General features: G+C 65.2%; 52 protein-coding genes, 1 tRNA gene and 1 riboswitch (2 of these 54 only partly in view). Of the genes, 37 read left to right on the top strand and 16 right to left on the bottom strand.

All coding sequences use genetic code 11. The features are described from left to right. Positions 1-1,471, bottom strand: partial view of an aq_1923 C-terminal domain gene (locus tag P0652_RS00810; protein WP_284176848.1) — the 5' portion only. The gene continues 416 nt to the left of window position 1, outside the view; 1,471 of the gene's 1,887 nt are visible here — the first part of the coding sequence; its start codon is at positions 1,469-1,471; its stop codon lies off the left edge, out of view. A 182-nt stretch (positions 1,472-1,653) separates the two neighbouring features. Further along, positions 1,654-2,046: a HesB/IscA family protein gene (locus tag P0652_RS00815; RefSeq protein ID WP_284176849.1), complete on the bottom strand. Its 393-nt coding sequence runs from the start codon at positions 2,044-2,046 to the stop codon at positions 1,654-1,656. Positions 2,047-2,213: 167 nt separating this feature from the next. On the opposite strand from P0652_RS00815, the gene P0652_RS00820 reads away from it, so the two are divergent. The 14 genes from P0652_RS00820 to P0652_RS00885 all read left to right on the top strand — a co-directional run bounded on the left by P0652_RS00820 (position 2,214) and on the right by P0652_RS00885 (position 17,157). After that, positions 2,214-3,413 carry a deoxyguanosinetriphosphate triphosphohydrolase gene (locus P0652_RS00820; protein ID WP_284176850.1) on the top strand — a complete coding sequence of 400 codons (1,200 nt, stop codon included), beginning with the start codon at positions 2,214-2,216 and terminating at the stop codon, positions 3,411-3,413. Positions 3,414-3,449: 36 nt separating this feature from the next. Beyond that, positions 3,450-5,207 carry an arginine--tRNA ligase gene (gene argS, locus P0652_RS00825; protein ID WP_284176851.1) on the top strand — a complete coding sequence of 586 codons (1,758 nt, stop codon included), beginning with the start codon at positions 3,450-3,452 and terminating at the stop codon, positions 5,205-5,207. Between the two features lie 58 nt (positions 5,208-5,265). Beyond that, positions 5,266-7,212, top strand: coding sequence for an SPOR domain-containing protein (locus P0652_RS00830; protein WP_284176852.1), 1,947 nt, complete (start codon positions 5,266-5,268; stop codon positions 7,210-7,212). After that, complete coding sequence (gene nagZ, locus P0652_RS00835) at positions 7,209-8,222, top strand: beta-N-acetylhexosaminidase (protein WP_284176853.1); 1,014 nt, start codon at positions 7,209-7,211, stop codon at positions 8,220-8,222. Before P0652_RS00830 ends, nagZ begins: the two co-directional genes overlap by 4 nt. A 20-nt stretch (positions 8,223-8,242) precedes the next feature. Then, complete coding sequence (locus P0652_RS00840) at positions 8,243-9,052, top strand: segregation and condensation protein A (RefSeq protein WP_284176854.1); 810 nt, start codon at positions 8,243-8,245, stop codon at positions 9,050-9,052. A gap of 17 nt (positions 9,053-9,069) precedes the next feature. Then, positions 9,070-9,822, top strand: coding sequence for an SMC-Scp complex subunit ScpB (gene scpB / locus P0652_RS00845; protein ID WP_284176855.1), 753 nt, complete (start codon positions 9,070-9,072; stop codon positions 9,820-9,822). Beyond that, complete coding sequence (locus P0652_RS00850; protein WP_284176856.1) at positions 9,809-10,888, top strand: ABC transporter ATP-binding protein; 1,080 nt, start codon at positions 9,809-9,811, stop codon at positions 10,886-10,888. Before scpB ends, P0652_RS00850 begins: the two co-directional genes overlap by 14 nt. Before the next feature lie 94 nt (positions 10,889-10,982). Further along, entirely contained in the window at positions 10,983-11,222 is a 240-nt protein-coding gene (locus P0652_RS00855; protein WP_284176857.1) for a twin-arginine translocase TatA/TatE family subunit, read from the top strand. A gap of 63 nt (positions 11,223-11,285) precedes the next feature. Beyond that, positions 11,286-11,732: a Sec-independent protein translocase protein TatB gene (tatB, locus tag P0652_RS00860; RefSeq protein WP_284176858.1), complete on the top strand. Its 447-nt coding sequence runs from the start codon at positions 11,286-11,288 to the stop codon at positions 11,730-11,732. Continuing rightward, positions 11,729-12,580: a twin-arginine translocase subunit TatC gene (gene tatC, locus P0652_RS00865; protein ID WP_284176859.1), complete on the top strand. Its 852-nt coding sequence runs from the start codon at positions 11,729-11,731 to the stop codon at positions 12,578-12,580. The genes tatB and tatC overlap by 4 nt, the downstream gene beginning before the upstream one ends. Positions 12,581-12,700: 120 nt before the next feature. Beyond that, entirely contained in the window at positions 12,701-14,134 is a 1,434-nt protein-coding gene (serS, locus tag P0652_RS00870; protein WP_284176860.1) for a serine--tRNA ligase, read from the top strand. An 18-nt stretch (positions 14,135-14,152) separates the two neighbouring features. Next, positions 14,153-14,917 (top strand): 5'/3'-nucleotidase SurE, encoded by a 765-nt coding sequence (surE, locus tag P0652_RS00875; RefSeq protein WP_284176861.1) that lies wholly within the window; start codon positions 14,153-14,155, stop codon positions 14,915-14,917. Beyond that, complete coding sequence (locus P0652_RS00880) at positions 14,914-15,618, top strand: protein-L-isoaspartate O-methyltransferase family protein (RefSeq protein WP_284176862.1); 705 nt, start codon at positions 14,914-14,916, stop codon at positions 15,616-15,618. The genes surE and P0652_RS00880 overlap by 4 nt, the downstream gene beginning before the upstream one ends. Positions 15,619-15,732: 114 nt before the next feature. After that, positions 15,733-17,157, top strand: a complete 1,425-nt coding sequence (locus P0652_RS00885) for a peptidoglycan DD-metalloendopeptidase family protein (protein ID WP_284176863.1) — start codon at positions 15,733-15,735, stop codon at positions 17,155-17,157. Between the two features lie 101 nt (positions 17,158-17,258). On the opposite strand, the gene P0652_RS00890 is transcribed toward P0652_RS00885, so the two are convergent. Beyond that, positions 17,259-18,122: an ATP-binding protein gene (locus P0652_RS00890; RefSeq protein WP_284176864.1), complete on the bottom strand. Its 864-nt coding sequence runs from the start codon at positions 18,120-18,122 to the stop codon at positions 17,259-17,261. A gap of 205 nt (positions 18,123-18,327) precedes the next feature. On the opposite strand from P0652_RS00890, the gene yajC reads away from it, so the two are divergent. The 5 genes from yajC (at position 18,328) to P0652_RS00915 (ending at position 22,675) form a co-directional block, all read left to right on the top strand. Next, positions 18,328-18,657 carry a preprotein translocase subunit YajC gene (gene yajC, locus P0652_RS00895; protein ID WP_284176865.1) on the top strand — a complete coding sequence of 110 codons (330 nt, stop codon included), beginning with the start codon at positions 18,328-18,330 and terminating at the stop codon, positions 18,655-18,657. 60 nt (positions 18,658-18,717) lie between these two features. Beyond that, on the top strand, positions 18,718-20,316 hold the full coding sequence (gene secD / locus P0652_RS00900) for a protein translocase subunit SecD (protein WP_284176866.1): 1,599 nt from the start codon (positions 18,718-18,720) through the stop codon (positions 20,314-20,316). 43 nt (positions 20,317-20,359) lie between these two features. Beyond that, positions 20,360-21,316 carry a protein translocase subunit SecF gene (gene secF, locus P0652_RS00905; protein ID WP_284176867.1) on the top strand — a complete coding sequence of 319 codons (957 nt, stop codon included), beginning with the start codon at positions 20,360-20,362 and terminating at the stop codon, positions 21,314-21,316. Then, positions 21,313-21,678 (top strand): Mth938-like domain-containing protein, encoded by a 366-nt coding sequence (locus tag P0652_RS00910; protein WP_284176868.1) that lies wholly within the window; start codon positions 21,313-21,315, stop codon positions 21,676-21,678. Before secF ends, P0652_RS00910 begins: the two co-directional genes overlap by 4 nt. Positions 21,679-21,772: 94 nt before the next feature. Then, positions 21,773-22,675, top strand: coding sequence for a phytoene/squalene synthase family protein (locus tag P0652_RS00915; protein ID WP_284176869.1), 903 nt, complete (start codon positions 21,773-21,775; stop codon positions 22,673-22,675). A 6-nt stretch (positions 22,676-22,681) separates the two neighbouring features. Here the strand turns inward: P0652_RS00915 and trmFO are convergent, their stop codons facing one another. The 5 genes from trmFO to P0652_RS00940 all read right to left on the bottom strand — a co-directional run bounded on the left by trmFO (position 22,682) and on the right by P0652_RS00940 (position 28,976). After that, on the bottom strand, positions 22,682-24,115 hold the full coding sequence (gene trmFO / locus P0652_RS00920) for a methylenetetrahydrofolate--tRNA-(uracil(54)-C(5))-methyltransferase (FADH(2)-oxidizing) TrmFO (RefSeq protein WP_284176870.1): 1,434 nt from the start codon (positions 24,113-24,115) through the stop codon (positions 22,682-22,684). Positions 24,116-24,335: 220 nt separating this feature from the next. Beyond that, positions 24,336-24,491 (bottom strand): DUF1127 domain-containing protein, encoded by a 156-nt coding sequence (locus tag P0652_RS00925; protein WP_284176871.1) that lies wholly within the window; start codon positions 24,489-24,491, stop codon positions 24,336-24,338. Positions 24,492-24,700: 209 nt separating this feature from the next. Further along, positions 24,701-25,330, bottom strand: a complete 630-nt coding sequence (locus P0652_RS00930) for a glutathione S-transferase family protein (protein ID WP_284176872.1) — start codon at positions 25,328-25,330, stop codon at positions 24,701-24,703. Beyond that, the gene (uvrA, locus tag P0652_RS00935; RefSeq protein ID WP_284176873.1) at positions 25,327-28,278 is read right to left on the bottom strand and encodes an excinuclease ABC subunit UvrA; all 2,952 of its coding nucleotides are present in this window, start codon (positions 28,276-28,278) and stop codon (positions 25,327-25,329) included. Before uvrA ends, P0652_RS00930 begins: the two co-directional genes overlap by 4 nt. Positions 28,279-28,472: 194 nt before the next feature. Then, a complete protein-coding gene (locus P0652_RS00940; protein ID WP_284176874.1) occupies positions 28,473-28,976 on the bottom strand; it encodes a hypothetical protein in 504 nt (167 codons plus the stop codon). 84 nt (positions 28,977-29,060) lie between these two features. Here P0652_RS00940 and ssb point away from each other — a divergent pair, with 84 nt between their 5' ends. Continuing rightward, a complete protein-coding gene (gene ssb, locus P0652_RS00945) occupies positions 29,061-29,564 on the top strand; it encodes a single-stranded DNA-binding protein (protein ID WP_284176875.1) in 504 nt (167 codons plus the stop codon). A 158-nt stretch (positions 29,565-29,722) separates the two neighbouring features. On the opposite strand, the gene P0652_RS00950 is transcribed toward ssb, so the two are convergent. Further along, entirely contained in the window at positions 29,723-30,667 is a 945-nt protein-coding gene (locus tag P0652_RS00950; protein ID WP_284176876.1) for a sulfurtransferase, read from the bottom strand. Between the two features lie 177 nt (positions 30,668-30,844). On the opposite strand from P0652_RS00950, the gene P0652_RS00955 reads away from it, so the two are divergent. Next, positions 30,845-31,336: an Lrp/AsnC family transcriptional regulator gene (locus tag P0652_RS00955; RefSeq protein ID WP_284176877.1), complete on the top strand. Its 492-nt coding sequence runs from the start codon at positions 30,845-30,847 to the stop codon at positions 31,334-31,336. 10 nt (positions 31,337-31,346) lie between these two features. On the opposite strand, the gene P0652_RS00960 is transcribed toward P0652_RS00955, so the two are convergent. After that, positions 31,347-31,979 (bottom strand): MarC family protein, encoded by a 633-nt coding sequence (locus tag P0652_RS00960; RefSeq protein ID WP_284176878.1) that lies wholly within the window; start codon positions 31,977-31,979, stop codon positions 31,347-31,349. 78 nt (positions 31,980-32,057) lie between these two features. On the opposite strand from P0652_RS00960, the gene P0652_RS00965 reads away from it, so the two are divergent. The 4 genes from P0652_RS00965 (at position 32,058) to panC (ending at position 38,431) form a co-directional block, all read left to right on the top strand. Continuing rightward, on the top strand, positions 32,058-32,459 hold the full coding sequence (locus tag P0652_RS00965; RefSeq protein ID WP_284176879.1) for a DUF2306 domain-containing protein: 402 nt from the start codon (positions 32,058-32,060) through the stop codon (positions 32,457-32,459). A 131-nt stretch (positions 32,460-32,590) separates the two neighbouring features. After that, on the top strand, positions 32,591-35,335 hold the full coding sequence (gene gyrA, locus P0652_RS00970; protein WP_284176880.1) for a DNA gyrase subunit A: 2,745 nt from the start codon (positions 32,591-32,593) through the stop codon (positions 35,333-35,335). 53 nt (positions 35,336-35,388) lie between these two features. After that, positions 35,389-35,498: riboswitch (TPP riboswitch) on the top strand. Positions 35,499-35,642: 144 nt separating this feature from the next. Further along, the gene (gene thiC / locus P0652_RS00975; protein WP_284176881.1) at positions 35,643-37,505 is read left to right on the top strand and encodes a phosphomethylpyrimidine synthase ThiC; all 1,863 of its coding nucleotides are present in this window, start codon (positions 35,643-35,645) and stop codon (positions 37,503-37,505) included. A gap of 71 nt (positions 37,506-37,576) precedes the next feature. Continuing rightward, entirely contained in the window at positions 37,577-38,431 is an 855-nt protein-coding gene (gene panC, locus P0652_RS00980) for a pantoate--beta-alanine ligase (protein ID WP_284176882.1), read from the top strand. A gap of 7 nt (positions 38,432-38,438) precedes the next feature. On the opposite strand, the gene P0652_RS00985 is transcribed toward panC, so the two are convergent. Then, positions 38,439-39,341, bottom strand: coding sequence for a polyphosphate kinase 2 family protein (locus tag P0652_RS00985; protein WP_284176883.1), 903 nt, complete (start codon positions 39,339-39,341; stop codon positions 38,439-38,441). A 110-nt stretch (positions 39,342-39,451) separates the two neighbouring features. On the opposite strand from P0652_RS00985, the gene P0652_RS00990 reads away from it, so the two are divergent. The 6 genes from P0652_RS00990 to tgt all read left to right on the top strand — a co-directional run bounded on the left by P0652_RS00990 (position 39,452) and on the right by tgt (position 44,184). Beyond that, positions 39,452-40,123, top strand: a complete 672-nt coding sequence (locus P0652_RS00990; protein ID WP_284176884.1) for an HAD family hydrolase — start codon at positions 39,452-39,454, stop codon at positions 40,121-40,123. Positions 40,124-40,201: 78 nt separating this feature from the next. Continuing rightward, positions 40,202-40,696 carry a pantetheine-phosphate adenylyltransferase gene (gene coaD, locus P0652_RS00995; protein ID WP_284176885.1) on the top strand — a complete coding sequence of 165 codons (495 nt, stop codon included), beginning with the start codon at positions 40,202-40,204 and terminating at the stop codon, positions 40,694-40,696. 36 nt (positions 40,697-40,732) lie between these two features. Then, complete coding sequence (locus tag P0652_RS01000; protein WP_284176886.1) at positions 40,733-41,281, top strand: peptidylprolyl isomerase; 549 nt, start codon at positions 40,733-40,735, stop codon at positions 41,279-41,281. A gap of 101 nt (positions 41,282-41,382) precedes the next feature. Next, a complete protein-coding gene (locus P0652_RS01005; RefSeq protein ID WP_284176887.1) occupies positions 41,383-41,850 on the top strand; it encodes a peptidylprolyl isomerase in 468 nt (155 codons plus the stop codon). 14 nt (positions 41,851-41,864) lie between these two features. Then, positions 41,865-42,959: a tRNA preQ1(34) S-adenosylmethionine ribosyltransferase-isomerase QueA gene (gene queA / locus P0652_RS01010; protein ID WP_284176888.1), complete on the top strand. Its 1,095-nt coding sequence runs from the start codon at positions 41,865-41,867 to the stop codon at positions 42,957-42,959. An 82-nt stretch (positions 42,960-43,041) separates the two neighbouring features. Beyond that, on the top strand, positions 43,042-44,184 hold the full coding sequence (tgt, locus tag P0652_RS01015; RefSeq protein ID WP_284176889.1) for a tRNA guanosine(34) transglycosylase Tgt: 1,143 nt from the start codon (positions 43,042-43,044) through the stop codon (positions 44,182-44,184). Positions 44,185-44,191: 7 nt separating this feature from the next. Here the strand turns inward: tgt and fdhF are convergent, their stop codons facing one another. Further along, entirely contained in the window at positions 44,192-47,005 is a 2,814-nt protein-coding gene (gene fdhF / locus P0652_RS01020) for a formate dehydrogenase subunit alpha (protein ID WP_284176890.1), read from the bottom strand. Beyond that, complete coding sequence (locus tag P0652_RS01025; RefSeq protein ID WP_284176891.1) at positions 47,002-48,684, bottom strand: NAD(P)H-dependent oxidoreductase subunit E; 1,683 nt, start codon at positions 48,682-48,684, stop codon at positions 47,002-47,004. The genes fdhF and P0652_RS01025 overlap by 4 nt, the downstream gene beginning before the upstream one ends. Positions 48,685-48,802: 118 nt before the next feature. Here P0652_RS01025 and P0652_RS01030 point away from each other — a divergent pair, with 118 nt between their 5' ends. The 5 genes from P0652_RS01030 (at position 48,803) to folD (ending at position 54,807) form a co-directional block, all read left to right on the top strand. After that, entirely contained in the window at positions 48,803-50,053 is a 1,251-nt protein-coding gene (locus tag P0652_RS01030) for a sarcosine oxidase subunit beta family protein (protein ID WP_284176892.1), read from the top strand. A 10-nt stretch (positions 50,054-50,063) separates the two neighbouring features. Continuing rightward, positions 50,064-50,381, top strand: coding sequence for a sarcosine oxidase subunit delta (locus tag P0652_RS01035; RefSeq protein WP_284176893.1), 318 nt, complete (start codon positions 50,064-50,066; stop codon positions 50,379-50,381). Next, entirely contained in the window at positions 50,378-53,305 is a 2,928-nt protein-coding gene (locus P0652_RS01040) for a 2Fe-2S iron-sulfur cluster-binding protein (protein ID WP_284176894.1), read from the top strand. Before P0652_RS01035 ends, P0652_RS01040 begins: the two co-directional genes overlap by 4 nt. After that, positions 53,298-53,843, top strand: a complete 546-nt coding sequence (locus tag P0652_RS01045) for a sarcosine oxidase subunit gamma (RefSeq protein ID WP_284176895.1) — start codon at positions 53,298-53,300, stop codon at positions 53,841-53,843. Before P0652_RS01040 ends, P0652_RS01045 begins: the two co-directional genes overlap by 8 nt. A gap of 94 nt (positions 53,844-53,937) precedes the next feature. Further along, a complete protein-coding gene (gene folD, locus P0652_RS01050) occupies positions 53,938-54,807 on the top strand; it encodes a bifunctional methylenetetrahydrofolate dehydrogenase/methenyltetrahydrofolate cyclohydrolase FolD (protein WP_284176896.1) in 870 nt (289 codons plus the stop codon). Here the strand turns inward: folD and P0652_RS01055 are convergent. The 3 genes from P0652_RS01055 to lysM form a co-directional block, all read right to left on the bottom strand. Beyond that, positions 54,786-55,016, bottom strand: coding sequence for a DUF1289 domain-containing protein (locus P0652_RS01055; RefSeq protein ID WP_284176897.1), 231 nt, complete (start codon positions 55,014-55,016; stop codon positions 54,786-54,788). The genes folD and P0652_RS01055 overlap by 22 nt on opposite strands. Before the next feature lie 151 nt (positions 55,017-55,167). Beyond that, positions 55,168-55,243: transfer RNA gene (locus P0652_RS01060), tRNA-Lys, on the bottom strand. A 156-nt stretch (positions 55,244-55,399) separates the two neighbouring features. Beyond that, positions 55,400-55,846, bottom strand: coding sequence for a peptidoglycan-binding protein LysM (gene lysM / locus P0652_RS01065; protein ID WP_284176898.1), 447 nt, complete (start codon positions 55,844-55,846; stop codon positions 55,400-55,402). 177 nt (positions 55,847-56,023) lie between these two features. Here lysM and glmU point away from each other — a divergent pair, with 177 nt between their 5' ends. Then, positions 56,024-56,395, top strand: the 5' portion of a protein-coding gene (gene glmU, locus P0652_RS01070; RefSeq protein WP_284176899.1) for a bifunctional UDP-N-acetylglucosamine diphosphorylase/glucosamine-1-phosphate N-acetyltransferase GlmU. It continues 1,017 nt past the right edge of the window; only the first 372 of its 1,389 coding nucleotides appear in the window; it begins with the start codon at positions 56,024-56,026; the stop codon falls past the right edge of the window.

Genomic DNA, 56,395 nt, shown 5'->3' on the forward strand with positions numbered 1-56,395 from the left:
CGACCTTGGCCATCTTGCCCATATCGGCATTGACATCATCCACGACGAACCGGGTCTTGGCCTCGTCCCAGGTGCCCTTGATCTTCATCGACAGGTCGATGACATCGATCCCGAGTTCGCGCAGGGTCATCAGGCCCTGATCCTTGCTGTTGGAAGGAACCGGCATGCGGAAACCGTTGAGCGAATAGTCGATCTTCGTGGGGACCATGCCAACGAAGCCGCCCATCCGGGCATCGAAGGCCCCGAGCGCGAGTTTCACCCGGTCCTTGGACTTGGCGTTCTTGCCGGGGGGCAGATCCGCATCAAGCCCCTCGAACACCATGCGCACATCACGGTTCTGCAGCGACTTTCCGACTTCCGCGAGCAGGGTACGGAACTCTTCGGCCTGGGCAGAAGGCTTGTCGCCGGGCTTCCCGGCCAGTTCGCCCTGCATGGCCTGCATCGCGCCGCCGATCATCCAGCTGTAGAAATCACCCTCGAAACCAAGCTTCTTGAATTTCATGAAGCCGTCGGCCGCAGCCAACGAGAAATCGTTCATGATGAAGCTCGGTGCAGCACCGCCCGTGTACGTCATCTTTCCGCCGGAACCCTTCACATCGGCCCCGGTTTTCTTGTCCTTGCCGGTCAGTGTGAAGCCGTCGATCTCGCCATTGCCGAAAGAGAGGCCCGAATACATGTCGGTCACGGCAGCGAGCAGCGGCAGCGCAACTGCAGGATCGCCCGGTTTGGCGTTCGACTTTTCAGCGAGCGCGAGAAACTCGATCGGTGCCTTCCGCGCAAGCCGCGCCTGGAAACCGGAGCCAGTCATCTTGCCGATCGAGACCTTCACATCCTCGATCACCATGTCCATGGATGCCAGCTCGTAGCGCCCGTGCAGGGTTTTCATCGGCGCCTTGCCCGTCGGATCTGCATCGAGCATCCAGCGGACCATGCCCGCGAGGTCGAGCGTGTCCATCGTCAGGCGGCCGAACTGCGTCTCGAGCTTCTGGCTGGCCTTCTCGGCCTTGACCGTTCCTGATTGACGGCCACCCTTCACAGCGAGCTTCTCGATCGCACCACCCTTGATCCGCGTGGCTTCGAGACCCTCGTAGACGGTCAGGACATCCTGAATGTCGGACTTGATGCGGAACTCGACCGTGGCGATGGCCAGCTTGTCGGCATTGAAGCGCTGCAGCAATTCCGCAGCCGCATTCAGCGTCTTGACCTTGAAGAGCCCCTCGATCTCGGCCTTGCCGAGGCTCGATCCGGTCACGGTGAGCCCGTTCAGGACCAGCGTGCTGCCGGACATCGGAAGTTCAATTTTGTCGATTGCGACATTCTGCTGCGCCTGCGCGGCAACGATGCCGAACGCGCCCTGATCGGGGATCAGCGGCAGGGCAAGTGGCGAGAGCGCGGTGGCGACCAGCAGGGCGCGAAAATGGCCTGCTGCGAGCAGGCGCGAGGAATAGGTGGATCGGGACGGGCGGATCAAGGGTCTCTCCTGCGCTGACAGTTTCCCACGCGTGCCGATTGCACCGGCGCGGGCAAGACATACGCTACTAGGCAGAAACGCAACTCAAAATGTGCGGCAGCGCACAAGTCGGTTAAGCAAGGGTGACGGCAGATCAGCCGCAGCCCGCACAAAGCATCAGAAACAGCGGGTCAAGACAAGATCTACAGGGCGAAGCTCGTTCCGCAGCCGCAACTGGCGGTGGCCTTTGGATTCCGGATCTGGAAGCTCTGGCCCATCAATTCCGTCACGAAATCGAGTTCCGACCCGGCGAGGAGCGGTGCGGAGACCGGATCGACCAGCACGGTGACGCCATCGCGCTTGATGACCAGATCATCCGCCTCCGGTGCGCCGGCAATCGCGAACTTGTACTGGAAGCCGGAGCATCCGCCGCCTTCGACCGAGACGCGGAGCGACGCGCCCTCGGCCTCGCCCTCAAGGATCTTGAGAATACGGCTTGCCGCGCGGGCCGTCACGGCCAGCGGAGCCTCCGGGCTGGCCTCGCCGATGGGCGGCGCTCCGCCCGGCACATTCTGGACTGCGAATTTCAGCGCCATCGTTGATCGACCGGGGTTCAAGGCCCGGGCCGCCTTCCGTTTGGGTTCACCCCAATGTAAGGACGAATGCCGCGCCCGGCAATGCCCGGTCCGATGGCAGCGGCGCCGCATTACCGCCCGTTTCGATGGGACTGTGGCGCGGTGCTCCACTGGGAAAGGAATCGGCGATGCTCTTCCACCGCGACCGCCCGCTCTCGCCCTTCGCCATCGACTACAAGCGCAGCCGTGGCCGCCTGATTCCCGAGCCGGCCTCGCCGACTCGGAGCGATTTCCAGCGCGACCGCGACCGGATCATCCATTCCAACGCCTTCCGGCGGCTCAAGCACAAGACGCAGGTTTTCGTGGAACACGAGGGCGATCATTACCGCACCCGCCTGACCCACTCGATCGAGGTCGGGCAGATCGCCCGCTCGATCAGCCGCATTCTCGGGCTGGACGAGGACCTCGCCGAGGCGCTGGCCCTCGCGCATGATCTCGGCCACACCCCCTTCGGACATGCCGGCGAGGATGCGCTTGATGCGCTGATGGCCGACCACGGCGGTTTCGACCACAATGCCCAGACGCTGCGGATCGTCACGCGGCTCGAGCGTCGCTATGCCGCCTTTGACGGCCTCAACCTGTCCTGGGAAATGCTGGAAGGGCTCGTGAAGCATAACGGGCCGCTGCTTGGGCAGGACGGGCGGCCGACCGAGCGCTACACCCGCCACGGCATTCCCGGTGCCATCGTCGAGTTCGACCAGATCTTCCCGCTCGATCTCGCGAGCTATGCCTCGGCCGAAGCGCAGGTCGCGGCCATCGCCGATGACATTGCCTACAACGCGCATGACATCGATGATGGCCTCAGGGCAGGGCTGTTCCACTCGTCGGAATTGCGAGAGGTGCCGTTCCTCGCCGCCTTGCTCTGGGAGATCGATCGCCTCTGGCCAAACCTCGATGAAGGGCGCAAGGCCCACGAGATCATGCGGCGCGTCATCACCCGGCTGGTCGAGGATGTCGCCGCCGAGAGCGAGCGGCGGCTTGTGGCCCTGAACCCGCGACAGGCGGACGATATCCGCCATGCGAAAGGCCCGGTCATCGCCTTCTCGGACGCGATCGCACCGGCCGAGCAGGATCTCAAGCGCTTCCTGTTCGAGCGCATGTACCGCCACAAGCACCTGCTCCAGCTCCGGGAATCCGCCTCGACCATCATCCGGGACCTGTTCGGCCGCTACATCATCGAGCCCGATCTCGTGCCGGAACTGGCTGACCGGCGAAGCAACGAGGGCCAGCTGGCTCGCGCCGTCGCCGATCATATCGCCGGGATGACCGACCGTTTCGCGATTCTCCAGCATCAGGCCTTGTTTGACGTCACGCCCGACCTCCGCTAGGGCCAGCATCTCTGCTGTTTTCGCAATGCGGGTTCCATGAACATTTTCCATGCCTTCTCGGCCGATCTTCAGGCCGTGCTCGCCGATCTGCCGGCCACCGCCTCCCTGGCACCCGAAATTCGGGCCAGGGCAACGGTCGAGCCCCCGCGCGATCCGGCCCATGGTGACCTGTCGACCAATGCCGCAATGGTTCTCGCCAAGGAGGCCGGCAGCAATCCGCGCGCGCTGGCCGAAGGTATCGCCGGAAAGCTCCGTGAGACCGGCCGCTATCCGAGGATCGAGGTCGCGGGGCCGGGCTTTATCAATGTCGGCCTCGCCCCCGTGGCTTTCGAAGATGTGCTGCGCGCGACCATCGCGGCGGGGCCGGATTTCGGCCGCTCGCCGCTCGGGCAGGGCAGGGCGGTCAATGTCGAGTATGTCTCGGCCAACCCGACCGGCCCGATGCATGTCGGCCATGGACGAGGCGCCGTCTATGGCGACGCCCTCGCCAACCTGCTGGATTTCGCCGGCTGGAAGGTGACGCGCGAATATTACATCAACGATGCCGGCGCGCAGGTCGATGTGCTGGCCCGCTCGGCCTTCCATCGCTATCGCGAGGCCCTTGGCCGCGATGTCGGCCCGGTGGGCGAGGGGCTCTATCCGGGGGATTACCTGATCCCCGCCGGCAAGGCGCTGGCCGAAGCCCATGGCGCCGCGCTGGAATCGATGCCGGAAGCGGAATGGCTGCCGATTGTCCGCGCGGCAGCGATCGATGCGATGATGGCGATGATCCGCGAGGATCTTGCCGCGATCGACATCCGGCACGATGTGTTTTTCTCGGAAGCGTCGCTGCAGGCGCCGGTCGACCAGGTCGCTGCGACCATTGGCGATTTCCGCGCGCGAGACCTGATCTATGAAGGTCGCCTGCCGCCGCCGAAGGGCCAGAAGGACGAGGATTGGGAGGATCGCGAGCAGACCTTGTTCCGCGCCACGGCCTTCGGCGATGATGTCGACCGCCCGCTGCTGAAATCGGATGGCGGCTACACCTATTTTGCCTCCGACATCGCCTATCACGCCAACAAGTTCGCCCGCGGCTTCGCCGAGATGATCGATGTCTGGGGCGCGGATCATGGCGGCTATGTCAAGCGGATGCAGGCCGCCGTGAAGGCTGCGACTGCCGGCAAGGGGGCCCTGGAAGTGCGCCTCTGCCAGCTCGTGAAGCTTATGCGGAATGGCGAACCGGTGAAAATGTCAAAGCGCGCCGGTGATTTTGTGACGTTGCGGGATGTGATCGACGAGGTCGGCCGCGACGCGATCCGCTTCATGATGCTCGACCGCAAGAACGATGCCGAACTGGAATTCGACCTCGCCAAAGTGATCGAGCAATCGAAGGACAATCCGGTCTTCTACGTTCAATATGCCCATGCGCGCTGCGCATCGGTGCTGGATCGTCAAGCCAAAACAGCCTTTGATTCCAATCCGATCAGCGTTGCCGAAATTCACGGTGCCGACCTGTCGGTGCTGCGCGACGAGGGCGAGCGCGCACTGATGCGGATGATCGCGCAATATCCCCGCCTGATCGAACAGGCTGCTGCCACGCGCGAGCCGCACCGCGTCGTCTTCTACCTCTACGATCTCGCAAGTGCCTTCCACGGCTTGTGGAACCGCGGCAAGGATTTGCCTGATTTGAGGTTTATTAATAACGATGACCGAAAAGGAACGATGGCGAGGCTGGCTCTCGTCACGGCTGTCAGGATCGTGATTGCCAACGGGCTTCGGCTCTTGGGCGTCTCCGCTCCCGACGAGATGCGGTAGCATCGCAGCCTTGATCCCCTGCCAGCTCCGCGCGTTGCGTTAGAGGAGGACCCCGACAATGGATCGCAACGATCAGGGTCGCAAGGAACCGACACTGGCAGATCTCGAGGCTTTCGAGAAACTGCTTCGGGAGAGCCTTCAGGCCGACTCGCCGGCCAAGCCGACAGCACCGGCCGCCTCCATCATGTCCGCTCCGGCCGCCCCCGAGGAACCGGCTGCCCTGTCTGGCGGTTCTCAGCGGGTGGAGCCCTCATTCGGGCCTGATCAGGCCGCTATGGCGGAGCTGGCTCGATTGATCGATCGGCCCGTCGATTTTGCGCTGCCACCTGTCCCCTCCGCCGCTGCTCCGCCGGCTCCGGAGCCTGAAAGGCCAGAAATCACCCATTCCCAGGCCGCCCATGTCGAAGGACATGCAGAAGCCGTCCTGTCGCCCGGCTGGGATCAGGCCCCGCCGGTCTCGATACAATACGCGCCGGTCGAGGCTCCGGCCGCTCCCGCGCCGGCGCCGGAACCGCTCGATCCGCTTGCCGCATTCGAGCAGGAACTGCGGCGCTTCGATGCGATCCGCATGGCGGAGCACAAGGCAGCTCAGGCCGATCTGCGCACAGACTACCCGGCGCAGGAACCGATTCCGCAGGCGACCGGCTATGATCAGCCGGCTTATGCAGAGCATGATTATCGCCAGCAGGGCTATACCGAGCCCGCCGCCGAGGTGAACTGGGACGCACAGCAACCTGTCAATCCGGCCGAAAGCCAGGCCGAAGCTTCTCTCCATGCTGCGGAGGAGCGCCTCGCCGCGCAGGCTGCCGCGGCTGCTGCCGCGGCCCAGGCACAGACAGGGCCGGGACGTTCCCGGACAATTTTTCTCGCTTTGGGCGGCCTTGCCGTGGCCGGTGGCGCTGTCCTTGCCGGATCGATGCTGTTCGGCGGCGGATCGGACCGTAAGACCGCATCCGGCTCGGTGCCTGTCATCGCAGCGCGGCCGGAACCAACCAAGGAACGCCCCGCTAATCCAGGCGGGATCGAAATTCCCAACCAGAACAAGCAGGTCCTGTCGCCTCGCAACGCGAATGACACGCAGCCCGCGCAGGTGGTCAACAATACCGAGCAGCCGCTTGACCTGAACCAGGTGACCCGTCGTGACGGCGTCCGAGTTGTCGCCCCAAGCCCGTACCAGAATTCCGGCGCACCGGCAGGCGAGACTGCGAACCCCAATCTCGAGCCGCGCCGCGTGACATCGATCCGGATCCCTGTCGGTGGCGATGGCGCCGTTCCCACGGCCACAACGACCACCACGGCTCCGGGTGTGAACGCCCCGTCATTTCCGGTCACGCCGCCGGCGCAGAACCCGGCACCGCCGCCGGCCCGGCCGACCGGCCCGGTCGTGACGGTGCCGCAAACGCCCGTCAACGCGCCGATCCCCCCGATCGCCCCGCCGGGCCGGACCGAACCCGCTCCGGCGGTGACGGCCCAGCCGCCGGCTGCGGCGCAGGCAACCCCGCCCAAGGTCGAGACACGCCCGACGACGGCCCAGCCGCCGCGTCCGCCGGCCAGCGCCACCGCACCCACGGCGTCGCCTCCGTCAGCACGCGTCGCGACGGCCCCGGCGGGTACGCCCACCACGACACCGGCAAACCGGTCAGCGAATGCACCCTTGGTCCTTTCGCCGAATTCGCGCCCGGCGGCGCCCGCTACGGCGGCCCGTCCGGTGCCTTCGGCGAATGCGGGTGGCGGTTCACCGCCGGCCAGCCAGCCGACTTCGGGCGCTTTTGCGGTGCAGCTCGCCTCGCGTCCGACCGAGGAAGATGCCCGCAACGCCAGTACGCAACTGCGTACCCGTTTCAGCGCTGCGCTCGGCGGCAAGGCGCCGGGTGTCGTTTCGGGCACTGCCAACGGCCAGACGGTCTACAGGGTCCGTGTTGGCGGCTATAGCCAGGCGGCGGCCGTGGAAGCCTGCAACAAGGTGAAAGCTGCCGGCGGCAATTGTTTCGTGACGCGTCAATGAAGCCTCTGATCTTCGGGGCGAAGGGCCACCGTCTTTCCAACCAGGAGGCGGCCTTCTTCGCCGAGCATCGCCCGGCCGGCTTCATCCTGTTCCGGCGGAATGTCGACACGCCGGATCAGGTCCGGGCGCTGGTCGAGGAGATGAAGCGCGCGGCCGATAATCCCGGTGCACTGGTGCTGATCGACCAGGAAGGCGGCCGCGTGGCCCGGCTTCGTCCGCCGCATTGGCGGGAATACCCGCGCGCGGCAGCCTACGGGGCGCTCTGGCCGATCGACCCGGATCTCGCGGGCGAGGCCGCCTATCTCGGCGCGAGGCTGATCGCGGACGATCTCATCCGGCTGGGGATCAATGTTGATTGCCTGCCGGTGCTCGACGTTCCGGTTCCCGGGGCCGACAACATCATCGGTGACCGCGCCTATGGCACCTCTCCGGATATCGTGATGGCGCTGGGCCGCGCTGCAGCCGATGGGCTGATGGAAGGCGGCGTGATGCCGATCATCAAGCATATCCCCGGCCATGGCCGGGCAATGGCGGATTCCCACCTTGCGCTGCCTGTGGTTGAGGCCTCGCGCGCCGCCCTGCGCGGCCATGATTTTCAGCCCTTCCGTGCGCTGGGCGACATGCCGCTCGCCATGACAGCGCATGTGATCTTCACCGCCTATGACCGCGAAAACCCCGCCACGACATCGGAAACGGTGATCCGCGATGTCATCCGCGGTGAAATGGGATTTGATGGCGTGCTGATGTGCGACGACCTGTCGATGAAGGCGCTGTCCGGCAGCTTCGCCGGCCGCCGTGACGCGGCTCTGGCGCAGGGCTGCGACCTTGTTCTCCATTGTAACGGCGAGATGGACGAAATGGAGCCGATCGCGGCCGGATGTCCGGGCATCGCAGCGCCCGCCGCCCGCCGGCTCGAACGCGTCGTAACGGCCCTGGGCAAGGCCCGGAAGCCATTTGACCGGGGACAAGCCGAAGCGCGACTGGACGCCCTCCTTGCCATGGGCGGGTGAAAGCCCGATCTCTAGGCTTGATGGCCAATCCTGCGGACCCCTTCGACACGCTCGAGATCGATCCCGATGCCCTGCCGGGCGAGGACGAGCCGCGCCTGATCCTCGATCTCGACGGCTTCGAGGGGCCGCTTGACCTGTTGCTCGATCTTGCCCGACGCGAGAAGCTGGATCTGCGCTCGATTTCGATCCTGAACATCGCCGACCAATATCTCGCCTTCATCCGCGAGGCCCAGCGCCTGCGGCTTGAACTCGCGGGCGATTATCTGGTGATGGCAGCATGGCTGACCTACCTGAAATCACGGCTGCTGCTGCCGAGAAAATCCGCTTCGGACGAGCCGGAAGCCGATGAGCTGGTCGAGGATCTCGCCATTCGCCTGCAGCGGCTGGAAACCTTGCGCAAGGCCGGCGAATGGCTCGCAACGCGCCTCGCCTCCACACGGGAGACGGCACCACGCGGCGCGATCGAGCCGATTACGATCGAGCAACGCCCCGCCTGGGAGCTGAGTCTTCTCGAACTGGTCTCGGCCTATGCCGAGCGGCGGATCGCCTCGATCAAGGCGCGCTACACCGTGGCAACGCGAAAGACCCTTTCTATTCCCGAAGCGCGCAGCATCCTGATGCGGCTGGTGGGCGAGGCGGGCGACTGGTGCCCGATCGATGTCCTGCTTGCGGCGATCCGCCCTGCCGAGGCGGAACCACGCAGCGCCCGCGCCTCGTCCTTCGTGGCGGCCCTCGAACTGGCGCGCGAAGGCGCGCTGGAACTGCGGCAGGAGGCCGCCTTCGCTCCGCTCTACCTGCGCACGGGCCGGAAGGCCCCGGACGCGCGATGACGGGGAGGGGCACCGGGATGATGCGGATCGTCACCGAGGAGAACCACGAGGCCGAGCGCCGCTTCGCCCATGGCGTCCGCGTGGCCGAAGCTTTGCTTTTCGCGACGGACCAGCCGCTCGCAGCCGAGGACATCGCCCGGATGATGCCCGCCGGGGTGGAGGTCGACGCCGTCCTCGGCGAGCTGGAACGGCTCTATCGCCCGCGCGGCGTCAACCTGATTCGCGCCGGCGGCAAATGGATGTTCCGAACGGCGCCGGATCTCGGCTATCTGCTGCGACGGGACAGCGAGGAACCGCGCAAACTCGGGCGCGCGGCACTGGAAACGCTGGCGATCATCGCTTATCACCAGCCGGTCACCCGGGCGGAGATCGAGGCCTTGCGCGGCGTTTCGACCCATAAGGGCACGCTGGATACCCTGCTTCAGGCGGGGTTTGTCCGCCTGCGCGGACGCCGGCGCACGCCGGGCCGGCCGGTGACCTTTGGGACGACCGAAACCTTCCTGATCCAGTTCGGCCTGAACCGGATCGGCGATCTGCCGGGCCTGGATGATCTCGCCGGTGCTGGCTTGGTCGAGGGGCAGGTTCCGGCCGGGTTGCATTTCCCGCTGCCCAGCGACGACCCCGCCCTGCGCGGCGACGAGGATCCGCTGGAGCCTGACCTGTTCGATATCATGACCGAGGAGCGCCTGGACGCCCTTGCCGGTGAGCCGCCGCTTGACCCGGATGACGGCGCCCCCCCGAGAACGGATGACCGGAATGGTCAATCCTGATGGTGCGGGCCGCCGGTTGCGGGCCTCGGCCGTCATTCCCGCATCCTTGTCCTTCGAGAACCTGACCCGCCGGTTTGGCGACAAGGAAGCCGTTCTCGACGTGTCGTTCACCGCCGCCAATGGCGAGGTTATCTGCCTGCTCGGCGCCTCGGGTTGCGGCAAGTCCACCCTGCTGCGGCTGGCAGCGGGCATCGAGGTGCCCAGTGCGGGCCGGATCCTGCTCGATGGCAAGGAAGTGGCGGGCCCGGAACGGTTCGTCGAGCCGGAACACCGGGGCATCGGCCTCGTCTTCCAGGACTACGCCCTGTTTCCGCATCTCGATGCGCTTGAGAATGTGATGTTCGGGCTGGGCAATCTCCCGCGCCGCGAGGCACTGGTCATCGCCGATGCTGCCCTGCGCCGCGTCGGCCTCGGCGACCGGATGCGCGCCATGCCGCACGAGCTGAGCGGCGGCGAGCAGCAGCGTGTCGCCCTTGCCCGGGCGGTGGTGCCGCGGCCCCGCGTGCTCCTGATGGACGAGCCGTTTTCGAATCTCGACCGCCGCATGCGCGACCAGGTGCGCGAGGATACGGTGGCGATCCTTCGGGAGACCGGCGCGACGGCCCTGATCGTCACCCATGACCCGGAAGAGGCGATGCGCATCGCTGACCGGATCGCGCTGATGCGGAACGGCCGGCTGGTGCAGATCGGCAGCAGCCAGGACATCTACCGCCATCCGGTTGATCTCGAGGCCGCGCGCTTCTTCTGCGATCTCAACGAGATCGAGGGACTTGTCCGGCAAGGCGCGGTCGATACGCCGGTCGGACGATTCCCGGCTGCGGGGAAAGCGGAGGGCAGCCGCGCGACGGTCGCCATCCGGCCGCAGAACCTGCGTCTCAAACCGGCCGGGTTCTGTCTTGCGGGCCGGGTGATCGATCATCGCTTCATCGGCGAGGTTGAACTGGTCGATCTGGCGGTCCAGGGGCTAGAAAAACCGCTCCGCGCCCGCTCTGTGGAAACCCCCGGCCTGCGGCCTGGCCTGGATGTCGGTGTCGAAATCAGCGCGGACGATGTACTGGTCTTCTGAGGTCCTTGTTTTTGCCGGCAAGACCCCCTAGTTTCCGGTCGAACTTTGAACCGCGCCGCGAGCGCGGTCCTGCAGGAAGCGTGTGGAGGCGTCGATGGGCAGCATGAGCATCTGGCATTGGCTGGTCGTAGCAGTGATCGTTCTGCTGCTGTTCGGCCGCGGCAAGATCCCCGAACTGATGGGCGATGTCGCCAAGGGCATCAAGTCCTTCAAGGCCGGCATGAAGGACGAGGAAGCCGCCAAGGCTGACGAGCCTGCCAAGGAGATCGAGGGCAAGGCCGGCGAGGTTGTGAAGCCGGCCGAAGCCGCGAAGACCGAGCCGAAGGCCGGTTGACGGCCCTGAACCGGCAGAGCCCGCCTGTTTTGGCAGGTCGGGCAGGAAAGCGCGTGGTATCCGATGTTTGATATCGGCTGGAGCGAGTTGATCGTCGTCGGCGTCGTCGCCCTCGTGGTGATCGGCCCGAAGGAACTGCCCGGCGTGATCCGGTCAGTCGGGCGGGCCGTGTCCAAGTTGCGGACCATGGCCGGCGAGTTCCGGACCCAGTTCGACGATGCCATGCGCGAGGCCGAACTGCACGAGGTCAAGAAGACCTTCACCGATATGGGTGAGGCGGCCACATCCGCTGCCAGCGCCGTCGCGAACCCGGTCGGTGCCGTGCTGAATGAAGTCAAGGCCAGCGCGGAAGGCGCATCCGGGGTGACCGAAGCCAGTCAGGCCTTGCAATCCATTGAGGCCGATGCCCGTGCCCTCGAGGCCGAGATCGCCAAACCCGAGATCGCGCAGCCGGAATCGCCGGCCGCTCCCGCGCCGGCCACGCCCGCGCCCGAGGCTGCAAAATCATGAATGCGCAGGTTCCTGCTCCTCTTACGCCCGATCCCAAGCCTGTAGAGACACCTACCGGCGCCCGGGATGGCCATGATGAGATCGAGGCCTCGCGCGCCCCGCTGATCGAACATCTTGTCGAGTTGCGTTCGCGCATCATCAAGGCGGTGGTCGCCTTCATCGTCATGACATTCGTGTGCTTCGGCTTCGCCAAGCATATCTACGCGATCCTCGTTTATCCTTACATCTGGGCGGCGGGCGGGCCGCAGAACGCACCGCTGATCTACACCCATCCGCTGGAATATTTCTTCGTCCAGCTGAAACTGGCGGTGTTCGGCGGGGCGTTCCTGGCATTCCCGGTCATCGCCACGCAGATCTACAAATTCGTCGCACCCGGCCTCTACAAGGACGAGAAGGATGCCTTCCGTCCGTACCTGATCGCGACGCCGGTCTTCTTCGTGCTCGGCGCCGCCGTTGTCATGCTGATTGCCATGCCGATGCTGATGAAATTCTCGCTGGCCATGCAGCAGACAGCGTCAGAAGGGCAGGCGCCCATCACCTTCCTCGGCAAGGTCGATGATTATCTCAGCCTGATCATGACGCTGGTTTTTGCCTTTGGCATCACCTTCCAGTTGCCGGTGATCCTGACGCTGCTCGCCCGGATCGGAATCATTGATGCGCAATTCCTCCGCGAAAAGCGCCGCTACGCGATCGTGGTTGTTTTCGTGATCGCAGCGATCTTCACGCCGCCGGATATCCTGAGCCAGTTTACCCTCGCGATCCCGACCTTGCTGCTCTACGAATTGTCGATCCTCTCGGTGGCCATGGTCGAGAAGAAGCGCGCGACAACCGAGGAAACGGCAAACTGACCGCGGCAGGGCTTGACCTGCCGGTCCGGACTTTCCAAACAGCGTTGATCCATGCGATGGCCGGGCCGGCGAGGCTTCCTGCCTGTCGCTGATTCGCTGCCCCGAAGTCCGAGCCCTCCGATGCATGACATCCGCGCCATCCGAGCCAATCCCGAGCCGCTGAAGCAGGCGCTCCTGCGCCGGCAGCAACCGCCGGCCGAGGTGGATTCCCTGCTCGCCTCGCTGCTCGCGCTGGACGAACAGTACCGCACCGCGCTGACCGAGAAGGAAACGCTCCTTGCGCGCCGCAACGCCGCCTCGAAAGAGATCGGTCAGGCCATGGCCCAGAAGGACATGGCGCGCGCCGAGGCGCTCAAGGCAGAAGTCGCCGCCGGCAAGGACCGCTTGGCCCAGCTGGAAGGCGAGGCCGGGACCCTGGAAGGCCAGTTGCGCGATATGCTCTCGGCGCTGCCGAACATCCCGCTCGACGAGGTGCCACAGGGTGCCGACGAGCATGGCAATGTCGAGCATCGCCGCCATCTCGCCGTGCCGAACCTCGCTTTCGCGGCGAAGGAGCATTTCGACCTCGGCGAGGCTTTGGGCATGATGGATTTCGAGACAGCGGCGAAGCTGTCCGGCAGCCGATTCGTGGTGCTGCAGAAGGGCCTCGCCCGGCTGGAACGGGCCCTCGGCCAGTTCATGCTCGACCTGCATACCGGCGAGCATGGCTATACCGAGGTCCAGCCGCCGATCCTCGTGCGCGACGAAGCCATGTACGGGACAGCGCAATTGCCCAAGTTCCGCGAGGACCAGTTCATGGTCATGAGCGAGGGCACCCGAACGGAATTGCTGTCCGGCGCGCTGGAGCATGTCTCTCCGGGGGATGCTCAGGTCTTCCGGGAGGGGCTGATGCCGCTTGCCAAGCTGGTCGAGCGGACGCTGAACCGCGCACCCTCGCGGGAGGATCGCTGGCTTGTTCCCACGGCCGAAGTGCCACTGACCAACCTCGTCCGCGAGAAAATCCTCCTGGAAGAAGAACTTCCGCTGCGTTTCACCGCGTTGACGCCATGCTTCCGCGCCGAGGCCGGCTCGGCCGGGCGGGATACGCGCGGCATGCTGCGCCAGCACCAGTTCAACAAGGTCGAGCTGGTCTCGATCACCACGCCGGAAACCTCGCGGCAGGAGCATGACCGCATGCTCGACTGCGCGGAAACCGTGCTGAAAAAGCTCGGGCTGCATTTCCGGACGATGACCCTCTGTACCGGCGATATGGGTTTTGCCAGCCAGAAGACCTACGATATCGAGGTCTGGCTGCCTGGCCAGAACACCTATCGCGAGATTTCCTCCTGCTCGGTCTGCGGCGACTTCCAGGCCCGCCGGATGGATGCGCGGTTCCGGGGCGCCGGCGACAAGGCGACGCGCTTCGTCCACACGCTCAACGGCTCGGGCGTGGCGGTCGGACGCTGCCTTATCGCCGTCATGGAAAACTATCAGAATCCTGACGGATCGATCACGGTTCCGGATGTGCTGAAGCCCTATATGGGCGGGCTCGACCGGATCGAACGCGCGGCCTGAGCCGGGCAGGGGAAAGACATGCGGATCCTGATCACCAATGACGACGGCATCCATGCCCCCGGGCTGGGCGTTCTCGAGACCATCGCACGCGGCCTGTCCGACGATGTGGTGGTCGTGGCGCCGGAAACCGACCAATCCGGCGTCTCGCATTCGCTCTCGCTGAATGACCCTTTGCGCCTGCGCCAGATCTCTCCGAACCGCTTCGCGGTGAAGGGCACGCCGACCGATTGCGTCATCATGGGCATCAAGCACATCCTGCGCGAAACCCGGCCTGATCTCGTCCTGTCCGGGGTCAATCGCGGCCAGAATGTCGCGGAGGATGTCACCTATTCCGGCACGATCGCCGCGGCGATGGAAGGCACGTTGCTGGGCGTGCCCTCGATCGCACTGAGCCAGGCCTATTCGCGCGGCGATCACGAGAGCATCCGCTGGGATTGCGCGGAAACCCATGGCGCCCGTGTGGTGCAGCGGCTGATCGAGGCCGGCATCCCGCCGGGCATTGTGATGAATGTCAATTTTCCGGCTGTCGCGCCGGATGAAGTGGCCGGCCTCGCGGTTTGCGTGCAGGGCCAGCGCAACCAGGCCATGCTGGATGTCGACCGTCGGGTCGACGGGCGCGGCAACCCCTATTACTGGCTGGCCTTTGCGCGCGGGCGCGTGGTTCCCGCCGAGGGCACGGACCTGCACGCGCTGGCCGATGGCAAGGTTGCCATTACGCCGCTCCGGCTGGATCTGACGGACCTGCCGAACCTGACCCGGCTTGCCGAGGCCCTCGACGGATGAGCCACGACGCGGCTTCGGACTGGCGCCAAGAAGAGGCTACGGCGGAGCCCGGAAGCCCGCTTTCCGCCGATACGGCGCTGGCACAGTTCATCCTCGACCTCCGCTCGCGTGGCCAGACAGACGCCGCGATGTTGACCGCCTTCGAAAGGCTGCCGCGGCATCTCTTCATTCCCGGTTTTCTGCCGGAACGGCTCTACAGCCCTGTCTCCCTGCCGATCCCCTGTGGTGAAGAGGCGACGGATCCGTTCTCGATTGCCCGGCATCTCGCCCTGCTGGATATCCGGCCCGGGCACCGCATACTCGAAATCGGCCTCGGCTCCGGCTTCCAGGCGGCCATCATGGCCCGGCTGGGCGCGTCCGTCACCAGTTACGAGCGCTATCGCAGCCTGATCCGGCAGGCCGAGCAGGCCTTCAGGCACGCGGGAATCACCAGCGTGACGCCAATGCTGGGTGACGGCCTTGCCCGGCTCGACCGGCCGGACAGCTTCGACCGCATTATCCTCAACGGGGCGCTGGAGCTTCCGCCGCAGGCCTTCCTGGACCGGCTCAATCCGCATGGAATCCTTGTGGGCCATCGGCTGCGCGGCCTCGAGACACGGCTTGCCGTTTGGCGCAAGGACCTGACGGGGCAGGCCGCAGAACAGGATGCCGGGCCTTCGCGCCTCGGCCCGCTGCGGGGCGGGCTGACGCTCGTCCTCTGAACGGCCGGCAGGCGCGATTCACATTCGGGTAACCTTGCTGTTCAACCGGACCTTAAGCTGAATCCGTCTTTACTCCGGATCATCGCCTTTGATGGTTACCGGGTGAGACGAGTAATGCGTGAGTTTCAATGGATTAGCGGGAAGCGCAAGCTTCTGGCGACGGTGATGGCAGCCGGCCTGCTCGGGGCCTGCTCCTCGGACGTCACCCGGTTTGATAACGACCCTTTCAAAAATCCGTTCCGCTCCCGGGCTGCCTACGACCCTGTCCAGACCAATTCGATCAACCGGCCGACGCCCGGGCCGCGCAGCCTCGAACCGGTTCGCCCCTCTGCCGCGACGACGCAGCCGCTGCCGCCGCCTAACCAGCCGATCATGGCCACGAATCCGTCGCGCGCGAACGCGCCCCTGACGACGGGGTCGGTCAGCGCGCCGAACTACGTTCCGCTGGCGCCCGTCGCGGAGCGTCCGGCAACCGCGCTTGGCCCGGCTTCTTCGACGACCGGCTGGTCTGCCGTCGGCGGTACGCCCGTCGTGCTGCGCGAAGGCGAGAGCCTGAACACGCTGTCCGCGCGCTACAACGTGCCGGTTAACGCCCTTATGGCTGTCAACGGCATTTCGAATGTCAATCAGGCCCGCCCGGGCCAGCAGATCATGATTCCCGCCTACAGCCCGGTTTCCGCCGCGCGGGCGCCCGTCGCCAATTCCGTGATCCAGCGCCCGGCGGCTGTGCAGCAGCCCATGCCGGCGGCCAGTGCACGCTCGGCGCCGGCCATCCCGGCGCGGGTCGCCGAAGCGCCCAAGCCAGCCGATCCGGTGCGCATCGCTCCGGTGGCGCGTCAGGTCCAGCCTGCCGGCCAGAGCGATGCTGAAAAGCGTGCCGCAGCCAAGCTGGAGGTCATGCGTCGCCAGAGTGAGGAAGCCCGCCTGAAACAGCAGGCGGAAGCCGCCACTGCCAGGAAGCTCGCCGAAGCCAGGGCAGCCGAGCGCAAGGCCAGGGCGGAAGCGGAGAAGGCCAAGGCGCAGGCCCTCGTCGCCAGCCGCAAGAGCAAGGCAGACGAGGAGCCGGCAACCACAGCGTCGATCCCCGAAGCGAAGCCGGTCCCGGCCCGCACGCAGCCCATGCCGGAGAAGGAAGCTGCCGCCCCGGCAGAGGCCAGCGAGACGCCGAACTTCCGCTGGCCGGCCCGCGGCCGCGTCATTTCCGGATTCGGAGCCCGGGGCACGGGCGGCGCGAATGACGGCATCAACATCGCGCTGCCTGAAGGCACGCCTGTGCGCGCGGCCGAAGGCGGCACGGTGGTCCATGCCGATGACGCGCTGAAAGGCTATGGCAAGCTGGTGCTGATCCGGCATCCGAGTGGCTATGTCTCGGTCTATGCCCATAACAGCGAACTCAAGGTCAAGCGTGGCGAGAGCGTCCGGCGTGGCCAGGTCATTGCCAGTTCCGGCCAGTCCGGCAACGTTACCGCGCCGCAGCTCCATTTCGAGATCCGCAAGGGCGCGACGCCGGTTGATCCGAACAAGTATCTGACGGAATGAGCATTTCTATATCCGGTGGGGATCTCGCGAGACCTTGACCCTCACCGGAACAACCCCGCTGCCTCCAAGGAAAGGGGCAGCGGGGTTTCTACTTTCAGGGCTCAGCCCTCGATGCGCTTGCCCTGCCGCCCGGCAAGGTCCGAAATATACTGCCAGGCTACGCGGCCAGCCCGGCTGCCCCGGGTAGTCGACCATTCCAGTGCCTCGTGATGCAACTGCTCCTTCGGCAGCATGAGGCCGAAATGCCCGGCATAGGCGTCGATCATCGCCAGATACTCGTCCTGGCTGCATTTGTGGACGCCGAGCCAGAGGCCGAACCGGTCCGACAGTGAAACCTTTTCCTCGACGGCTTCGTTGGGGTTGATCGCCGTGGAACGTTCGTTCTCCATCATGTCGCGCGGCAGCAGATGCCGCCGGTTCGATGTCGCATAGAAAAGTACATTGTCCGGCCGCCCCTCGATCCCGCCATCGAGAATCGCCTTGAGCGACTTGTAGGCATTCTCGCCGGCATCGAACGAGAGGTCGTCGCAGAACAGGATGAAGCGGAACGGCGCGACGCGCAGGCGGTTCATGAGGGCAGGGAGCGACTCGATATCCTCCCGGTGCAGCTCGATCAGCTTGAGCGGATGTCCCAGCCGGACCATCTCGGCATGGGCAGCCTTGACCAGCGAAGACTTGCCCATGCCCCGCGCACCCCAGATCAGCACATTGTTCGCGCTGTGGCCTTCCGCAAAACGCCGCGTATTCTCGACGAGAATATCGCGGATATGGTCGATCCCGACCAGCAGCGCGAGCGGAATGCGCTGGATCTTCGGCACGGGCTGCAGCCGGTCCTCGGCAGCATGCCAGAGGAACCCTTCGGCCGCTGCGAAATCCGGCGCGGGTGGCGGCGGCGGCGCCATGCGTTCCAGCGCTTCGGCGATACGGGTCAGGAGGGGCATGAGGGCAGGGTTGTCGAACGGCATTCGGGCAAGACCTTCGGCTGAGAGGTCTCCGGCTTAGCGGATCGCACGCGGCGGCGCCATATTCCTGCGTCGTTTCCGCACCAGCCTGAGCCCGGATGCGGGAAAAGCCGTAACGAACATTTGCGTTTCATGGCCCCATCACTATATTCCGGCGCGAAATCACGCGGGCGCCGGCGGTTCGGGCCTGACAGTCTTGGAGTGGGCCTTGTTCATTACCCCTGCTTATGCTCAGGCGGCTGCCGCCCCCGGCGCGAACGATATGTTCATGCAGCTGCTGCCCTTCGTTTTCGTGCTGATCATCATGTATTTCCTGCTGATCCGCCCGCAGCAGAAGCGCGCGAAGGCGCATCAGGAAATGGTCAAGAACCTCCGGCGCGGCGACACGGTCGTGATGACCTCCGGCATGATCGGCAAGATCACCAAGGTCATCGACGATGCCGAGATCGAGGTCGAGATCGCCGACAATGTCCGTGTCCGCCTTGTGCGCGGCATGGTTGCGGAAGTGCGGAACAAGAGCGAGCCGGTTCAGTCCTGACCGGACGAACCTTCCGCCCCTGATGAAGCTGGAACCGCCGGAATCCCGGCGGGAGGGTCAATGTTCAGACAATCCACCCTGAAATCCGTCCTGATTGCCTTCACGCTGTTCTTCGCGGCCTATGTGTCGCTGCCGACGATACTCGGACCGGACCGCATGAAGGCCATCACCGGGATGCTGCCGTCCTTCCTGGTTCCGAAGGGCGCCATCAAGCTCGGGTTGGACTTGCGCGGCGGCGTCCATGTGATGCTCGAGACCGACAAGGCCGGCCTGTCCCGGGATCTGGTGCGCCAGCTTCAGGAAGATGTCCGCCGCGTTCTCCGCACCGAGCGCGTGGCCCCGACAGGTGGCATCGTCGCGCAGAGCCGAGGGGTCAGTTTCCGCGTCACCGATGCAGCCGCCCGCACGCGAATCCTCCCGAAGATCCAGGAACTTTCGGTTCCGGTCAGCAATGCCGTGCTCGGCAATACCGGGCAGCGCAGCCTCGAGGTTATCGATCTCGGCGACGGGCTGATCCAGCTCGTCATCACCGATGCCGAACTCAATGAACGCATCCGCCGCGCCGTCGACCAGTCGATCGAGATCTTCCGCCGTCGTATCGACCCCGAGGGCGTGAAGGAACCGTCAATCCAGCGCCAGGGCCTCGACCGGATCGTGGTGCAGGTGCCGGGCGCGCAGAATTCCAAGGAAATCACCGACGTCCTTCAGCCCGGCAAGCTCGAATTCCGCATGGTGTCCGAGCCCGGCGCCAATCCGGCCGAGATCGAGACCCTGCCTTACACGGATGAAGGCGGCGGCACGATTCAGGTCGAAAGGCGCGTTCTCGTCCGCGGCGAGGACCTGACCTCCGCGGAGCCGACCTTCGACCAGCGGACGGGTGAACCCGTCGTCAGCTTCCGCTTCAATGTGAAGGGCGCGCAGGCTTTCGCCAAGGTCACGACTGAAAATGTCGGCAAGCCCTTCGCCATCATCCTCGACAACAAGGTGATTTCGGCACCCCGCATCATCTCGCCGATCACGCAGGGTCAGGGCCAGATTTCGGGCCGCTTCACGGTCGAGCGCGCCAACGCGCTGTCGATCCTGCTGCGCTCCGGCGCGCTGCCGGCCAGCTTCACGCTGGTGGAAGAGCGCACGGTCGGGGCAGGCCTCGGCGCAGATTCGATCGATGCCGCTGTTGTGGCCTCGATCGTCTCGCTCGTGGCGGTCTCCATCTTCACGCTCGCGACCTATGGCGTCTTCGGCATCATCGCCCTTGTCGCCCTGACAGTGAACTTCATGTTGCTGATCGCGCTGATGGCTCTGCTCGGCTCGACGCTGACATTGCCCGGCATTGCCGGGATTGTGCTGACCTTGGCCATTGCAGTCGATTCCAATGTGCTGATCTACGAGCGGATCCGCGAGGAGCAGGCGGCCGGCCGTTCAGCCATCTCCTCGCTGGATTCCGGCTTCACCCGCGCGCTGGCGACCATCCTTGATGCCAACATCACCAGCTTCCTTGCCAGCGCGATCCTCTATCTCGTCGGCACCGGCGCGGTGAAGGGCTTTGCGGTAACGACAAGCCTCGGCATCGCCACCACGATCTTTACCGCCTTTACGCTGACGCGGATGATGGTGGCGGCCTGGTATCGCTGGTTCAAGCCGAAATCCGTTCCGATCTGATGATGTCGAAGCGCCCGTTCTCCCGTCCTGACCGGAAATCCCGATGAAGCTCCTTCGCCTCGTTCCCGACAATACCCGCTTCGGCTTCATGCGGTTCCGCCGCGTGTCGTTCCCGCTTTCGGCGCTTCTGTCGATCGTTTCGGTCGTTACCTTCCTGTGGCTCGGCATGAATGTCGGCATCGACTTCAAGGGCGGCACTGTTGTCGAGTTGCAAGCCCGTGGGGATCGCGCCAACATCGCGCAGGTTCGGGAGACAGCGTCGGGCCTCAATCTCGGCGATGTCGAGGTTCAGGAATTCGGGTCGCCGCGTGAGGTGATTCTCCGTGTCGGCCTCCAGGAGGGCGGCGATGCGGCTCAGGCCCAGGTTGTAACCAAGCTGCGCAACGCGTTCGAGGCAGCGTATGAATTCCGCCGGGTGGAGGTGGTTGGCCCGCGCGTCTCGCAGGAACTCGTCCAAAACGGTACGATCGGCGTTCTGCTGGCGATCATGGTCATCCTGGTCTACCTGTGGTTTCGCTATGAGTGGCAATTCGCCGTTGGCGCGGTCATCGCCACGATGCATGACCTGGTGCTGACCATCGGCTTCTACGCCGTCACCCAGATCCAGTTCGACCAGACCTCGATCGCCGCGATCCTGACCATTATCGGCTATTCACTCAACGATACCGTCGTCGTCTATGACCGCGTTCGGGAATTGCTCCGCAAATACAAGAAGATCGGCCTGCATGAGCTGCTCGATCTCTCGATGAACTCGACACTCTCGCGAACAGTCATCACCTCGATCACGGCCATCCTTGCCCTCATCGCTCTTGCGATCTTCGGCGGTGATACGATCCAGGGCTTCTGCCTTGCCATGCTGTTCGGGATCGTTGTCGGCACCTATTCGTCCATCTTTGTGGCAGCGCCGATTCTGATTTATCTTGGGGTCCGCGTCGGCGAAGGTGTGGGCGCGGCCGCGGGCAACGCCGACAAGGCCATCAATTCCGGAGCAACCAAATGAGCGGCTACATCCCCGGCGGACATCAGATCGAGTCCTACGGCAATGGCGGCTTCCGCTTTGCCGGCATGTCCCACCAAGGCTCGATCATCGCGTTGCCGACCGGCATCCAGTCCTGGGCCGTCACCTCGCCGAACCGGATCGACGTATCCTCGCTGACGCCGGTGATTGTCGAGATGAACCAGCTCGACATGCTGCTGATCGGCACCGGCGAGAAGGCCCTGCCGCAGGATTCGCCCTTTGCCCTGGCGCTTCGCCAGCTCGGGTTCAATGTCGAGGTGATGGACACAGCAGCCGCTGCGCGCACCTACAACGTGCTGTTCGAAGAGGGGCGCCGGGTCGGCGCAGCGCTTATCGCCGTTTGAACAACCTATCCACAGCCAAGGACGAGGGAATGGGGACAGACCGCTTTCCTTGGCCCGGTCCCGCTCCATATCCGGGACTGGGAGGAAAGGCTGGATGAATTCGCCACTCGCCATGCCCGGCCTTGCGGATCGAGCGGGCCGGGATCTGGACGCGGCTTTTGCAATCTGCATGGCGCAGGTGCGAGCGCTTGATCCGGACCGGTATCTGGCCTGCCTGTTCGCACCGCGCGAGGCGCAACCCGGCCTTTTCGCCCTCTATGCGTTCAGCAGCGAGATCGCCCGGATCCGGGACATCGTGTCGGAACCAATGCCGGGGGAGCTTCGCCATCAATGGTGGCGTGAGGCCCTGTCCTGCAGGGGCGAGGAGGCCGGGCGGCAGAACCCGGTCGCCCTTGCGATTCTGGAGACGCTCCGGCGTTATGCCCTGCCGCCTGAACCGCTGCTGGCGCTGATCGAGGCGCGCAGCTTCGACCTCTATGACGATCCGATGCCGACCTGGCAGGATCTCGAGGGTTATTGCGGCGAGACCTCGTCTGCCTTGGTCCGGCTGGCCTCGCTAATTCTGGCGGGGGGAGAAGAGCCCGGAAGCGCGGATCTCTGCGGCTATGCCGGTGTCTGCTATGCCATGACAGGCCTGCTCCGGGCGTTCCCGATCCATGCCCGGCGGCGGCAATGCTTTCTGCCGCACGAAATGCTCATCTCCTGCGGTATCTCGCTGGATGATATCACGGAGGGCAAGGACAGCGACAACCTCCGGGCTGCCCTGCACGAGGCGCGGCAGCGCGCGAGGGGTCATTTTGAAACCCTGTGCAGCCGGATCGGCGAGATCGATGCGCGGATCCGGCCGGCCTTCCTCGCCTGCTGCCTCGTGCCGGCCTATCTCGGCAAGATGGAGCGGGCGGATTACCGCCCCTTCGAGACGCTGGTCGATCTCAACCCGCTGCGGAAATGGTGGATCATTGGTCGCTCGGCCTGGAAGGCCAAGCGCTACCGCTGATCGGCTTCACGCCGCCGCTTCGGACAGGGAAGGCGCGAGCGCATGGTCCGCCATCCAGGCTGCAAGGGCAGCTTTGGCCCGCGAAGTGATCATGCGCTTCTTGGCCACTGCCTTGTCCTTGCCGCGCAGCCTTTTGCCATTCTCGTCACGCGGGGCAGCCTCGAACTGTGGAAAGAGGCCGAAATTGATGTTCATCGGCTGGTATGATTTCGGGCCTGTATCGATGGTCTCGATATGGCCGCCGGTAATGTGGTTGAGCAGCGCGCCGAGCGCCGTCTCGGGCGGAGGCACCGCCAGCGCGCGACCGAGCCTTTCTGAACTGGCCAGCAAACCCGCCAGAAGCCCAATCGCCGCGCTCTCGACATAGCCCTCGCACCCGGTGATCTGCCCCGCAAAGCGCAGGCGCGGCTGGGCCTTCAGGCGCAGAACGGAATCAAGGTGGCGGGGCGAGTTGAGATAGGTGTTGCGGTGGATGCCGCCGAGCCGGGCGAATTCTGCCTGTTCGAGGCCGGGAATCATCCGGAAGATCGTCGATTGCGGCCCATATTTCAGCTTCGTCTGGAAACCGACCATGTTGTAGAGCGTGCCGAGCTTGTTGTCCTGCCGGAGTTGGACCACGGCATAGGGCTTCACGGTCGGATCATGCGGGTTCGTCAGTCCGACCGGCTTCATCGGCCCGTGCCGGAGCGTTTCGACACCGCGTTCGGCCATCACCTCGATCGGAAGGCAGCCGTCAAAATACGGCGTATCCTTCTCCCACGCGCGGAATTCGGCTTTTTCCCCGGCAATGAGGGCGGCAACAAAGGCCTCGTACTGCGCCTTGTCGAGGGGGCAATTGATATAATCTGCCCCGGTACCGCCGGGACCTGCCTTGTCATAGCGGGACTGGAACCAGGCCACATCCATGTTGATCGACTCGCGATGGACGATCGGCGCGATCGCATCGAAAAAGGCCAGCGAATCCTCGCCGGTCAGCGAACGGATCGCCTCCGCCAATGCCGGGGATGTCAGCGGTCCCGTTGCCAGGATCACGCTGTCCCATTCCTCCGGGGGAAGGCCCGCAACCTCGTTCCGGTCGATCATGATGAGCGGATGGGCCTCGAGCCGGGCCGTGACATCACCCGAGAACGCATCCCGATCCACCGCCAGCGCGGAGCCGGCTGGCACCTGGTGCCGGTCAGCCGCGTGCATGATCAGCGAGCCCAGCCGGCGCATCTCGTCATGGATCAGCCCGACGGCATTGAGATCCGAATCATCGGACCGGAAGGAATTGGAACAGACCAGTTCGGCCAGCCCTTCCGACTTGTGGGCCTCGGTCATGCGGCGTGGCCGCATTTCATGAAGCACGACGGGAACACCGGCCTGCGCGATCTGCCAAGCCGCCTCGCTGCCGGCCAGGCCACCGCCGACAACATGGATCGGGGAAAGGTTTCGGTTCATGCCCGGTCAATAGTCGTTTGCGCGGCCGAAGGCGAGGGGGCGCATAAAAAAAGGCCCGCCGAAGCGGGCCATTCGCACGTAAGGGCCGGGAGTTAGCCGATACGCGTAGGGACAACACGCGAGGTCAGGCGCCAGGTGGGAGAGGTCTGCCGCCTGACCCGCGTGAAGCAGGAAAACGGGCAGGCCGGGACGGGGAGAACATCCGGGCCTGCCCGTTGTCTCAGGCGCCGACTGCCTGGCGGGCCGCCTGTTCGATGCTGCCGCGGTTCAGGCCGATATCGGCGAGCTCGCGGTCGGAAAGCTGCGAGAGGATCTCGACATTCCGACGGAAACGCAGCCACGACTGGATGCGGGCGATAATGTGGGTCAGGATCATGGGTCTTCTCCAGAATTGAATGTCGCGACCCGCCGACTGCCGCTGCATCACCGTGAGGGACGCTGCCGTCGTCTTGGGCATGGCTGCTTATGTGCAGTGCAAAAAAGGCAAAGTCTAGGCAGAGCTGGCGCCTCAGCGGCCACCAGATATGCGGATTACGCATGCCTGTTTGATAAAACTTTAATGATTGCGCGAGAACCGCCTGGGCCTCAGCTGGACGGCGCAATGAAAGGCTGCGTGATTTCCCGAAAGACTTCCGTGGCTTCGAGCCGTGCAGCGAGCGCGGCCAGCCGCGGATGGGCCTCGAGCCGGCCGAGATCCGGATGCGCCTCGCCCAGATGGCGCAGGATCGACACGGCCGTAATGTCCGGTTGGCTCATCCTGTCGTCGCTCCAGAACGGACCAGGGCGCGTGGCATAGGCCGCCTCGAGCCAGGCGAGACCGTCGCGGATCTGGCGCTGGCACCGTTCGACATAGAAGGCGGAAGGGGCCTCGTGCAGGCGCAACTCGTAGAACAGGGCCACGGCCTTGTCGCCGACACCCCCGGCAACGGCGCAGATGCGCATCGCCTCCGCCCGTACCAGCCCGCCGGCGGGCAACAGCCGGCGCTCCGGCTCGACCAGCCCGTCGAGATGGTCGAGGATTGCCTGGCTGTCGACAAGGGCCGTGCCATCCTCCAGCACCAGGGTCGGCACACGAAGCAGCGGATTATACGCGCGGATACGGTCGGCATCGCCGAAGACCGACCAGGGCGCATGCTCGAACGGGATCCCGTAGAGGCGCATCGTGATGGCGACCCGGCGGGTGAAGGGCGAATCGAATTGCCCGATCAGGATCATCCGGCGCTGCCCTTGAGGGGCCGCCGCTTCAGGACATCCGCGAGGAACCGCCCCGTATGGCTGTCCGGGTGGCGGGCAACGGCTTCCGGCGTGCCTTGGGCCACCACGCGGCCGCCGCCATCGCCGCCTTCCGGCCCCATATCGATCACCCAGTCCGCCGTCTTGATGACCTCGAGATTATGCTCGATCACCACGACGCTGTTGCCCTGCTCGACCAGCTCGTGCAGCACTTCGAGCAACTTGGCGACATCGTGAAAATGCAGGCCGGTCGTCGGCTCGTCGAGGATATAGAGCGTCCGTCCGGTCGAACGGCGCGACAATTCTTTCGAGAGCTTCACCCGTTGTGCCTCGCCGCCGGAAAGCGTGGTGGCCTGCTGACCGACCTTGACATAGCCGAGACCGACCCTGGCCAGCGTCTCCATCTTCTCGCGGATCGACGGCACCGACCTGAACAGGTCCGCAGCCTCCTCGACCGTCATGTCGAGGACATCGGCGATCGACTTGTCGCGGAACTTCACTTCCAGCGTCTCGCGGTCATAGCGCTTGCCCTTGCAGACATCGCAGGTGACATAGACATCCGGCAGGAAGTGCATCTCGATCTTGACGACACCATCGCCCTGGCAGGCCTCGCATCGCCCGCCCTTGACGTTGAACGAGAAGCGCCCGGCGGAATAGCCGCGCGCCTTCGCTTCCGGCAAGTTGGTGAACCATTCGCGGATGGGCGTGAAAGCGCCCGTATAGGTGGCCGGATTGGAGCGCGGCGTCCGCCCGATCGGCGACTGGTCGATATCGATCACCTTGTCCAGCAGCTCGAGCCCCTCGATCCGGTCGAACGGGGCGGGGTGGTCCATCGCCCCGTTGAGCCGGCGGGCGACGGCCTTGTACAGCGTCTCGATAACGAGCGTGGACTTGCCGCCGCCCGAAACCCCGGTCACGCAGGTGAAGAGACCGAGCGGGATATCGACATCGACCTGCTTGAGATTGTTGCCCCGCGCGCCAACCAGCCGGAGCATCCTGCCTTTCTGCGGCGAACGCCGTTTCGCCGGAACCGGCACCTGCTTGCGCCCGGTGAGATAATCGCCTGTCAGTGATTTCGGATGGGCCATCACCTCCTCGGGCCGGCCCTGCGCGATGATCCGGCCGCCATGGATGCCAGCGCCGGGCCCGATATCGACGACATAATCCGCCTCGCGGATCGCATCCTCGTCATGTTCGACAACGATGACCGAATTGCCAAGGTCACGCAGGCGCTTGAGCGTGCCAAGCAGGCGCTCGTTGTCGCGCTGGTGCAGGCCGATGGACGGCTCGTCCAGCACATAGAGCACACCGGTCAGGCCGGAACCGATCTGGGAGGCCAGCCGGATGCGCTGGCTTTCCCCGCCCGAAAGCGAGCCGGAGCCGCGCGACAGGGTGAGATAGTCGAGCCCGACATCATTGAGGAAGCGCAGCCGGTCACGGATCTCTTTCAGAACGCGGCCGGCAATCTCGTTCTGCTTCGCTGTCAGGCTGCCGGGCAGGGATTCATACCATTGGCCGGCATCGCGCACCGAGAGCCGGGCAATCTCGCCGATATGCTTCCCGGCGATCTTCACCGCCAGCGCCTCGGGCTTCAGCCGGTGGCCGTGGCAATCCGAGCACGGCGTCTCGGACATGTAGCGCTGGATTTCCTCGCGCGACCAGTCGCTCTCGGTCTCCTTGTAGCGGCGTTCGAGATTGGTGATGATCCCCTCGAACGGCTTCTTCACCTCGTAGGCACGCGTGCCGTCGCTATAGGCGAAGCGGATCGGCTCCTGCCCCGAGCCGTAGAGCATGACCAGCTTGACGCTGTCCGGCAGGTCTTTCCAGGGCTTCGTCATCGAGAAGCCGTAATGCGCCGCAAGCGCCTCCAGCGTCTGGCCATAATAGGGCGAGGAGGATTTGGCCCAGGGCGCGATGGCGCCCTTCTTCAGGCTCAGGCTTTCCTCCGGCACGATCAGGCCGGCATCGACGCGCATTTCGTGGCCGATCCCGCCGCAAGACGGGCAAGCGCCGAACGGATTGTTGAACGAGAACAGCCGGGGCTCGATTTCCGAAATGGTGAAACCGGAAACCGGGCAGGCGAATTTCGAGGAGAAGGTCATACGGCGCGGCTGGCCGCTCTCGTCCTTCTCGTCGGCCCATTCGAGGATCGCGATCCCGTCGGCCATCTCCAGCGCGGCCTCGAACCCTTCGGCCAGCCGCGAGCCGATATCCGGCCGGACGACGATCCGGTCGATGACAATGTCGATATCGTGCTTGAGTTTCTTGTCGAGCGCCGGCGCCTCGGCCAGTTCGTGATATTGGCCATCGATCTTGGCGCGCTGGTAGCCTCGCTTGAGGAAATCCGCGAGTTCCTTGCGGTATTCGCCCTTGCGGCCCCTTATGACCGGTGCGAGCAGATAGGCGCGCGTCTTTTCCGGGAGGGCGAGCACGCGATCCACCATCTGGCTGACGGTCTGGCTCTCGATCGGCAGGCCGGTGGCCGGGGAATAGGGCACACCGACCCGCGCCCAGAGCAAGCGCATGTAATCGTAGATCTCGGTGACGGTGCCAACCGTCGAGCGCGGGTTGCGCGACGTCGTCTTCTGCTCGATCGAGATGGCCGGGGAGAGCCCGTCGATCTGGTCGACATCGGGCTTCTGCATCATCTCGAGGAATTGCCGCGCATAGGCCGAGAGACTCTCGACATAGCGGCGCTGCCCCTCGGCATAGATCGTGTCGAAGGCAAGCGAAGACTTGCCCGAACCGGAGAGCCCGGTGAACACCACCAGCTTGTCGCGCGGAATGACGAGATCGACATTCTTCAGATTGTGCTCGCGCGCCCCGCGGACAGCGATCACGCGCTCGCCCGGAAAGCTGAGAGCGGCTTCGTCGAACAGGGCTTCGACCTGCGCCGCTTCCTTGCGGCGGGTGGATTTCGCTTGCGTCATGACAAACCGGCTGAGGAGAGGGCTGTTCCTGCTCAAGTAAGGCGGGGGGCAGGGGGCTTCAACCGGGAATCGACATTCCCGACCGCGCTTTCCTGTAAAACAACCCTTGCACAGGCCGAGACATCCGTCTAGAACAAAAAGCGAACAACATCACGAATTGCTGACATACCTTGTCAGCAATCCTCGGAGCATCGTCAGGAGGCGCCCATGGGAGCCCAGAAACAGGCCGGTTTCCCGGGGATCGAGATCATCTTTCCCTTGCCGTCTTCATGACGGCAGACATGAAACCGTCCATCGGGAGAGGGCCGGGCTTCCCGGTGGCCGATGAAGGTTCCGTCGAGGAGCATCCAGCCCCCGGTGGTGGACTTCACCTGCTCCACCGCCACGGGGTAGCAATCCCGGTCGGAGCAGCATTCATAGGGATACCAGCTATGGGCAAGGGCAGCGGTCGGAACAAGCAATACAAGAAGAGCAGAACCAAGCTTCATCAGAACCTCCAGGGCGCTTGACGTCAGAGACAACGGCAGGACGTGCGGCGCGCGGGGTGCGCGCCGTGGAGACAGCTTCACTTCATCTTCTGATTGTTGGGGGAGCCTGCCGTGGAGAAAGCAAAGCGACGGCAGCCCACCATCGAGACAGGCTATGGGACAGATGGTTAATTTTTTGTTTCCGGCCTTGTGCAGGGGCGCTGTGGACAAGGACAACGACCTTCTGTCCCCGGGGCTGGCACCTCACTAAGGTGCGGCGAAGTTGGATGGAACGGCAGCATTCGGGAGCAGGCCATGGCCGGTAGCGTGAACAAGGTAATCCTCGTGGGCAATCTCGGGCGGGACCCGGAAACCCGTCGCCTGGCCAATGGCGACCCGGTGGTCAATCTCCGGATCGCCACGTCGGAAAGCTGGCGCGACAAGCAGTCGGGCGAGCGTCGCGAGAAGACCGAGTGGCACTCCGTCGTGATCTTCAACGAGAACCTCGCCAAGGTGGCGGAGCAATATCTCCGCAAGGGCTCGAAGATCTATGTCGAGGGCCAGCTGCAGACCCGCGAATGGCAGGACAAGGATGGCCAGAAACGCTATTCGACCGAAATCGTCCTGCAGCGCTACCGCGGCGAACTGACCCTGCTCGACGGCCGCGAAGGCGGCGGCAGTGCCCCGCGCGAGGTCGATGACATGGGCGGCGGTGGCTATTCCGCGCCGCGCATGGGCAGCGGTAGCGGCGGTGGTGGCGGGGCGCGCCCGTCCGGAGGCGGCGGCCGCCCCGACATGGATGACGACATCCCGTTCTGATCGGCGAGGCTGCACCACACAGCACCTCCGCCAAACACAGGGCCACAGCGGCAAGCGAAGCCCGCCCTGCAGGGACAGGACGGGCTTCCGGGGCCGATCCAGCTCAACAGCAACCGGATCGTGTTTGAGGAGCTTCCTTCAGGAGAGCCGGGGGTTGTTCAGGAACCCGAGCCAGCAGGCTTCTCGACAGGACCTTTTTTCTCCAGCGAGTATTCGAGCATCGAGCCGTCATAGAGCTTCACGCCGGGCAGGCCGAGCACTTCGCTCATCACGAACCAGTCAGTCGCCGCCCAGTGGCCGGTGTTGCAATAGGCGATCGCACCGCTGGCATTGGCCGCCGCGCTGAATTCACGGGCAAGCGAGGCCTTGTCCTTCAGTCGGTTGTCGGCCGTGAAGGCACGGGCATGCGAGATGTTGACAGCACCTGGAATATGGCCGGCCACCGGGATGGCCTTGTGCTTTTCCTTGCCGCTGAAGAAACTTTCCGGCCGGCTGTCCACCAGCAGCGTGCCGGATTCATGCGCCTTCAGCACGTCTCCCAGCCGGGCGCGCAGGCTTTCGTCAGGCCGGGCTTCGTAGATAGCAGGAACCGGCGTTGTATCCCCGGTAGCGACCGGGCGGGCCTTGACGTCGGTCCAGCCCTTGTAGCCGCCATCGAGAATGGCGATCGAGGCATGGCCCATGGCCTTGAACGACCAGTAGACTCGCGCCGCCGCGCCGAAGCTGCTGCTGTCGGTACCCTCATGCACGATCACCACGTCCGATTCCGGCGCGATGCCGAGATCACCGGCCAGCGCCTCGAACTGCGCCGGCTCAGGCAGGTAGAGCGAGGTATTCTCACGCGGCAGGCGCCAGCTGGCATGGCCGTAATCGGCATGGACCGCACCGGGAATATGCCCGGCCTGGAACAGGGCGCGGCCCTTTTCGTGCGTCTCGCCAGAGCGGATATCCACGACAACAAGGTTTGGGTCGCCGAGGCGTGCGGAGAGGCCACCGGCATCGATCAGGCCACGCAACGGCGTGCCAGCCAAAGCGGCGGCCAGCGGTGTCAGCAAGGCGCCGGCAACAAGGGAAGCCAGGACGAAGCGACGATGAAGGAACATGAGTCGATCCTCTAGGGGCTGGCTCTGGCAGCCCGACATGGCCTTGATTTAGAAAAATCTTCTTCCATTGACAATTGAAGCAATTGATATAGGGAAATCCTTCCAAATTCGGATCGGCTTCAGGAACGGTCGACCGTTTCGGGGCAGGAGAAGCAAAAGGGTTTCTGGAGGCGCGGAATGGATTCTTTCGATCGGGCGATCCTGTCGCTGATCCAGGCAGACGGCTCGCTTCCCCTGAACGAGATCGCCTCGCGCGTCGGCCTGTCGCCGACCCCATGCTGGAACCGCATCCGCAAGATGGAGGAGTCAGGCATCATCGCGCGCCGGGTTGCCATTCTGGATGCTGCGAAACTTGGTCTCGGCGTGACGATTTTCGTCTCGATCGAGACATCGGATCATTCCGAAGGCTGGCTTGCCCGCTTTGCCGAAGCCGTGAAGGACATGCCGGAGGTCGTCGATGTCTACCGCATGTCCGGCGATGTCGACTACATGATGCGGGTGGTCGTGCCTGGTATCGACGCCTATGACGATTTCTACCGCCGGCTGATCAAGGCCGTTCCGCTCAAGAACGTGACGTCGCGCTTCGCGATGGAGAAGATCAAGGCGACGACGGCTTTGCCGCTCGAGCAATCACCGGTCTTCAAGGCCCGGAAAAAGACGCTGAAATAGTCCGGCCTGCTCAGCGGACAGCCTTGATCCCGTCGATCACGAACTGCACGGCCAAAGCGGCGAGGATCACCCCCAGCAGACGGGTCAGCACCAGATTGCCGGTCACGCCCAGAAGCTTCGACAGCCTGTCGGCGATCAGGAAAACCAGCAGGCACGAGATCGAGACCAGCGCGATCACCGCCACCAGCGCGCCAAGTTTCACGCCGTCTCCACCGGCCGAACCCGCAATCAGCATCGTCGCGGTGATCGTGCCCGGCCCTGCCATCAGCGGAATGGCCAGCGGAAAGGCCGCGATGTTGCGGATATGGTCCTCGTCGATGGCCGTGCGCGCCACATTGTTCTTCCGCCGGCCCCGCAACTCGAAAATCATCTCGAACGCAATCCAGAACAGCAACAAACCGCCGGCAATCCGGAAGGCCGGGAAGCCGATGCCGAGCGCGCCGAGCACCGGCTGCCCGAAAAAGGCAAAACCGAGCATGATTGCCCCGGCAATGATCGTCGCGCGGACAGCCACGTTCCGCCGCTCGGCCGGTGTCAGCCCGACAGTCAGGCTGAGGAAGATCGGCGCCAGGCCCGGCGGATCAACCGTGACCATCAGCGTTGTCAGGGCGGCGAGAAAATACTCGGTGACCGCTGCGCTCATTGCCATCTCCCGCCTTGCCGGCGCTGAAAACCGATGTAAGTACACATTACATTCAATGCGAGGCGACAGGACCGCGCCATGACCCTAGCGCCTTTTTATGCTGCCCCGCTCTTTGTCAAGCTTCACATTCTCTCGGCACTGCTGGTTGTCGCACTCACGCCATTCCAGTTCGTCGGCTTCCGCAAGGGCAGTCCGGGCCACCGACTGACTGGGCGGCTCTGGCTTCTCGCCATGATCGCCGTGGCACTTACCTCGCTGACCATCTCCTCGCGGTTCCGGTATTCGATAGCCGGGTTCGGCCTGATCCACCTGCTCTCCCTTCTCACGCTCGCCTCTTGCTACGGCGCGTGGCAAGCGGCGCGTAACCATGCGGTCGAACGCCATCGCCAGATGCTGGTCGGCCTTACCGCAAGCTTTTTCTTGGCAGGGGCCTTCACCTTCCTCCCGGAACGGATCATGCACCGGATCGTGGCCGGGTGAGGGGACTTATCCCCATGCCGCATTCGCATCTCGCCGCGGAATCGCCTAGAAGACAGCGGACAGGCATGTGGCAGGGCCCCGCCCGGTCCGGCCATGCCGAAGACCCGTTTCTCTGAACTTGGGATTCATCCTTGTCCGACGACCAGAACGACAAAAAGCCCGGTCTTCCCTCCGGAGACGGCTCCGATATCCGTCCGATCTCGATCACGGACGAGATGAAGCGCTCCTATCTCGATTATGCGATGAGCGTGATCGTGAGCCGGGCGCTGCCGGATGCCCGCGACGGGCTGAAGCCCGTGCATCGCCGCATTCTCTTCTCGATGCACGAAAACGGCTACACGCCGGAAAAGGCCTATCGCAAATCGGCCCGCGTCGTCGGTGACGTCATCGGTAAGTATCACCCCCATGGTGACCAGTCGATCTACGACGCCATGGTCCGGATGGCGCAGGAATTCTCGATGCGCCTGATGCTGATCGACGGGCAGGGCAATTTCGGCTCTGTCGATGGTGATCCGCCCGCAGCGATGCGCTACACGGAATCGCGCCTGTCCAAGCCGGCAGTGACCCTGCTGGAGGATCTGGACGAGGACACCGTCAACTTCCAGCCGAACTACGATGGCTCGGAACATGAGCCGACGGTTCTGCCAGCGCGCTTCCCGAATCTGCTGGTCAACGGCGCGGGTGGCATTGCCGTCGGCATGGCCACGAACATCCCGCCGCACAATCTCGGCGAAGTCATCAACGCCGCTCTGGCGCTGATGGCCAATCCGGAACTCGAGATCGAGGACCTGAACGAGATCATTCTCGGCCCGGATTTCCCGACCGGCGGCTATATTCTCGGCCGCTCGGGCATCCGCTCGGCTTACCATACCGGCCGCGGCTCGGTGGTGATGCGGGCGCGGGCGACGATCGAGGAAATCCGCAAGGATCGCGAGGCGATCATCGTCAGCGAGATCCCGTATCAGGTGAACAAGGCCACGCTGATCGAGCGGATCGCCGAACTCGTGCGCGAGAAGAAGCTCGAAGGCATTGCCGACCTGCGCGACGAGAGCGACCGCCAGGGCATGCGTATCGTCATCGAGCTGAAGCGCGATGCGGTGGGCGATGTCGTGCTCAACCAGCTCTACCGCTACACGGCGCTGCAATCGAGCTTCGGCGTCAACATGGTCGCGCTCAATGGCGGCCGGCCGGAGCTGATGAATCTGAAGGACCTGCTTTCGGCCTTCATCGCCTTCCGCGAGGAGGTGATCAGCCGCCGGACCAAGTTCCGCCTCAACAAGGCGCGGGACCGGGCGCATGTCCTTGTCGGCCTCGCCATCGCAGTCGCCAATATCGACGAGGTCATCGCCACGATCCGCACCTCGCCGGACACACCGACGGCACGCGAGCGCCTGATGTCGCGCGACTGGCCGGCGGAGCAGGTGGAGTCGCTGATCGCGTTGATTGATGATCCGCTCCACCGCGTCACGGAAGGCGGCACCTACCGGCTCTCGGAGCGGCAGGCCAATGCCATCCTCGAACTGCGCCTCAACCGCCTGACGGCCCTCGGGCGCGAGGAGATCGCCGGCGAACTGGAAAAGATCGCGGCAGAGATCCGCGACTTCCTTGACATCCTCTCGTCGCGGGTGCGCATCCACAGCATTATCAGCGACGAGCTGACCCAGATCCGCGATGCTTTCGCCACGCCGCGCCGCACCGAGATCACGGATTCGGACTCGGATATGGAGGACGAGGACCTTATCGCCCGCGAGGACATGGTCGTCACCTTCTCGCATTCCGGCTACATCAAGCGCGTCCCGCTCTCAACCTACCGCGCCCAGAGGCGCGGCGGGAAAGGCCGCTCCGGCATGTCCACACGCGACGAGGATTTCGTCTCGCGGCTCTTCGTCGCCTCCACGCATACGCCGATCCTGTTTTTCTCCTCGGCCGGGCAGGTCTACAAGGAGAAGGTCTGGCGGCTGCCGATCGCGCCGCCGAATGGCCGTGGCAAGGCGCTGATCAACATGCTGCCCCTCGACAAGGACGAGCGCATCACCACGATCATGCCGCTGCCGGAGGATGAGACCACCTGGGATGCGCTGGACGTGATGTTCGCCACGGAATCCGGCAATGTCCGCCGCAACAAGCTGTCGGATTTCATCCAGGTCAACCGCAACGGCAAGATTGCGATGAAGCTGGACGAGGGCGATCATATCGTCGATGTCGCGACCTGCTCGGAAGCCGATGACGTGCTGCTGACCACAGCCCTTGGCCAGTGCATCCGCTTTTCGGTGGACGAGGTTCGCGTCTTCAAGGGCCGTGATTCCACCGGCGTGCGCGGAATCAATCTCGGCAGCAAGGACCGCGTGATCTCGCTCACCATCCTGCGCCATGCCGAGGCCTCCTCGGACGAGCGCGCGGCCTATCTCAAGATGCGCCGTGCCATGAACGGCGAGGTCGGCCCCGATGAAGGCGCCGATGGCGAAGTCGAGGCCAATGCCGGCTTCGCCCTGCCGAACGAGCGTTATATCGAGATGAGCGCACAGGAACAGTTCGTCCTGACCATCTCCGAGAACGGCTACGGCAAGCGGACCTCCTCGTTCGAATACCGGATTACCGGGCGCGGCGGGAAGGGAATCGTGGCCATGGCCGTCAACGAGCGGAACGGCGATCTTGTCTCGTCCTTCCCGGTCGAGGAGACGGACCAGATCATGCTGGTCACCGATGGCGGCCAGCTCATCCGCTGCCCGGTCAACGGCATCCGCGTGGCCGGCCGCGGGACGCAGGGCGTGATCGTGTTCGACACGGCTGATGGCGAGAAGGTCGTCTCGGTCGAACGGGTCTCGGAGCCGGAGGGCGACGAAGGTGATGAAGGCGAGAGCGAGGGCGAGGGCTGATTGCCCTTGCTCTCCTGATGCTGCTTGCCCGGACCACAAAAACCGATAAGCTGGCTTTATCCGAGGGGCGTCGCATCGGCGGCTGAGATTGGGGGAATGAACCCAAGCACCCTTAGAACCTGATCCGGGTCATGCCGGCGAAGGGACGGGTCTGGTGCTGCAACACCGCTTTTCCTTTCCGTCGTGACCCTCGTTCCGCCCGGGAATTCCCGATGGGGAGAACCGGCGCGGGATCTTCGAAGGCCGAACGGCCGCCGGGCGGCCAGCCCGGAACCGCGCGGCTCTGCCGCGGCAAGGAAGGAACCCCATGAACAAGCCCGTCTCGCCCAAGAATGTGCAGCCCGCGCCCGAAACCGTGACCACCGGCCCGATCATCGGATCGCGCAAGGTCTATGCCGCGCCCGCCGCCCATCCGGACATCCGGGTGCCGTTCCGCGAGGTGATGCTGAGCGACCCGCTGGAGCCGCCGGTCCGGATCTATGATCCCTCCGGCCCCTACACCGAAACCGATGCCCGCATCGACCTCCGGAACGGCCTGCCGCAGATCCGCGAGGGCTGGATCGCGAAGCGCGGCTTCGAGGCCATTGCGCCGCGCGCCGTGAAGCCGGAGGACAACGGCAACATCCCGGTCGACAAGCTGGTCCCGGAATGCCCGGCCAACCGCACCATCCGCGCCGCGAAACCGGGCCAGATGGTCACCCAGTACGAATTCGCACGGGCGGGCATCATCACCGAGGAGATGATCTACGTCGCCCATCGCGAGAATCTCGCGCGCGAGGCCGCCCTTGCCGGTGCGAAGGAGCGCATGGCCGATGGCGAGAGCTTCGGCGCCAGCGTACCGGAATTCGTGACGCCGGAATTCGTGCGCGAGGAAGTGGCCCGCGGCCGGGCGATCATCCCCGCCAATATCAACCATACCGAGCTGGAGCCGATGGCGATCGGCCGGAACTTCCTGGTCAAGATCAACGCCAATATCGGCAACTCGGCCGTGACTTCGGGCGCCGCCGAGGAAGTCGAGAAGCTCGTCTGGGCGATCCGCTGGGGCGCGGATACGGTGATGGATCTCTCCACCGGCCGCAACATCCACAATATCCGCAGCTGGATCATGCGGAATGCGCCGGTCCCGATCGGTACCGTGCCGATCTACCAGGCGCTGGAAAAGGTCGATGGCGACCCGGTCAAGCTCGACTGGGAAGTGTTCAAGGACACGCTGATCGAGCAGGCCGAGCAGGGCGTGGATTACTTCACCATCCATGCCGGCGTCCGGCTGCCTTACGTGCCGCTGACGGCCAACCGCGTCACCGGCATTGTCAGCCGCGGCGGCTCGATCATGGCGCGCTGGTGCCTGGCGCATCACAAGGAAAGCTTCCTTTACGAGCGCTTCGACGAGATCTGCGACATCATGCGGAAATACGATGTCTCGTTCAGCCTCGGCGACGGCCTGCGCCCGGGCTCGATCGCCGATGCGAATGACCGCGCGCAATTCGCCGAGCTGGAAACCCTCGGTGAGTTGACCAAAGTGGCGTGGGACAAGGGTTGCCAGGTGATGATCGAGGGCCCCGGCCATGTGCCGATGCACAAGATCAAGGAAAACATGGACAAGCAGCTGCGCGAATGCGGCGAGGCCCCGTTCTACACGCTCGGGCCGCTGACCACCGATATCGCGCCGGGCTATGACCACATCACCTCCGGTATCGGTGCCGCCATGATCGGCTGGTTCGGCTGCGCCATGCTCTGCTACGTCACGCCGAAGGAGCATCTCGGCCTGCCCAACCGCGATGACGTGAAGCAGGGCGTGATCACCTACAAGATCGCCGCCCATGCCGCCGATCTCGCCAAGGGCCACCCGGCCGCGAAGATTCGCGACGATGCGCTGAGCCGCGCGCGCTTCTCCTTCCGCTGGGAGGACCAGTTCAACCTCGCGCTCGATCCCGATACCGCGCGGGCCTATCATGACGAGACCTTGCCGAAGGACGCCCACAAGGTCGCGCATTTCTGCTCGATGTGCGGGCCGAAATTCTGCTCGATGAAGATCACGCAGGACCTGCGCGATGAGGCCCGCAAGCTCAATGCCGGCATCGAGGAGATGCAGGCTGTTGAAGCCGGCATGGCGGAGAAATCGAGGGAGTTTCTCGCCACCGGCGGCAAGCTCTATGTCGAGCAGACCTGACCGCGCCGGAGGGGCTGGCCTTTTGCCGTGAAATGCGGCAAGGGCATGCCCCACCAGTCGGGGAGACAGGAATGGGACAGCCTCTGGTCCTGCGTAGCGTGGCCGCCCTGCGGGCCTGGCGGCAACAATGCCGCCGCGCCGGCGAGACGATGGGCCTCGTGCCGACGATGGGCGCGCTGCATGTCGGCCATCTGAGCCTCGTCAACCGCATCCGGCAGGAAGCGGACAGGGCCGTTGTGTCAATTTTCGTCAACCCGACGCAATTCGCGCCGAACGAGGATTTCTCGATATATCCGAGAACGTTCGAGCGTGATCTTCAACAATTATCTGAAATAGGCGCCGATGCCGTCTTCGCGCCGACTGTGCAGGAAATGTATCCGGATGGTTTCGCCACCACGGTCACGGTGGCCGGGCCGGCCAAAGTCGGGCTGGAAGATGCCTTCCGCCCGACGCATTTCGGCGGGGTGGCGACGGTGGTGAGCAAGTTGCTGCTGCAGGCCCTGCCGGAATGCGCGATTTTCGGCGAGAAGGATTACCAGCAGCTCGCGGTCATCCGGCATATGGTCCGCGATCTCGATATCCCGGTCGAGATCCTTGCCGGCCTGACGGTGCGCGAAGCGGACGGCCTCGCCATGTCCTCGCGCAATGTCTATCTCTCGCCCGAGGAGCGTGCCCTGGCCCCGAAGATCCAGGAGATCCTGCAGGGTTGTGCGGAAAAGCTGCGCAAGGGATCTGCCATCCTCGCGGCCGAGACCTGGGGCCGGACGGAACTGGCAATCGCCGGCTTCGAGGTGGACTACATCGCCGTACGCGATGCGGCGAGCCTCGCTCCGGTCGACGAGCCCCGGCCCGGGCAGTCACTGAGGATCCTCGTGGCGGCGAAACTCGGCCGGACGCGGCTCATCGACAACATTGCCGCAAACTGACGCAGGGTCAGCTTTCCAGCAGAGCTTTCCGGGCTTCGCCGAGCTTCTTCATCGCATCGACGGAGAGCGTCGGGAAGGCGAGATCGAGGCCCTCCATTTCGGCGATGATGGCCTGCATCACCGCCAGACGCATGAACCATTTCCGATCAGCCGGAATGACATACCACGGCGCATACGGCGCGGCGGTGGCCCGGATCGCCGCCTCATACGCCGCCATGTACTCTTCCCAATGGGCGCGCTCGGCCACGTCGCGGGCATTGAACTTCCAGTTCTTCGCCGGATCGTCGATCCGCCCGAGCTGGCGTTCCTTCTGCTCGTCCTTCGAGACATGCAGGAAGAATTTCATGATCCGCATGCCGGACCGGGCGAGATGGCGCTCGTGATCGGCGATGGCCTCCAGCCGCTCCTCCCAGAATTTCTCGCTTCCGGCTTTCTTCCCAAAGCCGTTTTCCGGCAGACGCTGCGCGCCAAGAAACTCCGGATGCACGCGAACGACCAGCACCTCCTCGTAATAGGAGCGGTTATGGATGCCGATCCGGCCGCGCTCGGGCAGGGCCTTGGCGGTGCGCCAGAGGAAATCATGGTCGAGTTCCTCGGGCGAGGGCGCCTTGAAGGAATGCACCTGGCAGCCCTGCGGGTTCACGCCGCTCATCACATGCTCGATCGTCGAATCCTTGCCGGCCGCATCCATCGCCTGGAGGATCATCAGCACCGACCATTGATCGGCAGCATAGAGCAGTTCCTGCAGCTTCTTCAGCCGGACCTTGCCTTCCTCGAGCAACGCCTTGCTTTCCTCCTTGTCGATCGCGTGCCCGCCAAGGCTGTCGCAGGCATGGTCGGCCAGCGAGAATTTCCGGCCATTCGTCACCCGGAACGGCGCGACGAACTTGGCGGCATTGTCGATCGGCATCGGAACCTCCCCCGTTTTCGGCAGTTCACGGGCCTTCGCGGGAAAAGGCAAGCCCGAACCGTCTGGTCTTTTGCCTTTGAAACCGGAGGGGAGTCGACTAAGGCACCTGCATGGAACATGCGATCATCTACGATTGTGACGGCACGCTGATCGACAGCGAGCATATTGCGGGGTCGGTCTGCGCCGAGGCGCTGAGTTCGATCGGCTATCCGATCACGATGGAGGCCTTCAACAGCCGTTTCAACGGCATCCCGGTTGCCGCAACCTGGGCCATGCTGCGCGCCGAGATCGGCCGGCCGCTGCCGGAGGGCTTCAACGAGGCGATCAATGCCGAGATCTATCGCCGCATGGCCATCGAACTGAAGCCGATCGACGGGGTCGCCGAGGCCATTGCCACGATCGGCGGCAACAGGGCCGTGGCCTCCTCGACCAGCCTCGAGCCGCTCTGGCGCAACCTGCGCAAGACCGGCCTCGCGGATCTTTTCGAGCCGCATATCTATTCGGCGACGCAGGTGGCGCGCGGCAAGCCGGCCCCGGATGTCTTCCTCTATGCGGCGAGCCAGATCGGCGTCGATCCGCATCATGCGGTTGTCATCGAGGATTCGGTGGCCGGGGTGATGGCCGCCAGGCGGGCCGGGATGCGGGTGATCGGCTTTTCCGGCGCCAGCAACGGCATCGTCGACCTGCAGGACAGGCTCGAACAGGCCGGCGCCGTTGCTGTCATCCGCCATATGTCCGGCCTGCCGGATGCAGTCGAGGCCGTTCTGCAGATGCCGCGCTGAGCCAGCGTCGCGGCGGTTTGGCTTGAGTTTCCCCGGATTTCCCGATAGCTGGCTTCATCGCCCCGCGGATCGCTGCCCATGCCCCATATCGCCTTCTATGCCGGCTCCTTCGACCCGCCCACCAACGGGCATCTCGATGTCATTCGCCGCAGCTACGCGATCGCGGACGAACTGGTCATCGCCATCGGCACGCATCCCGGCAAGGCGCCGATCTTCACGGCAGACGAGCGTATCGCGATGCTCCAGGCCGTGGCCGGGCCGTTGGCCATGGGCAAGCCGCTGACCATCACCACCTTCAACGATCTCACGGTCGATGCCGCCCGCCGCCACGGCGCCACCATGCTGATCCGCGGCCTGCGCGATGGCACCGACCTTGACTACGAGATGCAACTCGCCGGCATGAATGGGCAGATGGCGCCAGATATCCAGACCGTCTTCCTGCCGGCCTCGCCGAATGTCCGCCCGATTACCGCCACGCTTGTCCGCCAGATCGCGGGGATGGGTGGCGATGTCAGCAGCTTCGTGCCCGAACAGGTGCGCGCCGCGCTGGCGGCCAAGTTCAGCCGGCCCTGATCCGGCACCCATCCCCAGAAACCCCGAGGAGATCCCATGCTTCGCCGTACGCTGCTCGCCGGTCTTGCCGGCCTTGTCCCGGGCCTCGCTTTGGCGCAGGCCGGGCTCGACCCCAACAACACGCTCGCGATTGACCTGAAAGATGGCCGCGTGCTGATCCAGCTCCGGCCCGACCTCGCGCCCAAGCATGTCGAGCGCATCAAGACTTTGGCCAAGCGCGGCTTCTATGACAACATCGTCTTCCATCGCGTCATCGAAGGCTTCATGGCCCAGACCGGCGATCCGCGCGGCAACGGCACCGGCGGCTCCGATCTGCCGGACCTGCCGGCAGAATTCTCGCGCGAACCCTTCGTGCGCGGCACGCTGGGCATGGCGCGCGCGCAGAACCCCAATTCGGCCAATTCGCAGTTCTTCATCTGCTTTGCCGATGCCCAGTTCCTGAACAACCAGTACACCGTCTTCGGCAAGGTCGTTCAGGGCATGGAATTCGTCGACCGCATCAAGCGCGGCGACCGCAATAACAACGGCGCGGTGACCAATCCCGACAAGATGGTCCGCGTCCGCCTTCTCGCCGACATCAAGTAACGAAACACCCTGGTTCCGGCACCGCCGAAGCCAGGGAGCGAATGCGACGCCGAGCAGGGCTGACCTGCAGCCCGTTGCGAGGGACAACAAAGGAAAAGACCATGGCTACCGCAGAGAACACCCTGATCCTCGACACCACCAAGGGTGTCGTCACCATCGAGCTCCGCCCGGATCTCGCCCCCAAGCATGTCGAGCGCATCAAACTTCTCGTGCGCGAAGGCTTCTATGACGGCGTGACCTTCCACCGGGTGATCGATGGCTTCATGGCCCAGGGCGGCTGCCCGCATGGCACCGGCACCGGCGGTTCGGACCATCCGGACCTGCCGGCCGAGTTCAACGACGAGCCGCACATCCGTGGTGTCTGCTCGATGGCCCGCGCCCGCAGCCCGAACTCGGCCAATTCGCAGTTCTTCATCTGCTTTGACGATGCCTCGTTCCTCGATGGCCAGTACACGGTCTGGGGCAAGGTCACATCGGGCATGGAAGCGGTGGACCAGTTCGCGCGTGGCGAGCCCGTCCGCAACCCCGACCGGATCAACAAGGCGACCATCGCCGCCGATCAGGCCTGAACCGGGCAGGGCGCGTGAAGCTCTCGGATTTCGATTTCGAGCTTCCGGAAGACCGGATCGCGCTCCACCCCGTCTCCCCGCGGGATTCCGCCCGCATGCTGGTTGTCCGCCCCGGCGGACAGCCTCTTCTGGCCGATAGCCGGTTCAGCGACCTGCCAGCAGCGCTGGAGCCCGGTGACCTGCTGGTTTTCAACAATACCCGCGTCCTGCCGACGCGGCTGCTCGGCCGGCGCATCCGCGGCGAGAACAGCGTCGCCATCGAGGCGCTGCTCATCCGCCGCCTCGACGAGGCCTGCTGGGAAGGCTTTGCCAGGCCGGGCAAGCGGCTCGCGCCGGCCGACCGCGTGATCTTCGGCAACGCCAATCCGGCCTGCCAGCTGGGCACACTCGAGGGCGAGGTCATCGCCAAAGGTGAGGAGGGTCTCGTCACCTTCCGGTTCGACCTGTCCGGACCCGCTCTTGACGAAGCGCTCGCTCTGGTCGGCGCCATGCCGCTGCCGCCCTATATCCTCGAGGCCCGCCGCCGCCTCGGCGACACGGCCGAAGCCGATGACCGGGCCGATTACCAGACCATCTTCGCCGAACGCGACGGCGCCTTGGCTGCGCCGACAGCCTCGCTGCATTTCACGCCGGCACTGATGGCGGGCCTTGCCGCGCGTGGCATCGACCATTGCTTCGTCACGCTCCATGTCGGCGCTGGCACATTCCTGCCGGTCAAGACCGATAATCTCGAAGAGCATCGCATGCATGCCGAATGGGGCGAGATCACCCCCGCCGCGCGGGACCGGATCCACGCCGCCAAGGCCGCTGGCAGGCGCGTGATCGCTGTGGGCACCACCGCCTGCCGCCTGCTCGAAAGCGCCGGCCGTTCCGGCATGATCGAGACCTGGCTTGGCGAAACCGACATCTTTATCCGGCCGGGCTTCCGGTTTCAGGTCATCGACGGGCTCATCACCAATTTCCACCTGCCGAAATCGACCCTGCTGATGCTCGTCTCGGCCTTCGCCGGCATAGACACCATGCGCGCAGCCTATGCCCATGCCATCGCCTCGGGCTATCGCTTCTATTCCTACGGGGACGGCTCGCTGCTGTTTCCGGCGCGGGTCTGAAGCGCCGATCGGCATCACCGGGCGAAGGCGCGTCAAGTACTTCCCGTTGGCCTTCCCGCCGGCTTGAGCTAGGAAGCGCGGCATGAGCCATGACATCCCCGATTTCCGCTTCGAGATCCATGCCCGCGACGGCAAGGCACGGCAGGGCACGATCACCATGCCGCGCGGAGAGATCCGCACGCCCGCCTTCATGCCGGTCGGCACCGCCGGCACGGTGAAGGGCCTCTACATGGATCAGGTCCGGGCCACCGGCGCGGATATCATCCTCGGCAATACCTATCACCTGATGCTGCGCCCGGGCGCCGAGCGCGTCGCGCGGCTGGGCGGGCTGCACACCATGACCACCTGGTCCGGGCCGATCCTCACCGATTCCGGCGGCTTCCAGGTGATGTCACTCGCCGCCTTGCGCAAGCTGACCGAAAACGGTGTGACCTTCCAGTCGCATATCGACGGCTCGAAACACGAATTGACGCCGGAACGCTCGGTCGAGATCCAGGTCCTGCTGGATTCGAACATCATCATGCAGCTGGACGAATGCATCCGCCTGCCGGCCAGCCATGAGGAAACGCAGCGCGCGATGGAACTCTCGCTCCGCTGGGCCGACCGCTCGCGCAATGCCTTCCGCGCCATGGTGAAGCCGGGCGAGGGCAGGGCCTTGTTCGGTATCGTGCAGGGCGGGACCGAGCCGGACCTGCGCCGCCAGAGCGCCGAGGCCCTCGCCGCGCTCGACCTGCCGGGCTATGCTGTCGGCGGCCTCGCCGTGGGCGAACCGCAGGCCGACATGCTCCGCACGATCGAGGCGACCGAGCCCTTCCTGCCGGCGGAGAAGCCGCGCTACCTGATGGGCGTCGGCACGCCGGACGACCTGATCGAGAGCATTGCCCGCGGCATCGACATGTTCGATTGCGTCATGCCCACCCGCGCCGGACGGCATGGCACCGCCTATACGCGCTTCGGAAAATTCAACCTGCGCAATGCCAAATTCGCCGAGGATACGCGCCCGCTCGATGCGGAATCGCCATGTCCGGCCACGCGCGACTATTCCCGCGCCTATCTGCACCACCTCACCAAGGCCGACGAGATGCTCGGCCAGATGCTGCTGACCTGGAACAATATCGGCTATTACCAATGGCTGATGAACGAGGCCCGCGCCGCCATCCGCGCCGGCCGCTATGCCGATTTCCTGGCGGAAACCAAGGAAGGCTGGCGTCGCGGCGAAGGGTGAGAGGGCCCTACACCGTCCGCACGCGCGCCGCCGCGAATTTGAATTCCGGAATCTTGCCGAAAGGGTCCAGAGCCGGGTTGGTCAGCCGGTTGGCCGCCGCCTCCTCGAAGGCAAAGGGCACGAAGACCATGCCCTCCGCGACATCGCGGTCGGCGCGCAGCCGGGCCCGGATGGTGCCCCGACGCGTCTCCACCTCGATCAGCCCGCCGGGTTCCAGCCCCAGCCGCTCGATTTCCGCCGGGTGAAGCGCCGCAAGCCCCTCCGGCTCGATCCGGTCGAGCACAACGGAGCGACGCGTCATCGCGCCGGTATGCCAATGCTCCAGCAGGCGCCCCGTCGTCAGGACCAGCGGGAACTCGGCATCGGGCACCTCGTCCGGTGGCTCCAGCCCGGCCGGGACGATGCGCCCCTTGCCGCCAGCCCGCGGAAAGCCGGTCCGGAACAGGATATCCTCGCCCGGCGCCTCTGGCGAAGGCGCGGGATAGGTGGCGGTGCCATCCCGTTCGATCCGGCTCCAGGGCAGGCCGGACAGCGAGGCCATATGCCGGCGCATTTCCTCGTAGATTCGCCCGATCTCCGCCCCGGTCTCCACCCCGTCCGGCTGCAGCCTCTGGCCGTAATTCCAGCCAAGGCCAAGCCGGTTGGCGAGGGAAACGAGCAGGTCGACATCCTGCCGTGCCTGGCCCGGCAAGGGCAGAACCGGCCGGCCGAGCTGCACCTGCCGGTTGGTGTTGGTATAGGTGCCCAGTTTCTCCGCATGGGCCGAGGCCGGCAGCACCACATCGGCATGCCAGGCCGTCTCGGTAAGGAAAATATCCTGCACGACGAGATGATCGAGCTTGGCCAGCGCTGCCCGGGCATGGTGCTGGTCCGGATCGGACATGGCCGGGTTCTCGCCCATGATGAACATGCTGCGGATCGTCCCCGCGAGAATGGCATCTATCACCTCGACGACGGTGAGCCCCTTCTTCGCATCGAGCGGCCGGCCCCATTCATCCTCGAAACCGGCCCGGATCGAGGCATCCTCGACCGAGCGGTAATCCGGGAAGACCATAGGAATCAGGCCGGCATCGGAAGCGCCCTGCACATTGTTCTGGCCGCGCAAGGGGTGGAGGCCCGTGCCCGGGCGGCCGACCTGCCCGGTGACAAGGGCCAGCGCGATCAGGCAGCGGGCATTGTCGGTGCCATGGACATGCTGGGAAATACCCATGCCCCAGAAGATGATCGAGGCGCGCGAGCGGGCATAGAGCCGCGCCACCTCGCGCACCCTTTCCGGGGTGATACCGGAAACCGGCGCCATGGCCTCGGGCGAGAATTCCGCCACACGGGCCTTCAGCGCCTCAAAGCCCTCGACGTTCCGGGAAATGTATGACCGATCATACAAACCTTCGGAAACAATGACATGGAGCATGGAATTGAGCAGGGCCACATCGGTGCCGGGCTTGAAGCGCAGGGCATGCGTCGCGTGGCGCATCAGGCCGGAGCCGCGCGGATCCATGACGACCAGCGTCTTCCCGGCCTTCGCCGCCTGCTTGAAATAGGTGGCCGCGACCGGGTGGTTCTCGGTCGGCCGCGCGCCGATCACGAGGATGCACTCGGAATCCGCCACTGCCGTGAACGGCGCCGACACCGCCCCGGAGCCCACGCCTTCCATCAGCGCCGCAACGGAGGAGGCATGGCAGAGCCGCGTGCAATGATCGACATTGTTGGTGCCGAAACCCTGACGCACCAGCTTCTGGAAGAGATAGGCTTCCTCGTTCGAGCATTTCGCGCTGCCGAAGCCGGCAAAGGCCTGCCCGCCATGGCGTTCCAGCACGGCGCGGAAGCCGCCGGCGGCCCGCTCGAGCGCTTCCTCCCAGCTGGCCGCGCGGAAATGCGTGAACGGATGGGCCGGATCGACCCGGTCCTCGCCGCGTTTCGGCGCGTCGCTCCGCCGGATCAGCGGCACGGTCAGGCGATGCGGATGGCGGACGTAATCCTGCCCGAACCGACCCTTCACGCAGAGCCTGTTCTCGTTGGCCGGCCCGTCGCGGCCATCCACGCGCACGATCCGGTCATCCTTCACGCCCACGCGGGTCAGGCAGCCGACCCCGCAATAGGGGCAGACCGTATCAACCTCGCGATCCGGCACGACAACTCCGCGCGTGGCGGTCGGGTCCATCAGTGATTTCTCATAAAGCGCGCCGGTCGGGCAGGCCTGCACGCATTCCCCGCAGCCGACGCAGGTGGAATCCCCCATCGGATCGGCAAGATCGAAGACCGGCCGCGCCGCGTGCCCGCGATAGCCCATGCCGATCACGTCATTGACCTGCACCTCACGGCAGGCCCGCTCGCAAAGGCCACAGGCGATGCAGGCGTCGAGATTGACGGCAATCGCCGCATGCGAGGCATCATGCAGGGTGAGGCCGGCTTCATGCGGGCTGCCATGGCCCTTCCGGCGCGGCAGGCGGCCCTTCCCGGGCTTCAGGGCCTCATGCCAGCGCCAGAACGCGGCATCCGGATCCGGCGCTGCCTCGCGCGGCGGCATATCGGCTGCCAGCAGCTCGAACACCATGCGCCGTGCCGCCTCGACGCGCGTGCCGCCGGTCTCGACCACCATCCCCGGTTGCGGCTGGCGGATGCAGGAAGCGGCCAGAACCCGCTCGCCCTCGATCGCGCAGAGACAGGCCCGGCAATTGCCATCCGGCCGGTAGCCCGGCTGGTCGAGATGGCAGAGATGCGGAATCGCGATGCCCTCGCGCTGCGCGACCTGCCAGATCGTCTCGCCCGGCCGGGCCTCGACCATCCGGCCATCGAGCTGGAAAAGCACGGGCGCGCTCATGACAGGGCCTCCGGGAAGAAGCGCAGCAGGGATCGGACCGGGTTCGGCGCCGCCTGGCCCAGCCCGCAGATCGAGCCATCGCGCATCACCTGGTCGAGATCGGCGATCAGCGCCCGGTCGGGCGAGGGCCGGTCGAGCAGGGCGGTCATCTTCTCCGTGCCGAGCCGGCAGGGCGTACATTGCCCGCAGCTTTCATGCGTGAAAAAAGCCAACAGGTTCCGCGCGATCGCCTTCGGATCATCCCGGTCGGAGAAAATGACCACCGCATGCGAGCCGACGAAGCATCCGACCTCGTCGAGCCGGCCGAAATCGAGTGGCAGGTCGCCGAGGCTGGCCGGAAGCATCCCGCCCGAAGCGCCGCCGGGCAGATAACCCCGGAAGACATGCCCTTCGGCCATGCCACCGCAGGCCTCGATCAGCTCCCGCGCCGTGCTGCCGGCGGGCATCAGCCGCATTCCGGGCTCGCGGACGCGCCCGGAAACCGAAAAGCGCCGCAGGCCCTTGGCGCCGCGCACACCCTGCCCGGCGAACCATTCTGCCCCGCGGGCGAGGATCTCCGGCACCCAGGCCAGCGTTTCGACATTGTGGTTGAGCGTCGGCCGGCCAAACAATCCGCGTTCGGCGATGAAGGGCGGGCGATGCCGGGGCAGGCCGCGCTTGCCTTCCAGGCTCTCGATCATCGCGCTTTCCTCGCCGCAGATATAGGCGCCCGCGCCCCGGCGCAGATGGATCGGCACGAGCCCGGGCAAACCGGACGCGGCGAGCGCGGCGATTTCCGCCGCGAGGATCGCGAGGACAGCCGGATATTCGTCACGCATATAAAGATAGATCGCCTCGGCCTCGACGGCCCAGGCCGCGATCAACGCCCCCTCGAGCAGGGCATGCGGCGTGGCTTCGAGCAGGAGCCGGTCCTTGAAGGTGCCGGGCTCGCCCTCGTCGCCATTGATCGTCATGAGCCGCGGGCCCGGCTGGCTGCGCACCACGGCCCATTTCCGTCCGGCAGGAAAACCCGCTCCGCCCAGCCCGCGCAAGCCGGCATCCGACAGCGTGGCGATGGCCTGATCGCGGCTGATCTGGCCGGAGAGGCCGGCTTCCAGCAGCGCATAGCGCCCGTTCGCCCGGGCTGCGGCGAAATCCTCATAGGCCGGCCGGAGCGGTTCCGGCATCGGCCCGGCCGCAAGGGCGGCGAGCGTTTCGGCATCGGCCCGCCCGACAAGGCGCCGCCCGACGAGCGCCGCCGGCGCCTCGGCACAGGCGCCGATGCAGGGCGCCGGCACAATCCGGACACGGGCAGGGTCGACCAGCCCGGCCAGCCGCGCCCGCAGCGCCTCGCCGCCGGCCATCATGCAGGACACGCTGTCACAGACGCGGATCGTCAGCGGGGCAGGGGCGGCCTCGCCCTCCTTCACGATATCGAAATGGTGGTAGAAGCTCGCCACCTCGAAAATCTCGGCCTCGGAGAGGCTCAGCCATTCCGCCAGCGCCTTGAGATGCCTCGCATGCAGCGCGCCGAACCGATCCTGCACGGCATGCAGCATCTCGATCAGCAGGTCGCGGCTTTTCGGCATCCCCGCCAGCAGGGCCTCGACCTCGGCGAGCGCCCCGTCATCCAGCGGGCGGCCCTTGGCCTGCAGGGCGCGGCCCTGTCTTGCGAACGCCTTCACCATCGAATCCGCCATTCCCTTGTTGCCCTCCGTTCTAAAGAAGCCTTGGCGGCGCGCAAGGCGAGCGGCGGCGGCGGACACGCTGGATTCTTCGGAACGGGCCAGCTAGGCATAGGCGCAGGAGACTCGGACCGTGAAGTTTTCGCTCTTTTCCCTTCTGCATCAGGGCCTGACCGGCAATCAGGGCTGGCAGCCGCAATGGCGCGACCCCGCGCCGAAACCTGCCTATGACGTGATCATCATCGGTGCGGGCGGCCATGGCCTCGCCACGGCCTATTACCTTGCGAAGGAGCACGGCATCCGCAATGTCGCGGTGCTGGAAAAGGGCTGGCTCGGCGGCGGCAATACCGGCCGCAACACCACGATCATCCGCTCGAACTACCTCTGGGAGGAGAGCGAGGCGCTCTACGAGCACAGCGTGAAGCTCTGGGAAACGCTCTCGCACGAATTGAACTACAACGTCATGTACTCGCCGCGCGGCGTGATGATGCTCGCCCATTCCGTGCATGATGTTCAGGTCACCAAGCGGCATATCCATGCCAACCGCCTTGCCGGCATCGACAATGAATGGCTGACGCCGGAACAGGCGCAGGAATTCTGCCCGATCCTCAACATCTCGCGGGATATCCGCTATCCGATCCTCGGTGCTGCCCTGCAACGGCGGGGCGGGGTGGCGCGCCATGATGCCGTCGCCTGGGGCTATGCCCGCGGCGCGGACAAACTGGGCGTCGACATCATCCAGAATTGCGAGGTCACCGCCATCCGGCGCGATGCGTCCGGCTGCGTCACCGGGGTGGAGACAACGCGCGGGCCGATCTCCGCCCGCAGGATCGGCGTGGTGGCGGCCGGGCATACCTCGGTTGTCATGGGCATGGCGGGCATCCGCATGCCGCTGGAAAGCTTCCCGCTTCAGGCGCTGGTTTCGGAGCCGGTCAAGCCGCTCATGCCCTGCGTCGTGATGTCGAACACGATCCACGCCTATATGTCGCAATCGGACAAGGGCGAACTGGTGATCGGCGCCGGCACCGACCAGTATACCTCCTATTCCCAGACCGGCGGGCTCCATATCAGCCAGCACACTTTGGATGCGATCTGCGAATTGTTCCCGATGACGCGGCGTTTGCGCATGCTGCGCAACTGGGGCGGGATCGTCGATGTCACACCCGATCGCTCGCCGATCATCGGCCGCACGCCGGTTCCCGGCCTGTTCGTCAATTGCGGCTGGGGGACGGGCGGGTTCAAGGCGACGCCGGGTTCCGGCCATGTCTTCGCCGCCACCATCGCCCGCGAGGAACCGCATCCGATTGCCGCGCCTTTCACGCTGGAACGCTTCACCACCGGCCGACTGATCGACGAGGCGGCGGCAGCGGCCGTCGCGCATTGAGGAGGGGCCCATGCTGCTGATCCGCTGCCCCTGGTGCGGGATGGACCGCCCCGAGATCGAGTTCCGTCATGCCGGTGCCGCGCATATCACCCGGCCGGGCCCGCCTGACCGCGTGAGCGACGAGGAATGGGCCGCCTTCCTCTATCTGCGTGACAATCCGAAAGGCCGCGTGGCCGAGCGCTGGCGCCATGTCCATGGCTGCGGCCGCTTTTTCAACGCCGTGCGCGATACGGTGACGGATGTCTTCGTCGTGACCTACAAGGCGGGCGAGCCGAGGCCGCCGGAAACCGGCCCCGGCGAGAGCCAGCCGACGGAGGCCCGGCCATGACGGCGTTCCGCAGCCCCGCAGGTGGCCGGATCGACCGGTCGAAACCGATCCGCTTTACCTTCGACGGCCGGCAGATGCATGGCCATGCCGGGGATACGCTGGCCTCGGCCCTGCTGGCCAACGGCGTCCATCTGGTCGGCCGCTCGTTCAAGTATCACCGCCCGCGCGGCATCCTCTCCGCCGGCCCGGAGGAGCCGAACGCGCTGGTCACGATCGATCGCGGCGGCGGGCGCGAGACGCCCAACCTGCGCGCCACGCAGGTCGAGCTTTATGAAGGCCTCGTCGCGCGGAGCCAGAACCGCCTTCCCGGCCTGCGCTTCGATATCGGCGGCATCAACAACGCCTTCTCGCGCTTTCTCGGCGCCGGCTTCTACTACAAGACCTTCATGGGCCCACAGGCGCTGGGCGGGGCGAAGCTCTGGGCGCGCCTGTTCGAACCGGCGATCCGCCGGGCGGCCGGGCTCGGGCGGGCGCCCGCCGGGCCGGACCCGGACCGCTATGCCAATCGCTTCGCCCATTGCGAGGTGCTGGTCATCGGCGGCGGCGAGGCCGGCCTCGCCGAAGCCCTGCGCCGGTCGGAGGATCCGGCCTGCCGGGTGATCCTCTGCGACGAGCAGGCCGAATTCGGCGGCTGGATGCTGGTCGAGGCGCCGGAACGCGCCGACGAAATGGTCAAGGCCCTGTCGGCCCGCCCGAACGTGACGATGCTCCGCCGCAGCCAGGCTTTCGGCGCCTATGCGCAGAATTTCGTGGCCATCGCCCAGCAGCTCACCGACCCATTGGCCACGACCGATGCAGAAGCCCCGTGCGAGCGGCTCTGGCAGGTCAGGGCGGGCGAGGTTGTGCTGGCCAGCGGGGCCATCGAGCGTCCGCTCGTCTTCCCGGATAATGACCGGCCGGGCATCCTGCTCGCCGGCGCGGCGGAAACCTATCTCCGCCGCTATGGCGTGCTGCCCGGGCGGAAGATCGTCATCCTCACCGCCTGCGACACGGCCTATGGCGCGGCCTTCGCGCTGCAGGATGCCGGGGCAGAGATCGTCGCCATCGCCGAGACGCGGGCCGCGCCCGGTGCGGGCGACATCGCGGCCCGCGCCTTGGCCCGCGGCATTCCCGTCCTGCCGGGCACAACCATCCTCGGCACGACCGGGCATCTCCGCGTTTCGAGCGTCCGACTCGGGCGGATCCGTCCCGACGGCGAGGCGGAGCCCTCCGGCGGGTTTACCGCCGATACGGTGCTGATGTCGGGCGGCTGGACGCCCTCGATTCATCTCTTCTCGCAGACAAAGGGCAAGCTGCGCTGGGAGGAGGGGCTCGGCGCCTATCTCCCCGCCCTGCCGGCGCCCGGCCAGGCGATCCGTGTCATCGGCGCGGCGGCGGGTGAGATGCCAGCCGGGATGCGCTCGCCGGCGCTCGGCGCCCTGCCGGTTGCCGGATCGCCCGACCGGGTGAAGGCCTTTGTCGACTTCCAGAACGATGTCACCGCCCGCGATCTCCGCCTCGCCACGCGGGAGGGGTTCCGCTCGATCGAACATGTGAAGCGCTACACCACCACCGGCATGGCCACCGACCAGGGCAAGACCTCGAATCTCAACAGCCTCGGCATCGTCGCCGCGGAAACCGGCCGTTCCGTGCCGGAAATCGGCCTGACCACCTTCCGCGCGCCCTATACGCCGGTCACCTTCGGCCTCTTCGCCGGTCAGGCGCGGGGCGACCTGTTCGATCCGGTCCGCCGAACGCCGATGCATGACTGGGCCGAAAGGAACGGCGCCGTCTTCGAGGATGTCGGAACCTGGAAGCGCGCGCATTATTTCCTGCCGCGCCGTCCGGTGGATGCCACGGCGTCCGGCCATGCCGCCATGCACGAGGCGGTGCAGGCCGAGTGCCGCAAGGTCCGCGAGGCTGTCGGCCTGTTTGACGCTTCGACCCTCGGCAAGATCGAATTTGTCGGCCCCGATGCAGCGGAATTCCTCGAACGCGCCTATGTGAACCCGGTCAAGGGGCTCGCGGTCGGGCGCTGCCGTTATGCCCTGCTGCTCAACGAGGCCGGCTTCATCATCGATGATGGCATCATCGCGCGGCTGGCGCAGGACAGGTTCCACGTCACCACGACAACAGGCGGTGCCGCGCGCGTCTTCGGCATGTTCGAGGATTATCTCCAGACCGAGTGGCCAGACCTCAAGGTCTGGCAGACCTCCGTCACCGAGCATTGGGCGGTGATCGCCGTGCAGGGCCCGCGTTCGCGTGAGATCATCGCCGATCTCGTCGAGGGGATCGAACTTTCCGATGCCGCCTTCCCGCATATGGCGGTCCGCGAAGGGCGCATCACCGGCACGCCCTGCCGGCTTTTCCGCGTGAGCTTTACCGGCGAGCTGGGCTACGAGATCAACATCCCCGCCGGGCTGGCCCTGCCGCTCTGGGAAAAGCTGGCTGAACGCGCGGCCGAATTCGGCGGCGGGCCCTATGGCACCGAGGCGATGCATGTCCTTCGCGCCGAGAAGGGCTATATCATCGTCGCGCAGGATACGGATGGCACGATGACGCCGGAGGATATGGGCCTCGGCTGGGCCATCGGGAAGAAAAAGCCCGATTTCATTGGCAAGCGCGGCCTGATGCGGCCCGACCTGACTGCCTCAGGCCGCAAGCAGCTGGTTGGGCTTGTGGCGGAAGACAGAAGCCGCGTGCTGGAGGAAGGCGCGCAGATCGTGCCGGACATACTGGCACCGGCAGGCAGCCATGCGATCGGGCATGTCACCTCGGCCTATTCCAGCGCAGCGCTCGGCCATGGCATCGCTCTGGCGGTGATCGAGGATGGCCGCAACCGGATCGGGCAGCTGCTCCATATCCCGATGGAGCGCGAAACGATCGCCGTCCGGGTCGTCGAACCCGTCTTCCTCGATCCCGAAGGAGCGCGCCTCCATGGTTGACGGCTTCGCTGATACATCCCGGTTCCGCCTCGTCGAGGCGCCACCTCTGGCGCGCTTTGTGTTGCGCGCCCCGGATACGGCCCTGAAAGCCGCCGGCAAGGCCTATGGGCTCGCCTTGCCCGAAGCCCTGAACCACGGCGCCAGCCATGGCGAGCGGGGCAAGCCCGGCGCCCGGGTGGCGCTGCATCTCGGCCCGGACGAATGGTGGCTCATCGTGCCCGAAGCCGAGGGACCGGACGTGGCAGCTGCGCTTGAAAGCGCGCTGGGTTCCCATCCGCATAGCCTTGTCAACGTTTCGCACCGGCAGGTCGGCTATGTGCTGGAGGGCGAGGGCGCAGCCGGCCTCCTCAATGCCGGCTGCCCGCTCGACCTGTCGGAAGCGGCCTTCCCGCCGGGCATGGCCACCCGCAGCCTGTTCCATCGGGTCGGCCTGATGATCTGGCGGATGGCGCCCGGCCTGTTCCGCCTCGAAATCGACCGCAGCCTCGCCCCGTATTTCGTGGCTGCCCTGGCGGAAGCGGCGAAGGACCACAGCTGATCGCGGAGCATCCGCGCGAACCGGGTTCCAACCGCGCGACTCGGGGCGTATAGAGGCGCCATCGCCGGGTAGCGGCCGGTTCGGAGGGCAGGGCATGGCAGCAGCATTGATCGATGGCAAGGCGATCGCGGCATCCCTGCGGCAGAGCCTTGCCGCCCGTGTCGCCGGCTGGACCGCGAAGGGCCACCGCGCACCCGGCCTTGCGGTCGTGCTGGTGGGCGAAGATCCCGCCAGCCAGGTCTATGTCGCCTCCAAGGCCCGCCAGACCGTCGAGATCGGCATGGTCTCCGTCGAGCACAAGCTCCCGGTGGAAACAAGCGAAGCGGCGCTGCTCGCGCTGATCGCGCAGCTGAACGCGGATCCGGCCATTGACGGCATCCTCGTCCAGCTTCCGCTACCGCCGCAAATCAACCCGGATCGGGTGATCGAGGCGATCGACCCGGCCAAGGATGTCGATGGCTTCCACCCGGTCAATGTCGGGCGGCTCAGCATCGGCAGCCGGGCTTTCATTCCCTGCACGCCGCGCGGCTCGCTCCATCTCATCCACAGCGTCCGGAAAGACCTTTCCGGCCTCAATGCCGTGGTGGTCGGGCGGTCGAATATTGTCGGCAAGCCGATGGCGGCCCTTCTCCTGGCGCAGAGCTGCACGGTGACCATCGCCCATTCGCGGACGCGCGATCTCGATTCGGTCTGCCGCTCGGCGGATATCCTCGTCGCCGCGGTCGGCCGTCCGAAAATGCTGGATGCGCGCTACGTCAAGCCGGGCGCGATCGTGATCGATGTCGGCATCAACCGCATCACCGATCCGGAAACCGGCAAATCCCGGCTTGTCGGCGATATGGATTTCGCCTCGGCGCGCGAGGTGGCCGGCGCGATCACGCCGGTTCCCGGCGGCGTCGGCCCGATGACCATCGCCTGCCTGCTCGAGAATACGCTGGATTCCTACGAAGTCCGGATCGGCTGATCCGGCGCTGCCGGATCGCCTGCCTGTGCCCCGGACAGCCGGGCGAGCCGGCGCGGCAATTCCGCCATCAGCGCCAGCCGCTGACCGGTGCTCATGAAGATCCAGTCGCCGATCTCGTCGCCTGTCCGGCCACAGCCGATGCACCAGCCGGTTGCAGCGTCGAGCTGGCAAATCCGGATGCAAGGGCTCGGGGGCGGTACGGGGGGCATATGGAGAACCAGCCTTGTTGGCGACGATCCGCCGATGCATCCATGGTGAGTTCGGTGGGATTCGAACCCGGGTTCTCTTGGTCTGCCATTCCGGGCAAAGCCCGACCATGCCAGCCGGATAAAGTCGTGGGTTCTTCCGCCGACGCATCCATGGTGAGCTCGGTGGGATTCGAACCCACGACCCCATGATTAAAAGTCACGTGCTCTACCGACTGAGCTACGAGCTCTCACCTTGGATGGAGCGCGCCTGATAGAGGCTCCCGCTCCCGGGGTCAATGCGTCAGAGTGCGGGCGGGCGATTTTCCGGTGTGAGCCGGCTGAAGCTGCCCCGCAAATGCAAAGGGCCGGGTTGAACCCGGCCCCGTGCGGAAGCCATGAATCCCTCAGGCCAGCGGCGGAATACGCAGGATCTGGCCCGGATAGATCTTGTCCGGATGCGTCAGCATCGGCTTGTTGGCATCGAAGATCATGTCGTATTTCGCGCCCTTGCCCTTGCCGTAATGTGTCTCGGCGATCTTCCAGAGCGTGTCGCCCTTCTTGACCTCGTACATCACGGCTGCAGGGACTTCCTCGCTGACGATCAGCTTCGATTCAACCTCAGAGACGCCGAGCGTATTGCCCAGCGCGAGAATGATCTTCTCGGCCTCTTCCGTGTTCGTCGTCGAGCCGCCAACGGTCACCTTGTTGCCGGAAACCTGGATATCCAGCCCGTTGACATTGAGGCCATGCTTGGAGACCTCCTTGGCCAGGGTATCGGCCGGAGCGGCCTGGGCCTCGCTGGCGCCGAAGACCTTCTCGCCTACCGACTTGATGAATTTGAACAGTCCCATCTTCTACTCCCCTAGGCTTGTCCTGTATCGACAAGCCCTAACCTAGCCGCAACCCGGAGCCGGAAACAAGGACTACATACACTTGTGCAAGCGGTTGCCGGTGCATCGTCGGAGGACGGCGATTGATGCGTCTGTAAGGATTTTGGTCTAGATCGCAGGCAAATGAGGGATTCTTCCATGACATCTGCCGCCTCCCATCTTGCGATCATTCTCGCCGCCGGCGAGGGCACGAGGATGAAATCGGCGCAGCCCAAAGTGCTGCACGAAGTCGCCGGCCTCAGTCTTGTCGGCCATGCGATCCGCAGCGCGCAGGCCGCCGGGATGAGCCATCTGGCGGTAGTGATCGGGCCGGACCGGCCGGATGTCGCCCGCGAGGTCGCCCTGCTCGCGCCCGATGCCACGGTTCTGGAACAACGCGAACGGCGGGGCACGGCGCATGCCGTCCTGCAGGCCGAAGCACTGATCACGAAGGGCCATGCCGCCGTGCTTGTGCAGTTCGGCGATACGCCGCTCATCCGCGCGGAAACCCTCCGCGCGCTGGCGGAAGCG

The organism is Rhabdaerophilum sp. SD176 (genome assembly GCF_030143245.1).
Lineage (GTDB): Bacteria > Pseudomonadota > Alphaproteobacteria > Rhizobiales > Beijerinckiaceae > Rhabdaerophilum.

Bases quoted from the DNA above. Each gene is read 5' to 3' on its own strand.
- P0652_RS00815 (WP_284176849.1), bottom strand. From the start codon at position 2,046: ATGGCGCTGAAATTCGCAGTCCAGAATGTGCCGGGCGGAGCGCCGCCC.
- P0652_RS00820 (WP_284176850.1), top strand. From the start codon at position 2,214: ATGCTCTTCCACCGCGACCGCCCGCTCTCGCCCTTCGCCATCGACTAC.
- argS (WP_284176851.1), top strand. From the start codon at position 3,450: ATGAACATTTTCCATGCCTTCTCGGCCGATCTTCAGGCCGTGCTCGCC.
- P0652_RS00830 (WP_284176852.1), top strand. From the start codon at position 5,266: ATGGATCGCAACGATCAGGGTCGCAAGGAACCGACACTGGCAGATCTC.
- nagZ (WP_284176853.1), top strand. From the start codon at position 7,209: ATGAAGCCTCTGATCTTCGGGGCGAAGGGCCACCGTCTTTCCAACCAG.
- P0652_RS00840 (WP_284176854.1), top strand. From the start codon at position 8,243: ATGGCCAATCCTGCGGACCCCTTCGACACGCTCGAGATCGATCCCGAT.
- scpB (WP_284176855.1), top strand. From the start codon at position 9,070: ATGATGCGGATCGTCACCGAGGAGAACCACGAGGCCGAGCGCCGCTTC.
- P0652_RS00850 (WP_284176856.1), top strand. From the start codon at position 9,809: ATGGTCAATCCTGATGGTGCGGGCCGCCGGTTGCGGGCCTCGGCCGTC.
- P0652_RS00855 (WP_284176857.1), top strand. From the start codon at position 10,983: ATGGGCAGCATGAGCATCTGGCATTGGCTGGTCGTAGCAGTGATCGTT.
- tatB (WP_284176858.1), top strand. From the start codon at position 11,286: ATGTTTGATATCGGCTGGAGCGAGTTGATCGTCGTCGGCGTCGTCGCC.
- tatC (WP_284176859.1), top strand. From the start codon at position 11,729: ATGAATGCGCAGGTTCCTGCTCCTCTTACGCCCGATCCCAAGCCTGTA.
- serS (WP_284176860.1), top strand. From the start codon at position 12,701: ATGCATGACATCCGCGCCATCCGAGCCAATCCCGAGCCGCTGAAGCAG.
- surE (WP_284176861.1), top strand. From the start codon at position 14,153: ATGCGGATCCTGATCACCAATGACGACGGCATCCATGCCCCCGGGCTG.
- P0652_RS00880 (WP_284176862.1), top strand. From the start codon at position 14,914: ATGAGCCACGACGCGGCTTCGGACTGGCGCCAAGAAGAGGCTACGGCG.
- P0652_RS00885 (WP_284176863.1), top strand. From the start codon at position 15,733: ATGCGTGAGTTTCAATGGATTAGCGGGAAGCGCAAGCTTCTGGCGACG.
- P0652_RS00890 (WP_284176864.1), bottom strand. From the start codon at position 18,122: ATGCCGTTCGACAACCCTGCCCTCATGCCCCTCCTGACCCGTATCGCC.
- secD (WP_284176866.1), top strand. From the start codon at position 18,718: ATGTTCAGACAATCCACCCTGAAATCCGTCCTGATTGCCTTCACGCTG.
- secF (WP_284176867.1), top strand. From the start codon at position 20,360: ATGAAGCTCCTTCGCCTCGTTCCCGACAATACCCGCTTCGGCTTCATG.
- P0652_RS00910 (WP_284176868.1), top strand. From the start codon at position 21,313: ATGAGCGGCTACATCCCCGGCGGACATCAGATCGAGTCCTACGGCAAT.
- P0652_RS00915 (WP_284176869.1), top strand. From the start codon at position 21,773: ATGAATTCGCCACTCGCCATGCCCGGCCTTGCGGATCGAGCGGGCCGG.
- trmFO (WP_284176870.1), bottom strand. From the start codon at position 24,115: ATGAACCGAAACCTTTCCCCGATCCATGTTGTCGGCGGTGGCCTGGCC.
- P0652_RS00925 (WP_284176871.1), bottom strand. From the start codon at position 24,491: ATGATCCTGACCCACATTATCGCCCGCATCCAGTCGTGGCTGCGTTTC.
- P0652_RS00930 (WP_284176872.1), bottom strand. From the start codon at position 25,330: ATGATCCTGATCGGGCAATTCGATTCGCCCTTCACCCGCCGGGTCGCC.
- uvrA (WP_284176873.1), bottom strand. From the start codon at position 28,278: ATGACGCAAGCGAAATCCACCCGCCGCAAGGAAGCGGCGCAGGTCGAA.
- ssb (WP_284176875.1), top strand. From the start codon at position 29,061: ATGGCCGGTAGCGTGAACAAGGTAATCCTCGTGGGCAATCTCGGGCGG.
- P0652_RS00950 (WP_284176876.1), bottom strand. From the start codon at position 30,667: ATGTTCCTTCATCGTCGCTTCGTCCTGGCTTCCCTTGTTGCCGGCGCC.
- P0652_RS00955 (WP_284176877.1), top strand. From the start codon at position 30,845: ATGGATTCTTTCGATCGGGCGATCCTGTCGCTGATCCAGGCAGACGGC.
- P0652_RS00960 (WP_284176878.1), bottom strand. From the start codon at position 31,979: ATGAGCGCAGCGGTCACCGAGTATTTTCTCGCCGCCCTGACAACGCTG.
- P0652_RS00965 (WP_284176879.1), top strand. From the start codon at position 32,058: ATGACCCTAGCGCCTTTTTATGCTGCCCCGCTCTTTGTCAAGCTTCAC.
- thiC (WP_284176881.1), top strand. From the start codon at position 35,643: ATGAACAAGCCCGTCTCGCCCAAGAATGTGCAGCCCGCGCCCGAAACC.
- panC (WP_284176882.1), top strand. From the start codon at position 37,577: ATGGGACAGCCTCTGGTCCTGCGTAGCGTGGCCGCCCTGCGGGCCTGG.
- P0652_RS00985 (WP_284176883.1), bottom strand. From the start codon at position 39,341: ATGCCGATCGACAATGCCGCCAAGTTCGTCGCGCCGTTCCGGGTGACG.
- P0652_RS00990 (WP_284176884.1), top strand. From the start codon at position 39,452: ATGGAACATGCGATCATCTACGATTGTGACGGCACGCTGATCGACAGC.
- coaD (WP_284176885.1), top strand. From the start codon at position 40,202: ATGCCCCATATCGCCTTCTATGCCGGCTCCTTCGACCCGCCCACCAAC.
- P0652_RS01000 (WP_284176886.1), top strand. From the start codon at position 40,733: ATGCTTCGCCGTACGCTGCTCGCCGGTCTTGCCGGCCTTGTCCCGGGC.
- P0652_RS01005 (WP_284176887.1), top strand. From the start codon at position 41,383: ATGGCTACCGCAGAGAACACCCTGATCCTCGACACCACCAAGGGTGTC.
- tgt (WP_284176889.1), top strand. From the start codon at position 43,042: ATGAGCCATGACATCCCCGATTTCCGCTTCGAGATCCATGCCCGCGAC.
- fdhF (WP_284176890.1), bottom strand. From the start codon at position 47,005: ATGAGCGCGCCCGTGCTTTTCCAGCTCGATGGCCGGATGGTCGAGGCC.
- P0652_RS01025 (WP_284176891.1), bottom strand. From the start codon at position 48,684: ATGGCGGATTCGATGGTGAAGGCGTTCGCAAGACAGGGCCGCGCCCTG.
- P0652_RS01035 (WP_284176893.1), top strand. From the start codon at position 50,064: ATGCTGCTGATCCGCTGCCCCTGGTGCGGGATGGACCGCCCCGAGATC.
- P0652_RS01040 (WP_284176894.1), top strand. From the start codon at position 50,378: ATGACGGCGTTCCGCAGCCCCGCAGGTGGCCGGATCGACCGGTCGAAA.
- P0652_RS01045 (WP_284176895.1), top strand. From the start codon at position 53,298: ATGGTTGACGGCTTCGCTGATACATCCCGGTTCCGCCTCGTCGAGGCG.
- folD (WP_284176896.1), top strand. From the start codon at position 53,938: ATGGCAGCAGCATTGATCGATGGCAAGGCGATCGCGGCATCCCTGCGG.
- P0652_RS01055 (WP_284176897.1), bottom strand. From the start codon at position 55,016: ATGCCCCCCGTACCGCCCCCGAGCCCTTGCATCCGGATTTGCCAGCTC.
- lysM (WP_284176898.1), bottom strand. From the start codon at position 55,846: ATGGGACTGTTCAAATTCATCAAGTCGGTAGGCGAGAAGGTCTTCGGC.